General features: G+C 53.4%; 41 protein-coding genes and 3 pseudogenes (1 of these 44 running past the window's edge). 22 read left to right on the top strand and 22 right to left on the bottom strand.

Annotated elements, in window-relative coordinates; all coding sequences use genetic code 11:
• A partial coding sequence (locus tag ENTMO_RS24330) for a class I SAM-dependent methyltransferase (protein WP_010434302.1) occupies positions 1-543 on the top strand: 543 nt, incomplete at its 5' end.
• On the opposite strand, the gene ENTMO_RS0118660 is transcribed toward ENTMO_RS24330, so the two are convergent.
• Positions 537-1139 (bottom strand): short chain dehydrogenase, encoded by a 603-nt coding sequence (locus ENTMO_RS0118660; protein WP_010434300.1) that lies wholly within the window; start codon positions 1137-1139, stop codon positions 537-539. The genes ENTMO_RS24330 and ENTMO_RS0118660 overlap by 7 nt on opposite strands.
• A gap of 97 nt (positions 1140-1236) precedes the next feature.
• Between ENTMO_RS0118660 and ENTMO_RS0118655 the strand changes: the two genes are divergently transcribed.
• Both ENTMO_RS0118655 and ENTMO_RS0118650 read left to right on the top strand, forming a co-directional pair.
• Positions 1237-2124 carry a LysR family transcriptional regulator gene (locus ENTMO_RS0118655; protein WP_010434297.1) on the top strand — a complete coding sequence of 296 codons (888 nt, stop codon included), beginning with the start codon at positions 1237-1239 and terminating at the stop codon, positions 2122-2124.
• 20 nt (positions 2125-2144) lie between these two features.
• Entirely contained in the window at positions 2145-3326 is a 1182-nt protein-coding gene (locus tag ENTMO_RS0118650) for an aminotransferase-like domain-containing protein (protein ID WP_010434294.1), read from the top strand.
• Positions 3327-3372: 46 nt separating this feature from the next.
• On the opposite strand, the gene nudI is transcribed toward ENTMO_RS0118650, so the two are convergent.
• The 11 genes from nudI to ENTMO_RS0118600 form a co-directional block, all read right to left on the bottom strand.
• Positions 3373-3798 (bottom strand): nucleoside triphosphatase NudI, encoded by a 426-nt coding sequence (gene nudI / locus ENTMO_RS0118645; protein ID WP_010434292.1) that lies wholly within the window; start codon positions 3796-3798, stop codon positions 3373-3375.
• A 45-nt stretch (positions 3799-3843) separates the two neighbouring features.
• Positions 3844-4191: a HigA family addiction module antitoxin gene (locus ENTMO_RS0118640; protein ID WP_010434290.1), complete on the bottom strand. Its 348-nt coding sequence runs from the start codon at positions 4189-4191 to the stop codon at positions 3844-3846.
• Between the two features lie 10 nt (positions 4192-4201).
• Positions 4202-4501 carry a type II toxin-antitoxin system RelE/ParE family toxin gene (locus ENTMO_RS25480; protein WP_010434288.1) on the bottom strand — a complete coding sequence of 100 codons (300 nt, stop codon included), beginning with the start codon at positions 4499-4501 and terminating at the stop codon, positions 4202-4204.
• A gap of 281 nt (positions 4502-4782) precedes the next feature.
• The gene (locus ENTMO_RS0118635; protein ID WP_010434285.1) at positions 4783-5220 is read right to left on the bottom strand and encodes a hypothetical protein; all 438 of its coding nucleotides are present in this window, start codon (positions 5218-5220) and stop codon (positions 4783-4785) included.
• A 382-nt stretch (positions 5221-5602) separates the two neighbouring features.
• Positions 5603-6730 (bottom strand): hypothetical protein, encoded by a 1128-nt coding sequence (locus ENTMO_RS0118630; protein WP_157133731.1) that lies wholly within the window; start codon positions 6728-6730, stop codon positions 5603-5605.
• Positions 6731-6955: 225 nt separating this feature from the next.
• Positions 6956-8125: an HlyD family efflux transporter periplasmic adaptor subunit gene (locus ENTMO_RS0118625; RefSeq protein ID WP_085928924.1), complete on the bottom strand. Its 1170-nt coding sequence runs from the start codon at positions 8123-8125 to the stop codon at positions 6956-6958.
• 10 nt (positions 8126-8135) lie between these two features.
• Positions 8136-10328, bottom strand: a complete 2193-nt coding sequence (locus tag ENTMO_RS0118620; protein ID WP_010434279.1) for a type I secretion system permease/ATPase — start codon at positions 10326-10328, stop codon at positions 8136-8138.
• On the bottom strand, positions 10325-11728 hold the full coding sequence (locus ENTMO_RS0118615) for a TolC family outer membrane protein (protein WP_029485172.1): 1404 nt from the start codon (positions 11726-11728) through the stop codon (positions 10325-10327). Before ENTMO_RS0118615 ends, ENTMO_RS0118620 begins: the two co-directional genes overlap by 4 nt.
• Before the next feature lie 79 nt (positions 11729-11807).
• The gene (locus tag ENTMO_RS0118610; protein WP_010434276.1) at positions 11808-23240 is read right to left on the bottom strand and encodes a BapA/Bap/LapF family large adhesin; all 11433 of its coding nucleotides are present in this window, start codon (positions 23238-23240) and stop codon (positions 11808-11810) included.
• A 738-nt stretch (positions 23241-23978) separates the two neighbouring features.
• Positions 23979-24335, bottom strand: coding sequence for a hypothetical protein (locus ENTMO_RS0118605; protein WP_010434274.1), 357 nt, complete (start codon positions 24333-24335; stop codon positions 23979-23981).
• Positions 24336-24519: 184 nt separating this feature from the next.
• The gene (locus ENTMO_RS0118600) at positions 24520-25926 is read right to left on the bottom strand and encodes an MFS transporter (RefSeq protein ID WP_041951455.1); all 1407 of its coding nucleotides are present in this window, start codon (positions 25924-25926) and stop codon (positions 24520-24522) included.
• Positions 25927-26266: 340 nt separating this feature from the next.
• Here ENTMO_RS0118600 and ENTMO_RS0118595 point away from each other — a divergent pair, with 340 nt between their 5' ends.
• On the top strand, positions 26267-27181 hold the full coding sequence (locus tag ENTMO_RS0118595) for a LysR family transcriptional regulator (RefSeq protein ID WP_010434270.1): 915 nt from the start codon (positions 26267-26269) through the stop codon (positions 27179-27181).
• Here the strand turns inward: ENTMO_RS0118595 and ENTMO_RS0118590 are convergent.
• Positions 27165-27758 carry an L-threonylcarbamoyladenylate synthase gene (locus tag ENTMO_RS0118590; RefSeq protein WP_010434268.1) on the bottom strand — a complete coding sequence of 198 codons (594 nt, stop codon included), beginning with the start codon at positions 27756-27758 and terminating at the stop codon, positions 27165-27167. The two genes, ENTMO_RS0118595 and ENTMO_RS0118590, sit on opposite strands and share 17 nt — an antisense overlap.
• Before the next feature lie 39 nt (positions 27759-27797).
• The gene (locus ENTMO_RS0118585) at positions 27798-28577 is read right to left on the bottom strand and encodes an L-threonylcarbamoyladenylate synthase (RefSeq protein WP_029485171.1); all 780 of its coding nucleotides are present in this window, start codon (positions 28575-28577) and stop codon (positions 27798-27800) included.
• Positions 28578-28811: 234 nt separating this feature from the next.
• On the opposite strand from ENTMO_RS0118585, the gene ENTMO_RS0118580 reads away from it, so the two are divergent.
• The 7 genes from ENTMO_RS0118580 (at position 28812) to ENTMO_RS0118550 (ending at position 35457) form a co-directional block, all read left to right on the top strand.
• The gene (locus tag ENTMO_RS0118580) at positions 28812-29288 is read left to right on the top strand and encodes a YbhB/YbcL family Raf kinase inhibitor-like protein (RefSeq protein ID WP_010434264.1); all 477 of its coding nucleotides are present in this window, start codon (positions 28812-28814) and stop codon (positions 29286-29288) included.
• A 10-nt stretch (positions 29289-29298) separates the two neighbouring features.
• A complete protein-coding gene (locus ENTMO_RS0118575) occupies positions 29299-30525 on the top strand; it encodes an HlyD family secretion protein (RefSeq protein ID WP_010434263.1) in 1227 nt (408 codons plus the stop codon).
• 12 nt (positions 30526-30537) lie between these two features.
• Positions 30538-31143, top strand: a complete 606-nt coding sequence (locus tag ENTMO_RS0118570) for an L-threonylcarbamoyladenylate synthase (protein WP_010434262.1) — start codon at positions 30538-30540, stop codon at positions 31141-31143.
• Positions 31140-32366: an MFS transporter gene (locus ENTMO_RS0118565; protein WP_029485170.1), complete on the top strand. Its 1227-nt coding sequence runs from the start codon at positions 31140-31142 to the stop codon at positions 32364-32366. The genes ENTMO_RS0118570 and ENTMO_RS0118565 overlap by 4 nt, the downstream gene beginning before the upstream one ends.
• A gap of 108 nt (positions 32367-32474) precedes the next feature.
• The gene (locus ENTMO_RS0118560; protein ID WP_010434259.1) at positions 32475-33830 is read left to right on the top strand and encodes a 3-isopropylmalate dehydratase large subunit; all 1356 of its coding nucleotides are present in this window, start codon (positions 32475-32477) and stop codon (positions 33828-33830) included.
• On the top strand, positions 33820-34359 hold the full coding sequence (locus ENTMO_RS0118555) for a LeuD/DmdB family oxidoreductase small subunit (RefSeq protein WP_010434257.1): 540 nt from the start codon (positions 33820-33822) through the stop codon (positions 34357-34359). The genes ENTMO_RS0118560 and ENTMO_RS0118555 overlap by 11 nt, the downstream gene beginning before the upstream one ends.
• Before the next feature lie 87 nt (positions 34360-34446).
• Positions 34447-35457: a TauD/TfdA family dioxygenase gene (locus ENTMO_RS0118550; RefSeq protein WP_010434255.1), complete on the top strand. Its 1011-nt coding sequence runs from the start codon at positions 34447-34449 to the stop codon at positions 35455-35457.
• Positions 35458-35562: 105 nt separating this feature from the next.
• On the opposite strand, the pseudogene ENTMO_RS24325 reads toward ENTMO_RS0118550, so the two are convergent.
• Positions 35563-35847 (bottom strand): annotated as a pseudogene (locus ENTMO_RS24325) (DUF7079 family protein); the annotation flags it as partial.
• Positions 35848-36001: 154 nt separating this feature from the next.
• Between ENTMO_RS24325 and ENTMO_RS0118540 the strand changes: the two are divergent.
• Both ENTMO_RS0118540 and ENTMO_RS0118535 read left to right on the top strand, forming a co-directional pair.
• The gene (locus tag ENTMO_RS0118540) at positions 36002-36778 is read left to right on the top strand and encodes an isocitrate lyase/PEP mutase family protein (protein ID WP_010434251.1); all 777 of its coding nucleotides are present in this window, start codon (positions 36002-36004) and stop codon (positions 36776-36778) included.
• Positions 36762-37808: a bifunctional transcriptional activator/DNA repair enzyme AdaA gene (locus tag ENTMO_RS0118535; RefSeq protein ID WP_010434249.1), complete on the top strand. Its 1047-nt coding sequence runs from the start codon at positions 36762-36764 to the stop codon at positions 37806-37808. Before ENTMO_RS0118540 ends, ENTMO_RS0118535 begins: the two co-directional genes overlap by 17 nt.
• Before the next feature lie 254 nt (positions 37809-38062).
• On the opposite strand, the gene ENTMO_RS0118525 is transcribed toward ENTMO_RS0118535, so the two are convergent.
• The 3 genes and pseudogenes from ENTMO_RS0118525 to arsH form a co-directional block, all read right to left on the bottom strand.
• The gene (locus ENTMO_RS0118525) at positions 38063-39022 is read right to left on the bottom strand and encodes a reverse transcriptase family protein (RefSeq protein ID WP_010434248.1); all 960 of its coding nucleotides are present in this window, start codon (positions 39020-39022) and stop codon (positions 38063-38065) included.
• A gap of 1130 nt (positions 39023-40152) precedes the next feature.
• Positions 40153-40371 (bottom strand): hypothetical protein, encoded by a 219-nt coding sequence (locus ENTMO_RS0118515; protein ID WP_010434242.1) that lies wholly within the window; start codon positions 40369-40371, stop codon positions 40153-40155.
• Between the two features lie 300 nt (positions 40372-40671).
• A pseudogene (arsH, locus tag ENTMO_RS24320) lies at positions 40672-41370 on the bottom strand (arsenical resistance protein ArsH).
• An 85-nt stretch (positions 41371-41455) separates the two neighbouring features.
• Between arsH and ENTMO_RS0118505 the strand changes: the two are divergent.
• Genes ENTMO_RS0118505 through arsC form a run of 3 tightly spaced genes read left to right on the top strand, consistent with a single transcriptional unit; the run spans position 41456 to position 43548 of the window.
• The gene (locus ENTMO_RS0118505; RefSeq protein WP_010434238.1) at positions 41456-41776 is read left to right on the top strand and encodes a metalloregulator ArsR/SmtB family transcription factor; all 321 of its coding nucleotides are present in this window, start codon (positions 41456-41458) and stop codon (positions 41774-41776) included.
• Positions 41777-41820: 44 nt separating this feature from the next.
• Positions 41821-43110, top strand: a complete 1290-nt coding sequence (locus ENTMO_RS0118500) for an arsenic transporter (RefSeq protein WP_010434236.1) — start codon at positions 41821-41823, stop codon at positions 43108-43110.
• 12 nt (positions 43111-43122) lie between these two features.
• A complete protein-coding gene (gene arsC / locus ENTMO_RS0118495; RefSeq protein WP_010434233.1) occupies positions 43123-43548 on the top strand; it encodes a glutaredoxin-dependent arsenate reductase in 426 nt (141 codons plus the stop codon).
• A gap of 303 nt (positions 43549-43851) precedes the next feature.
• On the opposite strand, the gene ENTMO_RS0118490 is transcribed toward arsC, so the two are convergent.
• The 3 genes from ENTMO_RS0118490 to ENTMO_RS0118480 all read right to left on the bottom strand — a co-directional run bounded on the left by ENTMO_RS0118490 (position 43852) and on the right by ENTMO_RS0118480 (position 45534).
• Complete coding sequence (locus ENTMO_RS0118490; protein WP_024274587.1) at positions 43852-44256, bottom strand: H-NS family histone-like protein; 405 nt, start codon at positions 44254-44256, stop codon at positions 43852-43854.
• Positions 44257-44819: 563 nt separating this feature from the next.
• Entirely contained in the window at positions 44820-45047 is a 228-nt protein-coding gene (locus tag ENTMO_RS0118485) for a hypothetical protein (protein WP_010434226.1), read from the bottom strand.
• Between the two features lie 268 nt (positions 45048-45315).
• Complete coding sequence (locus ENTMO_RS0118480; protein ID WP_012543040.1) at positions 45316-45534, bottom strand: cold shock domain-containing protein; 219 nt, start codon at positions 45532-45534, stop codon at positions 45316-45318.
• Positions 45535-45812: 278 nt separating this feature from the next.
• Here ENTMO_RS0118480 and cspF point away from each other — a divergent pair.
• The 3 genes and pseudogenes from cspF to ENTMO_RS0118475 all read left to right on the top strand — a co-directional run bounded on the left by cspF (position 45813) and on the right by ENTMO_RS0118475 (position 55009).
• Positions 45813-46025: pseudogene (gene cspF, locus ENTMO_RS25475) on the top strand (cold shock-like protein CspF).
• A 75-nt stretch (positions 46026-46100) separates the two neighbouring features.
• Complete coding sequence (locus tag ENTMO_RS26730; RefSeq protein WP_305955329.1) at positions 46101-46271, top strand: YnfU family zinc-binding protein; 171 nt, start codon at positions 46101-46103, stop codon at positions 46269-46271.
• Between the two features lie 155 nt (positions 46272-46426).
• Positions 46427-55009 carry a GH36-type glycosyl hydrolase domain-containing protein gene (locus ENTMO_RS0118475; protein WP_010434221.1) on the top strand — a complete coding sequence of 2861 codons (8583 nt, stop codon included), beginning with the start codon at positions 46427-46429 and terminating at the stop codon, positions 55007-55009.
• Between the two features lie 19 nt (positions 55010-55028).
• Here ENTMO_RS0118475 and ENTMO_RS0118470 read toward each other — a convergent pair whose 3' ends face one another.
• Positions 55029-55262 carry a hypothetical protein gene (locus ENTMO_RS0118470; protein WP_004132711.1) on the bottom strand — a complete coding sequence of 78 codons (234 nt, stop codon included), beginning with the start codon at positions 55260-55262 and terminating at the stop codon, positions 55029-55031.
• 93 nt (positions 55263-55355) lie between these two features.
• On the opposite strand from ENTMO_RS0118470, the gene ENTMO_RS26975 reads away from it, so the two are divergent.
• The 3 genes from ENTMO_RS26975 to lpxP all read left to right on the top strand — a co-directional run.
• Entirely contained in the window at positions 55356-55592 is a 237-nt protein-coding gene (locus tag ENTMO_RS26975; protein ID WP_350308983.1) for a YnfU family zinc-binding protein, read from the top strand.
• Positions 55593-55671: 79 nt separating this feature from the next.
• The gene (locus ENTMO_RS26345) at positions 55672-55944 is read left to right on the top strand and encodes a hypothetical protein (RefSeq protein WP_016247220.1); all 273 of its coding nucleotides are present in this window, start codon (positions 55672-55674) and stop codon (positions 55942-55944) included.
• A 202-nt stretch (positions 55945-56146) separates the two neighbouring features.
• Positions 56147-56958, top strand: partial view of a kdo(2)-lipid IV(A) palmitoleoyltransferase gene (gene lpxP, locus ENTMO_RS0118455; RefSeq protein WP_010434205.1) — the 5' portion only. The gene runs 97 nt beyond the window's last position; only the first 812 of its 909 coding nucleotides appear in the window; the start codon lies at positions 56147-56149; its stop codon lies beyond the right edge, outside the window.

Genomic DNA, 56958 nt, shown 5'->3' with positions numbered 1-56958 from the left:
GCTGCTGACGTCACGGGCGTTGATATCTCCGAAAAGATGCTCGCCCGCGCTGGGGAGCTTACCGCTGACCCACAGATTCACTATCAGCGTAGCGATCTGGAATCACTCGAGCTCAACGAGAACAGCCTCGATCTGGTCTACAGTTCGCTGGCGCTGCACTACCTGCCGGCGCTGGATGCCCTGTTTGCGAAGGTTCAGCGCGCGCTTAAGCCCGGCGGCAGCCTGGTCTTTTCCATGGAGCACCCCATTTACACCTGCGCCATCCGTCAAGGCTGGCTGACCGACGACAGTGGCGAGCGGTTCTGGGGCGTGAACCATTATCAGGAAGAAGGCAAGCGCGTCAGCAACTGGCTGGCGGACGGCGTTATCAAGTATCACCGCACGCTGAGCACCACGCTGAACGCGCTGATCGGCGCCGGGTTAACGATAAGCGAGGTCAACGAGTGGGGGCCAACGCAGGCGCAGATTGACGCCTGGCCCGCGCTGGCCGAAGAGGCAGAGCGCCCGATGCTGGTGCTGCTCGCCGCCCGTAAGGCTCAGTAACCCACCTTATACACGCGTCCGCTCTGCACGCCTTCCACGCTGCGACGGTAGGCCTGCGCCACGGTCGCGGCGGGGACACTCTCAAACCCCGGGAAGAAGCCGGCGTACGCTTCGACGGATTCGGTGAGTACCGTCGGGCTAATCAGGTTGATGCGGACCCCGCGCGGCAGTTCGCAGGCTGCAGCGCGCACAAACCCTTCCAGCGCCGCATTTACCGTGGTGGCATTCACGCCCTGCGCAATCGGCTCGTGCGCCACAATCCCGCTTATCAGCGTAATCGAGCCGCCTTCGTTCAGGTAGTGCTGGCCGGTCAGCGCCAGGCGCACCTGCCCCAAAAGCTTATCCTGCAATCCCCGGTTGAAATCGCTGTCCTTCATGGTCGCGAGGGGGCCAAAGTGAAGGCTGCCACTGGCGGAGACAATCGCGTCCACCGGACCGATTTTCTCAAACAGCGCCTGGACGCTCGCCTGCGAGGTGATATCCACCTGATAGTCGCCCTGCGTGCGACCCACGCGGATGACTTCGTGACGACGACTCAGCGCTTCCGTTACTGCACGACCGACTGTACCGCTGGCACCAATAATGACGATTTTCATAGCAGACTCCTTATGTTGTGAGACTTCATTCTTTAATAAATAAAAAGTCAGATAAACTGGGCTAACGTTAGAAGATTGCTAACCAGAGGTTCGGAATATGGATAAGCTTCGCGGTATGGAGACGTTTATTGCGGTGGTGGAAAGCGGTAGCTTTACTGGTGCTGCATCACGTCTGGAGATGTCGGCGGTGATGGTGGGGGAGTATATTGCCCTGCTGGAAACCCAGCTCGGCACGCGACTGCTGGAGCGCAACACGCGCCGTCAAAGCCTGACCGACGCCGGGCGCGTCTATTTCGAGGAGGCGAAGCGGGTGCTGGAGCAGGTCTCCATTGCTGAAAATGCAGTCGAGCGGCTGCGTGCTGCGCCTGCCGGAACGTTGCGCGTCACGGCACCGACGTCGTTTGGTGGCTGTGTGATTGCACCGCTCACCGCCACCTATTTACAGCGGTATCCGGAGGTGCGTGTGGAGCTGGATCTCACCAACCGGATGGTCGATCTGGTGGATGAAGGGGTCGATCTGGCCATTCGCATTGGCGACATTCAAAACGACGATCTGGTAGCGAAGTATCTCTGCCCTTACCGGATGGTGATCTGCGCCGCGCCGGACTATTTAGCGCGCTACGGCACGCCACAGACGCCTGCCGATCTGGTGAATCATCTGTGTCTATCGCACACGGTGTGGACCGCGCGTAATGAGTGGCGGCTACCGGGCATGGAAGGAGAAGTGCGCTGGAAGCGGGATGCGATCTTAAGATGCAACGATGGCTATGGATTACGCATGGCGGCGCGGGCAGGTGCAGGATTACTGCTGCAACCGGAGGTGCTGGTGGCGGAAGAGCTGGCAAGCGGCAGGCTGGTGCGGGTGCTGGAGCAGTATACGCCCGCGCCGAGGCCGGTGCATTTATTGTGGCGTCAGGATTTACGTCAACTGCCTAAGCTTACGGAATTTATCGCCCATATTCTGCTAAGATTGGGCACAATATAAAAAAAGAAGGTAATCAAAGAATGTCTGCAAACAAACTCGCCAGCAGCGCGCAGGGCCTGCAATCCTCTGCCATCCGTGAATTATTAAAACATAGCAAAATGGCAGGGGTGATTTCGCTGGGCGGTGGTATTCCCAATCCCGATCTGTTCGATCACGAAGGGCTTAAAATTGCCGCCGATTCCGTCTTATCACAGCATTTTGGCGAGGCGTTCCAGTACGGCCTGACGGAAGGCGTACCGGGGCTGCGCGAGGAAATTAAACGCATCTGCGAGGGGCGCGGTATCGCCTGTAAGGCCGATGATGTCGTTATTACTTCCGGCTCGCAGCAATCACTTGACGTGCTGGCGCGTGCGTTAATCAACCCAGGTGACACCGTTGTCGTTGAGCGTCCAGCCTATCTCGCCGCGCTGCAGGTCTTCGGCCTGGCGCAGGCCAACTTTGAATCCGTCGGCACCGACGGCGACGGTATGAAGGTGGATGAGCTTGAAGCGCTGGTGGCAAAGAAAGCCATCAAAGCGGTCTATATCGTTCCAACCTTTGGTAACCCCGGCGGCGTGACGCTTTCCGAAGCGCGCCGTAAACAGCTGGTGGAATTATCAAAACGTTATGATTTCGTGATTATCGAAGACGACCCGTACAGCGAAATTAATTACACCGACGAAGTGTTCCGCCCGTTGATTGCTCACGCCAAAGATATTGGCAATGAAGAGAACGTGGTGTACACCTCCACCTTCTCTAAAATCCTCGCGCCGGGAACCCGCGTGGGCTGGGTGCTGGTCCCCGAGTGGCTGAAACGTGCGGTGGTTAATCTGAAGCAAACCACCGATCTGCACACCAGTACGCTGTCACAGCTGATGACCTATGAGTACCTGAAAACCGGTCGTCTGGCGGGGCAGATTAAGATGATCCGCGAAGCCTATCGCCAGAAATACCAGACGTTTGCCACTGAACTGGAGGCCGAGCTGGGCGATGTGATGTCGTTCCACAAGCCGAAGGGCGGCATGTTCCTGTGGGCGAAAATGAACAACGGCATGAACACCACGCGCTGGCTGGAGAAGACGTTAAGCAACGGCGTGGTGTTTGTACCAGGTGAGTTCTTCTACTGCAAGGAACCGGACCATACGACGCTGCGTATGTCGTTTGTGACGCCAACGGATGAGCAGTTGAAAGAAGCGGTTCGACGTTTGAAAATCTCGCTGTAAAAGACCTGCGCATAATGGCGCTCCTGCCGTTATGCGCAAGCCTTTCTTACAGCAGCCCTTTCTGGGCAAATGTCATACGAGTGGCTTCATTCAGATCCAAATCTTGTAAGGACGCCGGGCGAACCCAGGCAATTTCCTGAAACTCTTCGTTGAAGGTCACCTCACGGTTGGCGCTGATGCAGTCGAAGATCAGGTAAATCATATAAATTTCTTCCGTGGTGCCGTCGGCGTAGGTTTTCACCCGAGTGTCATCACGAAATGCCCAGGGTTTTATCTCGGTAATCTCCAGCGCGTCGCCAAGTTCCTCGCGGATTTCCCGGCGCAGCGCCTGTTCCATCGTTTCACCCGGCTCCATCCCTCTACCGGACAGCGCCCACTGGCCGGGAAATACGCCGCGATCGTCGGCCATTTTGCACAGCAGATAGGCCCCGTCGTTCTGAATGATGGGGCAGACAATGGTACGTTGGCGCATGGTTTCTTCCTGAAAATGAGTTTGAGTGAATAATATCGTTCCGGGTCAGGCAACGTCCGGCTGGCCCGATTTTCTTCTGGCAATTAATTCTGCAATCGTCTTTACACGGCTTAACTCTTCCTGAGTACGGGAGTTAGTTTGGGCTTCCCAAATATCGACGTTCAGTTGAAGATTTAGCCAGAATTCAATGGTGGTATCAAACGCCTTCGCCAGTCTGATTGCCATATCAGCCGTCAGTTTTCGATTGTTGTTAACCAGAGCACTTATGGTGTTCCGGTGCACATTAAGCATGTCTGCGAGATCGCTAATTTTGAGATTTAGCGGTTCGAGATACTCATACTGCAGCACGTCACCCGGCGTGGTGGGTTTTCTCAAAGCTTGTTGAAGGGTCATCTTTGATGCCTCATTTGTGCGATGTGTATTTGTGGGGAGAGAGGTAGAGATCGTCCGCTTTGCCCTCAGTCCACCTGAATACCAATCTGTATTGCCTGTTCACGCGAATTGAGGAATATCCCTCGAGTGGAGGATTCAACGATTCATACATGTTACCTGGCGGGGATCGTAAATCCCGATATGAGGATGCTGCATTGATGATGTCCAGCTTCCTCGCCAGGGCTGCCTCAAGGCTTGATGGGATAACGTTGCTTGATTTTCCAAAGAGGAAAAAATCCATAAGCCATTGATCGCGAAAATGATTAATCATAATACGTATATTAGCTCCGATCCCTGAAGCTGAAAGGCATAGTAATGCACTCCCGCACTGTGCGCAAGTGCGTTTTTTGTCGCTGGCGATAATGTTACCTGGGTGAAGGAAAGAGGGAAGAAAAAGAGGAAATCGAACATCAGATCTTCGAGGTGGATTCCATAAAAGGTTTATCTCTCAGACCCGGTGCTTTATCTGTTGCCCGGCGGCGCTGCGCTTGCACGGGCCTGCAAAACAGATGTAGGCCGGGTAAGGCGGAGCCTCTACCCGGCAGTTCAGGCTCAGCCCAGCAACGCCACGCCAGCCTCGGTTCTCAGCCAGCGCGGGGCTTTAAGCTGGTCAGCAAAATATCCCGTCAGTTCAAAGAGTAAATCCCCCATCACGCGGGCTGGTTCCGGTGCAAGCGCCCCGCCGATCAGCAGTTGCGTAATCACTTCGCAGTAACGGCAGAGTTGATCGGATTCAGCGTGGAATGCAGGCTCACGTTCGGGGAACACATCGAGGGTAAGACGTTCCTGTAAGTGCTCAGGAAGCGGCTCCAGCAGCATCGGGCGGAGCAGGGCGAGGGTCGATGCAAGACGACCGCAAAGCGCTATTTTTCTTGCAGGATCGGTCTCTTCCACCAATGCTTCGCAATAGCGTTGGCAGTTGTCGGCAAGTTCAGTGAAGCCGGTGTTGTGGTCGAAGGGGGTAGTGAAAAGTGCGTTACTGGTGGTCATATGACAGTTTCTACTAAGTGATTAAGGCGCTGTCAGATAAATGCCAATTTCCCGGGTGGAAGGACTGAACGGAGTTGGCATTACCGGCCTTAATGGACACTGGCGCGTTTTGTGACGCCCCCGTCGAGCCCACCATTGGAATGTGGCCAGACGCACGGCGCAACAAGAGCTCACGCCGTCATTAAGTTTAACCGGGATGCCAATCCCGACGCCAGATTTTGCTGGCGTGGAAGGAACGCACAGGAGTATGACCCCTTATAAAAAAGGTACTGTAACAGAAATTACTTTTTGCGAGGATTTGAAGGAGAATTATTATTAAATAATATATTTCTTCGTGAGTTTATAAAGCCAGAAACGACCTATGTTAACTGGCTTTTTAATCTCATTTCTTTGAGAGGTTTTCAATTGCAGATTTAAAAATGCTAGTTATATTTTCAGGTACATCGGTGATGTTGTTATTATCTTTTTGGTTATTTGAAAAGGCGGTGCTGCTGCTAATATTCCAATCTTCAAACACAGTTTTGATTTGGTTCTCATTAATTTGCTTGCCATAAAGCCTCAAACACAACTGCCCAAATCTGATAGCATGAACACGCTCTCCTTGTTTGAGTGATTCATGCACATAAGCATTGGATTGTTTAAAACAATAATATGCTAATGTTGAAAGGGCACTAAGTATTACGGCCCCCTTCCCAGCATAATAAAGAAGTAGGCTCCAAGAGATATTTTTGCTTAAGTCAACGACATTACCCATCCATACCATAATTGTGATAACAGATGCTATAATTCCTGCACATGCAACGCAACCACCTATAATCCAGTATATACTCATGAGAGTGTATTTTTTTTCTTTTATTTTTAATTCAGACATCGCTTTGTTAACAAATCTACCTAAAGTATTCTTAACCTCTTCGTTAAATTTATCGTTTAGTTGAGACTCCATGCTGGATTTTTGTTCTTCCAGTGTAGATATGGATTTTTTGAGTAAAGAAACTTCTTTTTTTAACCTTGAATTGTCAGCTAGCGAGTAAGACAATTTGACGTTTAAATCATCTATTATTTTTGTTTTTTCGTTATAATCATAAAAATATTCACTTTCATATGTATTGATTTTATTAGTGACGTTTTTTCTTGCAAGTGAATTGAGTAAATTATTGGCGATAACAAACTCTTCACCAAATTTATTTATTAAATGCTCAGTCGAGATTTTTTTCTTAACTAAAAGATATTTTATTATTTGTTCTAATGTATTTTGACTGAAAGTGATGTAGATTCGTCTGAATTGATCGTTTTTTAAATTGAAGAATGCACGTTTGCAAGCATACAGTTGATGGTCAGGTTTTAATTTTTTAACTAAAGACTTGGTCGATTCCTCACCTGTATAATCTACAACAAGTCCAATGTTTGAAATGAACTGATCTTGTTCATCAATGTAATTTTTGTTGTTTTTTTCAATGGATTGAAACTTGTTTAGAGTTTCTATACTTTCTTCTAACTGTTGCCATGCCATTATCTTGTCCTGCATAATAAAACAGTTCCTTATTACTTTGCTGATAATTTGAAGGTTTATAATTAATTATATAAAGTGTTAATGCTAGAGGATTATAACTTGATTGGCATGTTTTTTCACCATTTAAATATGTCAAGAAACAGATGAGCCTTCCGAAAAAAATGTTTCATTTTTTTCACTGCTTTTACCCTTCTCTAGGTCGGAGAAGGGTGTCAATAAAGTTTTTTACCGCTCCCTCAGCGCCTCTTTCGCCCGGTTAAACGGCTTGATCATATAATCCAGCACCGTTTTCTCTCCGGTCTTAATGTCCACCGTCGCAATCATCCCCGGCACAATCGAGAAGTGCCTGCCCGCCTTATTCACCAGGTAATCCTGGCTGGTGCGGATAAATACCCGGTAATAGAACACTTCTGGCTTAGCTTCGTCCTGGATGGTATCCGGCGAAATGGTCTCCACCACGCCATGCAGCCCGCCATAAATCGCGTAATCGTAGGCGGTGATTTTGACCAGCGCTTCCTGATTAGGGTGGATAAAGGCGATATCGCGCGGCGACAGGCGGGTTTCAATCAGCGGGTGATCGTCCACCGGTACGATCTCCATCAACTCGCCGTTGGGCGGGATCACGCCGCCGATGGTGGTCACTTTGATGTTTTTCACAATGCCGCGTACCGGGGATTTCACCGTCAGACGCGTCACCGAATCTTCACGCCCTTTGAGAATGGCGGAAACCATATCCACCTCCGCGTTGGCTTTGGAGAGCGCCTCGCGCGCCTGGACGTAATACTGCGAGCGCACGTCGGTCAGCTTGAGTTCCAGATCGCTTTTCTGCCGCTGCAGACGCAGCACTTCCACGTGGCTGGCGGCACCGGTTTTGACCAGCCGCTGGGTGATCGCCAGCTCTTTATTGGCGAGATCTAATGCCGAGCGCAGCTCGCGCTGGGTATCTTCAAGCTGTGCGCGACGTGAGTTATAAAGGCGCGTTTCGGCCCCGATCAGATCCGTCCATTTCGCCAGCGAAGGCGGGAATTTCAGCGGCAGATCGTTCACTTCGGCATACAACCGGACGCTGGAGGCGAGTGATGCCCGGTAGCGTGCCGCGCTTTCGCCGACGTTCGATTCCGATCGCGTCGGATCGAGCCGCGCCAGTACCTGTCCAGCCTGAACCTGATCCCCTTCGTGCACGTTCAGTTCCGTCAGGATCCCGCCGTCGAGCGACTGTAAAACCTGCTCGCGCGAGCTGGGGATCACTTTGCCGGTTCCGGTGGAAACTTCATCCAGAATGCCGTACCACGCCCAGACGCCAAGCACCACAAACAGCAGTAGGGAGAACACAACAATCCGCCGCGCGCCGGTGTAGCCGCTTTCGGAGTCGAGGGCGTTATCCAGATCGTCCATTGCGGCAACGTCACGCTGACTGATTTTCATTTTTCCACTCCCGTCCGGTTGCTGCCTGCTGTTGCTGCATGCGGCTGTTGCTCAGGGCCTGCGCTTTTGGCGCATGCATCACCAGCATTCCTTCTTTCAACACCACCACGCGCTCAACAAGCTCCAGCACGGGGACGCGGTGGGTGGCGACAACCAGCGTGCGGTTGCCGAGCCAGGCGTTGAGGCGCTGGATAAATTCCCGCTCGGTATGCTCGTCAAGCGACGCCGTGGGTTCGTCCATCAGCACGATATTCGGATCGCGCAGAAGCATGCGCGCCAGCAGAATGGACTGCCGCTGCCCGCCGGACAGCCCCACGCCATTCTCCATAATCGGGTAGTCCAGCCCCTTCGGCAGCTTCTGCACAAAGCTCGCCGCGCCGCACATCTCCAGCACTTCAAAAATCTCTTCATCGGTGGCGCGCGGCATACCCAGCGTGATGTTCTCGCGCAGGGTGCCGTAAAACAGCCGCGCGTTCTGGGTCATAAAGCCGACGTTACGCCGCACGTCCGCCACGTCGAGATGGGGCAGGCTGAAGTTGTCGAGCCGCAGCTCGCCGCCCGCCAGATCCATCCCGCCCGCCATCGCCTGCAGCAGGGTTGACTTGCCCGCGCCGTTGCGCCCGAGGATCGCCACTTTCTCCCCAGGTTTGATCTCCAGACGGTTAATGCGCAGCGCCATGCGGGGATCTTCCGGGTGATAGCGGAACTGTGCCTGCTCGAAGAGGTAATGGCCGCGCAGCACGTCCTGGCGGATCGGCGTCTCTTCGCGCTGGTTTTCGGTGGGCAGCTGCATAATGCTGTCCAGCCCCTCTTTGGCGGCCTTCACCTGTTGCCAGCGGGCCAGCACGCCGCACAGCGTCGCCATCGGAGCGATCATGCGGGAGGCCAGCATAGAGGCGGCGACCACCGAGCCGGTGGTTAACGTTCCATCGATCACCATCGGTGCGCCGACCACGATGACACCTGCGTAGACCAGACTTTGAATGGTCATCCCCCAGTTGATCAGGTTCTGCGTCAGCTCGCGGGTGCGCAGGCCAGATTCCGCGGTGATCTGGATATAGCTGTTCCACTGCTGCAAAAAGCGGTTTTCCGCCTGCATCAATTTGATGTCCTCCAGCCCCTGCACGCTCTCCACCAGCACCGCGTTGCGCAGGGTGGATTCGTGTGCCGACTGCTTCGCCAGCTCCGCCAGCCGCTTTTGCAGCAGCAGGCCGGGCAATACCATGATCACCGCCGCGACCGGGGCGATCCACGCCAGCTGCGGCGCGATGATCGCCAGCACCACCACAAACAGGAGGAAGAAAGGCAGGTCAACAATCGTGGAAATGGTAGAGGAGGTGACCATTTCGCGGATCTGCTCCAGCTCGCGCAACTGGGAAATGAAGCTGCCGGTGGAGCGAGGGATGGCGCTGTTGCGCAGGCGTAGCGCATGGCCAAAGACGCGATCCGACACGCGCAGATCCGAGCGCTTGCCCAGCAGATCCATAATGTGCCCGCGCGCCACGCGCAGCACAAAACCAAACAGCGTGGCGATCAGCACCCCGATAGTCAGAACGTACAGCGTCGGGTAGGACTGGGCCGGGATCACCCGGTCGTAGACCTGCATGGAAAACACAATCCCCGAAAGCGACAGCACGTTGATAAACAGCGCGGCGAGCATGACCCAGCTGTAGGGGCGCAGATCGCGCATCACCAGCCGGTAGAGCCAGTCCGGGCGATATTTAGAGATATAGGCATCCACCCGGCTGTCCTTCAGGGCGGCCAGGGGACGCAGGGCGATCACATGGCGGATGGCCGGGAGCATGGCCGTCATCGACAGGCGGTTGGTGTGCATGTTGCCGTCGAAAAAGCTGACCTCAAGCGTGTCCTCGCCGTCGAAATGTTCAATGACGCCGATTTTCCCCTCGCTCAGCTCCACCACGACGGGCAAACGCCAGCTATTGATGGACTGCCGATCTGCCGTCAGCAGCTCAAATGACAGTCCGGCCTCGCGCGCAAGCTGGGTGAGGGCAGGTACCATCGGTTTACCTTTCAGCCACGGCGCACCCGCCATCAGCGCGCCGGGTGAACAGGCTACGCGATAACGCGTTGCCACGTAGCCAAACGCCTGTGCCCACTGTTCCAGCGCATCATCCGTCATGTTTTCACCCTGCGGGATATCGCGTTGCTTCATGGCTGGATCTCCACGGTCTGGATGGTACGGTTATCAAGATCGAACGCGTGGCGTAAGCGCCCGGTGTTGTACAGGCAGTTGAGCTGAAGCTGATGCAGCTGTCCGGCGGTTTGCTGCTGGGTGAAACGCGCCTGATAAACCTCCTGTTCGGCGTTTAACACGTCGAGCAGCGGACGCGAGCCGAGGTCGAGATACTGCTGTTGATACAGCTCGCGGGTGCGGGCGCTGAGCGCTTCCTGACGCCCCTGAATTTGCAGCGTGGCCATCAGGCTCATTACCTGGCTGCGCGCTTCGAGCAGTTTTTGCCGTACGTCGAGGCGGGTGCGCTGAATGGTGGACTGCGCCGACTCGACCGCATGTCCGGCCGCATTGCGTCGGGCGGTCAGGCCGCCCCCCTGATAGAGCGGCATCTGCACTTTGACCCAGGCGGAATACTGGGTGCGATCCCGCGTTTCGTTGCCCGCGTAGCGGTCGGTAAGGTAGTGGCGCACTTCCGGCTCAAGCGAAATGGTCGGCGTCATCTGCGCGTTGGCATTGTCAAGGTTGGCCTGCGCGACGTTGGCCTGCGCCCAGGCCGCTAACACGGCGGGCACCAGACGATCGTCCGGCTTGGCGATGTCGCAGCTGCGGGCCAGGCTCTGCGGAAAGTCGTTACTGACGACGTTCAGGCTGTCCCAGCCCAGAAAACTCATCAGCGTGGCGCGGGCGCTATCGAGGCTGGCCTGGTACTGCATCAGCTGGGCGCGCGCGCCTTCGATACGGGCATCGGTCTGCACCACGTCAGAGAGAGAGGTGGCCCCTTCGTCATTGCGCAGCTTCGTCAGCTTTCCGATAGAGGAGAGGGCATCAAGCTGCTCTTTGGCGGTGTCTACCATCTGCTGCAAGGTCTGAACCTGCACCATGGCGATGGCGGTATCGTGGGCAATGGTGTCAATGCTGACCAGCACGTTAGCCTGCTGCTGGGCGACGCCCGCGTTTTCGGCGCGCACCTGGCTCGCCACTTTGCCGAAGTCGTAGAGCATTTGCGAGAGGGAGAGCACCAGCGACGGCGTGAAGCCGTTGTCGTCACCGTCGTGGGTATAGCCGTTCTCCATTCCGGCATTGATTTGCGGATAGTATTTCGATTTGGCGACGTCCACGTTTTCGCTCTGCTGGTAGAGTTTACCTACCGCTTCGCTGATGGCCGGGTGCCAGGTGACGGCACGGTTTACGGCTTCGCTCAGCTGCAGCGTGCCGGGCGCGGCTTTCGTGGCCACCGGAGCCACGCGGCCGTTCAAAGAGGGGAGTTCCTGCGTTTCGCTGAGTTGTTCGGCATTGATCGTTGCCGCCGGGTTGGCAGCTAGAGCGGGCACAGATATCAGGCAGCACGAGAGCCACCAGTAAGGCATCTTCTTTCCCATGTCTTGTCCCTAATAAAATGGTACAGCTTTATTGTTGTGCCCGGGCGCTGTGCGCCCGGGGCAGGTGGTTCTGTTGCTATCAGGTAATGATGTGCTGTTGGTTAACAAGCTCGTCGTAGGTGGTCTGAACGTTATCCAACGTAACGAGTGCAGATTTAGTGTAGGCGGCACCCGTACCGTCACGGTCGATGGAGATCACAGTATTGCCACCGCTTTGTGAAACAGTGAGATAGTTACCCAGCGTCGACGCGCTGCCGTTCCAGCCCACCAGCAGATCGCCAATGTCGATCTTGTCTCCCTGCGCCAGTGAGAAGTTGGTCCAGTGGTCGCCCGCGCTGTTCCCCGCCGTTGCGTTACCTGCCGTGCTGTTCAGCACCTGGTAAATCAGCGTATCGCCGTAAGCCGTACCGGTAATGACGTCGTTGTGTTCAGAGCTGATGAACTGCGGCGCCATATTAATGGTCAGCGAGGCGGTATCCGTTTTACCGGCCGCGTCGGTCAGGGTGTAGTTAAAGACCTCCTTCGAGGTGATGGTTGAGAGCGATACCCCGGCGTTGAGGCTGTAGGTGTAATGACCGTCTGCCGCAATCGCCAGCGTGCCGTAATGGCCAACAATGTTCACCGCAGTGCTGCCGGTGTAAGGATCCAGGGTGGTGGTCACGCCGTTGTAGCCGGTGATGCTCAGGCGAGTATCCACCGAGTGCAGTTGATCCATTGCCCCGGCGGAGTCGGTGCCGTCAAAGATGTTGCCGTTGACGGTATGACCGCTGGTGGAGTCGAACTGGGTCAGGGAGTAGGCGGTGCCGCTGACGCTTGGGGTAATGGTGATATTTCCCGCAGCCAGTGGGCCCATTTTGCCGGTATAGCTGAGCGTATAGGTACCTGCATCCAGATCCAGTCCCGTCAGGTTGATGGTGGCTGTGCCGCCCAGCAGCAGCCCGCCGTTGAATGAACCACTTCTTACGGTGGTCGCGCCATTGGTTATCGTCCAGTCCACCGTCAACCCGCCCAGAGAAAGGAGCGATGCGACGTTAAAGGTCAAGACCACGTTGTGCAGGGCCGTATTCGGATCCACCACGAAGGTACCGTTTCCGCTACCCTGGGTTGATGCCAACAGCGCGGCGTTCCAGCTCGCCGTCCCTACGGTTGTATCCGAGTAGGCCGTCGTATGGTGTACCGAGGTCACGTCCATCGCGGTGCTGACATCGTTCACCGCATCCATCGCCCGCGCGGTTGGGGTGATGTTGAGCGAGGCCGTATCTTTGGCACCGTTCGGCGCGGTAATGGTGTAGACGAAGGTATCCGGCGTGCTGATGTGGTCAGCGCCAACGCCGCTCTTCAGGGTGTAGGTGTACTGACCGGACGCGTTAATGGAGAGCGTGCCGTATTCCCCCACGATGGTGGTGAGGCCGCTGCTGTTTACCGCCACGCCGTTTACTTCCGTCACCAGCGTGCCGGATGGCGCGACGTCATCCGCCAGCACATCCCCGGTGGTGCTGGTACCGACGCTTGCCACGCTATAGACGTGGTCTTCCAGCACGTGCAGCGTGTAGGCCGTCAGCGCGGTGATCCCCGCCGCCGTGTTCAGGAGGAAGAGGTACTCCCCAGACGGCAGATTCAGCGTCAGCGTGGATGAGGTGCCGCCCAGCAGCGGCGCGCGCAGCCAGCCCGGCTGAACGCGCATCTGCTCGAAGGTTTGGGTCGCATCGTTGAACTTATAGATGTACAGGTCAAACACCGAGGCCAGCGCTACGCCCCCCACGGAGGCCTGAATGGTCATGGTGCGGGTGGTGCCTTCCTCCACGCTGTAGATGATCGGATTGCTCAAATCATCCAGCAGATTCAGGCCCAGGGTATTACCGAGGTTAATCCCGACCACGGTAAAGCCGCCCTGCGACGAGGTGCCGTTGTTAATGGCGCTCACGGTGGTGTCAAAGGTCAGCGATGCGGTGTCATCTACGGCCACGATGCCGCTGGTGGCCGTGCCTGTTCCCAGCGACAGCACCAGGTTCGCCGAGGCGCTGGTTCCGTTGTGGGAGATGGTATAGGTGAAGTTCTCCGTACGGCCAATCACCGAGGCGCTGGTATTCGTCAGGGTATAGGTGTAGCTGCCGTCGCGGTTGATGGTCAGCGTACCGTACTGCCCCTGAATTGCCGTGCCGTCGGCGGTGACGCTGGTGGTTACCCCCAGGGCGTTAGTGACGGCGGTAACCGTGGTGCCCGCCGGGGCGTTATCGCTACCGGTAGTCGGGTCAACGTCGAGGATGACGTTGCCGCCCAGGCTGGTTTCGCCGGTGACGGTGCCTGCGCTGGTCTCTTTCACGCCCACATCAATGCTGGTGTAAGAGCCCGTCGCCAGCAGGTTGGTGTTGTAGCTCAGGACGCGATACTGCCCGTTGGCCAGGCCGTTCAGGTTCAGCGAAACGCCGGTCGCCCCGAGCGTGAGCAGATCGGCAAACTGCGGCTGGCCGGTATCCACCACCGTTGTCCAGGTGTTGTTGACGCTGTCGAACCGCTGCACCACCAGTTCAAGGGTATTGAGAAGCGACAGCACTGCACCCGTGGCGTTGGCGTTGACGGTGATGTCCGCGCTGCCGCCGCTGCCCACCGTAAAGCCGACCTGCGCGGTGTCATTGCCGAGCAGCGTCAGCGCGTTACCCAGCGCGCCCACCAGCAGGAAGCCATAATCGCTGTACTGCGAGTTGGTGACCGTTGCGGTTGTGGTGAGGTCCAACTCTTCAACGTTGCTGCTGGCCGACAGCGGCACGACCGGGGCGAGGGCCGATCCTGGCAGCGAAACGTTACCTGCGGCATCGGTCGCGGTGACCTGCAGCGTCTGACCTTCGGTCTGTTTATTGAGGAAGGTATAGCTGTAGGTACCGTTGCTGCCTGCCGTTGTGGTCACCGTGCTGCCATCTGCCAGACGGATGGTGACGGTGCTGCCCGCTTCGGCGTTACCCGTCAGGACGCTACCGTCGGCGTTAAAGCTGCCGGTTGGCGTGTTTGGCGCGGTGAGGTCGACAATCACCGTCGTGGCGGAAGAGAACGGACCGGTTCCCGAGCCGTTACTCGCGGTGGCAGTAAACGCATGGGAGCCTTCGCTCATCGCCGGAGTGGTGAAGGTCCAGTTGCCTGATCCGTCGGCGACAACGCTGCCCATTGCGACGCCGTTATTGTAGAGCGTGACGGTAGCGTTAGGCTGCGCCGTTCCGCTCAGGGTTGGCGTGGTGTCATCGGTCGTTTTACCGTTGGTCAGATTACCGGTGACCGTACCGACGTTGTCGGTAATGGTGGCGATTACCGGCGCGTTCGGCAGTGTCGTGAGCGGCGGGGTAACCGATGCGCTCACACCGGCGTTTCCGGCTTTATCGGTGGCGTAGACCACCAGCGACTCTCCTCCCGTCTGCGCGGGGGAGATCGTGGCGTTAAAGTTGCCGCTACCGTCCGCTACCGCCGTACCGAGGACCGTTCCGGTGCTGGTGGTGATGGTAACCGTGCTGCCCGCTTCGGCGGTACCGGTGACGTGCGTCCCGTTGGTGATCACCGCCAGGCCGGAAGGAACCGCTGGCGGCGTCAGGTCAACGGTGATGGTGGTGACTGACGATGGCGCGCTGGTGTTGCCTGCGGCATCGGTCGCCGTGGCGGTGAAGTTATGTTGCCCCTCCGCCAGCGTGGTGCTGGTTTGCGGTAGCGTCCAGTTCCCGTTGGCATCCGCCGTCACGGAACCCACGAGCGTCGTACCGTCATAGATGCGAACGGTGGCGTTGGCTTCCGCGGTGCCGTTGAGCGTAGGGCGCGTGTCGTTGGTCGGGTTGCTGCCCGTCACCGGACCGGTGACGGTGCCCACGTCATCGACAACAGAGCTGATAACCGGCGCGGTTGGCGCGGTTGCGTCAACGTTAATCACATATCCAGGGGTTTGCGCACTGGCGTTACCTACCGGATCGGTCGCCGAGAAGGTCAGGCTGTGCGAGCCGTCGCCCAGCGCCGGAGAAGGGGTAAAGCTCCAGTTTCCGCGGGTCGCAACGACGCTGCCTATCTGCACGCCGTTATCGAAGATTTTCACCGTCGAGCCCGCTTCTGCCGTGCCCGTGAGCGTCGGCTGCGCATCGTTGGTTAAGCCACCGTTGGCGATTGGCGTGGCGGCGTTACCGACGTCATCCGTGATGCTTGTCAGCACCGGCAGCGCTGGCGGCGTAGTGTCGATGGTCAGCGTGAAGGTGGCTGATGACGCGCTGGTATTGCCCGCCGCATCGGTGGCTTGTGCCGTAAAGCTGTGCGGGCCAGTCGCCAGCGTCGTGTTGAGCAAGATACTCCAGTTGCCGCTGGCGTCTGCAGTGCCCGTGCCGACAAGCGTTGTGCCTTCATAGATGTTCACCGTAGCAAACGGCTCGCTGGTGCCCACAAGACGCGGTACGGTGTCGTCGGTGCTTTGCCCTGAGCCAAGTGCGCCCGTCACCGTGCCGACATCATCGATAGCCTGCGAGATAACCGGCGCGTTCGGGGGAGTGGTATCGACAATCAGCGTAAAGGCCGGTGAAGCCGGGCTGACGTTGCCTGCCGCGTCGGTTGCCGTGGCGGTCCAGGTATGGCTGCCGCTGCTGAGTGGGTTAGCAGGTGTGAAGCTCCATACGCCACTGCCGTTGGCCTGAACGGTTCCGACCTGCTGACCATTTTCATAAAGGGTGATAGTGGCGTTGGCCGCTGCGGTTCCGTTCAGCGTTGGCGTGGTGTCGTCGGTACTTTGCCCCGAGGTGAGTGGGTTGAGAACGGTACCCTGGTTATCCGTTGCTGGCGTAAAGACCGGTGCCAGCGGTGCGACGGTATCCACCGTCAGGTTAAACGCTGGCGAGGTGGCGCCGGTGTTACCCGCCGTATCGGTGGCGTTGAAGGTGATGGCGTGCAGCCCTTCACCGAGCGCCGTGCCCGGGGTAAAGGTCCAGTTCCCCTGAGCATTCACCACGGCGGTGCCAATTTCAGTGCCATCCACAATCACGTGAACTGGCGCACCGACTGCGCCCGTGCCGTTGAAGGTTGGGCGCGCATCGTTAGTGCTGTTGCCGGTGAGGAGCGTCCCGGTGACCGGCCCGACATCGTCAATGACAGTCGTTACAACCGGCGCGTCAGGGCCTGCGGTATCCACGGTGAAGGCGAATACCGGAGAGTTAGCCGAGACGTTGCCTACGGCATCCGTGGCGTTGACGCGAATGTTATAGTTGCCATCGCCAAGCGCAGTACCAGGCGTAAAGGTCCAGTTGCCGTTGCTGTCTACCGTGGTGGTACCAATCTCCACCCCATTGTTCAGAATGTGGATTGTACTGCCCAGCGCACCGGTCCCGCTCAGCGTCGGCGTATTGTCGTTGGTGACCTGGCCGGCGGTCAGATTACCGGTCACGCCGCCCGCCACGTTGTCGTTAACTGTATCGAGCGTCGGCACCGTTGGCGCCGTCAGGTCGATGTCAACGCTCCAGGCGTTGGAGGTCTGGCTCACGTTGCCCTGCGGATCGGTGGCTTTGACGGTGAAGGAGTGAGAGCCTTCCACGAGGGCGGTTTCAGGCGTAAAGGTCCATGCGCCGGTGACGCTGTCTGCTGCCACGATACCGATCTGCGTTGTGCCATCATAAATAACGACGACACTGCCCGCTTCCGCCGACCCGGTCAGGGTTGGCGTGGCGTCGTTGGTTGGCGCGCCGTTAGGTACTACGGTCGCGGCATTCCCCGCGTCGTCGGTCACGCTGGTGATCACCGGCGTCGTGGAGACGGTGTCAACGGTGATGGTGATGCCCGTAGAGAGTCCGCTCGCGTTGCCCGCCGGATCGGTGGCCCGGACCGTCAGGGTATGATCGCCATCAGCCAGCGCAGGCGGGGTGTAGGTCCATGTGCCCGTTGAGCCGACGACCACGCTGCCTAACGGAGTACCGTTATTGTAAATGGTAATCGTATCACCCACGTTCCCCACGCCGTTCAGTGTTGGGCGGTTATCGTTGGTGGTCTGGCCGTCGCTCAATGGCCCAATGCCCGGACCGACATCATCAATGATGGAGCCGATAGCCGGTGTGTCGGGTGCGGTCAGGTCAATGGTGACGGTTGCGGCAGGAGAGCGTCCGCTGGTTTCGCCGCTAACAATATCCGTCGCGGTGACTTCAAAGGTATGTGGACCTGCTGTCAACGGGAAGAGCGGGGTGTAACTCCAGTTGCCGCTTCCATCCGCAACCACGGTTGGCGGCACTGCCAGTACGCCATCCTGATAAATCGTGATGACGGCGTTAGGTTCTGCTGTCCCGGTCAGCGTAGGCGAGGTGTCATCAGAGGTTTTGTCTTTCACATTGCCCGTGACCGGTCCAACGTTATCGGTAATAGCCGTAATGACCGGTACGTCCGGAAGGTCCAGCGGCGAGTCGGTGACGACAAAGCTTGCACCTGGGCTGGTGTTCCCCGCGGCATCCGTGGCGGTCACCTTCAGCGTGGTGGCATCCAGCTGTGCCGGGCTGAGCGCAATGGAGAAATTGCCACCGGTGGCAACGCCGGTGCCGAGGACAGTCGTACCGTCTGCGGCATACACGGTGATGGTGGCTCCCGCTTCAGCGGTCCCGGTAAGCGGGGTGCCTTGCTGAGTAAGGGCGAGGTTGGCTGGGTCTGCCGGAATACCCGTATCGACGGTGACCGCCAGGTTCGGAGAGTTACCCGAAATATTGCCTGCGGGATCGCGGGATGAGACCGAGAAGGTGTGCGGGCCATCAGGTAAGGTGCTGTCGGCGGTCCACGTCCAGATACCGTTTTGAGGAACCGTTACGGTAATGGTTGATGGCGTCCCATCCACTGAAACGATGATTGTTGAGCCCGGCTCGCCGGTACCGCTGAGAGCCGGGGTGCCGTCGCGCGTATAGAGGGTACCGTTTGTCAGCTGGCTATCAGAAACCGCGTCGATAGCTGGCGTCGCGGGAGCCTGCGTATCGATCGTCACGGTAAAGACCGGGCCTGGCGCACTGACGTTACCTGCGCTATCCACTGCCGCAACGGTAATATTCAGCGGGCCGTCTGTTTGGGCCGTCGGAAGCGTGTATGTCCATTGGCCATTGACGATATCCACGCGCGCCAGTTCAACACCGTTGTTGTAAATGATCGCCGTTTCACCGTCAGGACCGGTTCCGCCGATCGTTGGGGTGTTATCCGTCGTAGAACCACCGTTTTGTGCACCACCGATGGCCGAGATCGCCGGTGTATCGGGCGCGATCATGTCTACCGTAATGGTGATGCCGGTTGACGGATCTGATTCGTTGCCCGCCTCATCGGTGGCCGTGGCGGTATATTCATGCGTGCCTTCCCCAATGTTGCTATCAGGGCGCCAGCTCCAGTTGCCGTTTCCGTCTACCGTCACCGTGCCTACGGCTGTCGTCGTTGTGCCGCCATCGCGGCTGTCATAGATGGTGATCACATCGTTTGGCGTACCTGGTCCGCTCAATACCGGGCGCGGATCGTTGGTGGTTTCGCCGTCGGCTACGGGGCCGGTGATCTGGCTCACGCTGTCGGTCACGACCGGCACCGTTGGGGCCAGAGGGGCTTCAGTATCAATGGTGATCGTCACCGGGGTGGACGGGGCGCTTTCGTTGCCTGCGCCATCCTGATTGGTGACCGTCAGGGAGAGATCGTAGGTCCCGTTACCCAGCGGTGGGTTCGGCGTCCAGGTCCAGTTACCGTCACCGTCCACCAGAGATTCACCGATTTTGGTCGTGCCATCATAAATATTCACCACGTCACCCGGGTTGCCCGTTCCACTCAGGGTTGGCGTGGTATCGCGGGTCGTTTCACCCGGGTTCAGTGCGGTACCCGGCGTGCTGCCGTCCGGGTTTACGGTGATATCCGGTATCGCCGGTGTATCAGGCGCGATGGTATCAATGGTGAGCACGAACGGAGGCGAAATCGTCGTATTACCGGCATCATCCGTGGCGTGCACCGTCAGGGAGTGTGGGCCGTTGGTTAACGGGGTGGTTGGCGTGAAGGTCCATGTTCCCCCCGTTACAGTCGCCGTGCCGAGCAGGGTATTACCGTCATAAAGCGTGATGATGGTGTCCGCCGGTGCCGTCCCCTGCAGCTGAGGCTGGGTGTCGTCCGTCGTATCACCGTCCTGAAGCGGGTTCTGCACCGGACCCACGTTATCCAGCGCTGTCTCAATAGTGGCCGCCACCGGTGGCGTAACGTCGACCGTCAGCGTAAAGCCGCCGGATGACGGGCTGGTGTTACCCGCCGCGTCGGTGGTGACGGCGGTCAGGGTATGCGGCCCCTCGCTCAACGGCGTTGTGGGCGTGAAGGTCCACGCACCGTTGCTGTCGACCAGCGCGGTACCAATGGCGTTGCCATCAAGACGAATGGTGACGGTTGAACCCGGCTCGGCGGTACCGTTGAGCGTCGGGGTGGCGTCGTTTGTCGTTTCACCGGTATCGAGCGGGCCGGTGCGTCCAGGGGCATCATCCACGACCTGCGTAATGACCGGTGCGACCGGCGCAGTGCCATCAACGGTGATGCTCCAGGGATTTGAGGATCCGCTCGGGTTACCTGCTCCATCGACCGCCGTTGCCGTCAGGACGTAACCGCCATCAGGCAGCGGTGCGGTTGGGGTAATGCTCCATTCGCCGGACGCCGGAACGGTCACGGTACCGATGACGGTGCTGCCGCTGGTAACGGTAATGGTTGTACCGGGTTCACCCGTCCCGTTGATGGTAGGCGTCCGGTCGTTAGTGAGGCCATTCTGGGCGACAGGACCCGTGGTGGCCTGCACATCATCCACCACGGAAATAATCACCGGCGTTTGCGCAGGCGTGATGTCCGGCGCAACGGTAGGGGTTGTTGGCCCCGTGTTGCCTGCGGCGTCGGTGGCGTCTGCGGTCAAACTTTCGCCGTTGGCTTTTGGCGGCGTGAGCGTGACGCTGAAGCTACCGTCATCATTGGCTTTGCCTTGACCCACCGTGACGTTACCTTCACGAATAGTCACCGTACTGCCCGGTTCAGCGGTGCCCGTGACCGTTGTGCCGTCACCGGACACGACGACGTTATCCGGCGCGAGAGGTGGCGTCGAATCAGGTGCAGTGGCCGTAGCCGGCAGGCTAACGTTACCGCTGTCATCGGTTGCGATAACCGTCAGCACTTCGCCGTTTGTCTGGGCCGGGCTGATTGGCGTGTTAAAGGTCCCGTCGCCAGTGGCTGTCGTTTCGCCGATGACTGTGCCATCCGGGGCTTTAATGGTGACGGTACTGCCCGGTTCTGCCGTCCCGCTGACGCTTTGACCATCGTCGGACACCACGAGGTTGCCGGGCAGGGCTGGCGGGGTGGTATCGGCCGCGGTAGCGGTCGCTGGCGTGCTCTGGTTACCAGCAGCGTCAGACGCCACCACGGAGATCAGCTGGCCGTTGGTTTGCGCAGGGGTAAGCGTGGCAACAAAGTTACCGTTGCCGTCCGTGGTCGTACGGCCAATGACGTCTCCGTCGCTGTTGGTGATCACAATGCTGCTGTTGGGCTCGGCGGTGCCGGTAATCTGCGTGCCAGCCGGATTCAGAGAAATGACGGGTTGATCCGGCGGTGTGGTGTCAACGATGAAATTAATCGGCTGAGACAGGCCGCTCTGGTTGCCTGCCGCATCGGTTTCACGCACCGTAATCGAGTGCGCGCCTTCTGCAAGAGGTGATGTCGGGGTCAGGCTCCAGGTGCCGTTAGGCTGCACCGTGGCAGTCCCTACGAGCGCGCCATTATCGTAAACGGTAATGGTGCTGCCAGGTTCACCTCTGCCCGTCAGACGCGGCTGTGAGGCATCCGTAAACTGTCCTGCGCTGATGGCACCTTTGAGGCTTCCGGTATCATCATTAACCACGAATGCAGACGGCGTTGACGGTGCGGTGAGATCCACGGTAAGGGTAAACGCCGGGGAGGCTGGGCCGGTGTTGCCTGCGACGTCGGTGGCACGCACGGTCAGCTGATGGCTGCCTTCGCTGAGGTTCACGGAGGGCGTAAACGTCCAGCTTCCGTTAGCGGCTACCACGGCGGTACCGATCGCGATGGTGCCGTCATAAATGGTGACGGTCGAGCCTGCTTCTGCGGTACCGGTGAGCTGTGGCCGCGGATCGTTGGTACTGCTGCCATTGCCCAGCGTACCGGTAATGGGGGCGACATCATCAACAACGCTGATGACGACCGGCGCCGCCGGGGCGACGGTATCGACGATAAAGGTCACTGCGGTCGATGGCGCGCTGGTGTTGCCCGCCGCATCGGTTGCCGTGGTCGTGATGGTGTGGCTTCCGTTGGCGAGATTGCCTGCTGGGGTAAAGCTCCAGTTGCCGTTAGCATCCACTTTGGTGGTGCCGATCTGGGTGCCGTTATCGTAAATGGTGAGGGTGGTTCCGGCTTCGCCAATGCCGCTGAGGGTAGGGCGGGCGTCGTCAGTGCGCTGGCCATTGTCCAGCGGGCCCGTTTCCGTGCCGACATTATCGTTTACGATGAGAAGGTTTGGCGCATCTGGCGCGGTGGAGTCTGGAGCGGTGACCTGACCAGGCTGGCTGGTGTTGCCCGCGGTGTCCGTCGCGGTGGCGGTAAGCTGCTCGCCGTTGGTCAGCGGTTTACCCAGTTCAATTGTGAATGTGCCATCGCTGCCTGCTTTCCCGGTGCCGACCACGTTGCCGTCGGCATCTTTTAACGTGACGGTGCTGCCCGGTTCAGCGCGACCCGTGACGGTGGTGCCGTCATCCGATACCTGCAGATTGGTGGGCGCATCCGGTGCGGTGGTATCGGGCGCGGTGACGTGCCCGGCCTGGCTGGTATTACCGGATGAATCCGTCGCGGTAGCGGTGATCACCTCGCCGTTGGTCAGGGGCTTATCCAGCACGATGGTAAATTTGCCATCATTGCCCGTTTTTCCGGTGCCGACCACGTTACCGTCGGCATCTTTTAGCGTGACGGTGCTGCCCGGCTCCGCGGTACCCGTGACGGTTTTGCCATCGTCGGAGAACTGTAAGTTGGTTGGCGCGGTTGGCGCCGTGGTATCGGGATCCGTCGGCGTGCCCGGATTGCCGGGGTTGCTGTTGTCATCATCGTCGCCGCCACCTCCTCCGCCGGTGCCCGCCGCGATGGCAATCCCACCCGCTACCGCAAGACCACCCAGCACCCATGGCCAGACGGCGGCACCGCCTGCATCACTCCCTGACGCGGCAAGTAATACGTCCGTGGAGGCGATTGATTCGTATGTGGCGGCCCCGGTAGGGTCTTCAATCCACCACAGCGCGCCGTCACTCTCTTCCAGGACCAGCTGGCTCACGCCCTGGGCATCCGTGACGTAGAAGTTTTTCAGGGTGATCACCTCGCCGGAGTGCAGCGTCACCACCAGATCGTTACCGCTACGGGCGAAATGAGAAATATCGGTTCGCTCTACGTGTAGCTCCACGATAGAGGAATGGCTCAGCGTAACCTGGGTGCCCTCTGTGGTGGTTTCCACGCCAGTAAGTTTCGATATAACAGAGATTTGGCTCATTTAGTCATTACTCCAGACGAGTTGTCGTGAACGGCGTGCAAGATGAGCCATCTGTTTATGAAGGGAAAAGCGCGCCCCCGGCGGAGTCACTGCAATTAAGCAGTACTCACCGTATTTTTTTTAGAGCGAACGATGCCCGCCAGGATATAGAGTGGCAACATCAGAGCGAATCTATTTATTTGATGGAAAATATTGCGTATTCTTTTTTTTGTGCTCTAGATAACCCTGTAATTAATAGAGGAATTAATCCGAAACGGTATGAAAATGATATAGTCAGAAAAGTCTCGATATGCAAATTAAGCTGCTGTAAATACAGGTGGATATTGTGAAGTTGGCATTAATATATTGATGTTAATTATCAATGCAAATAATTAATGCTCTGTTTTTGAAGGTTTTTTATTAAAGCCTGACATCTTTTTGAACGTTTCTTAAGAAGTAAATTAATGCGGCAGAAAGAAAGTTACCCTTTATTTTAAATTATATTATTTATGGTTACTTAATTCGTGTTTAAGTTAGGGTAACATTTTTGATGTAAGATATATTATGTTTTTGAAGTAATAAAATATATTCTGATGTGCAGACAAATTTCTGCTAATTAGAGAGCGCTAAACGTCGTTGAGAGAAGGGTAAATACATTCGGTTGATAGCAACACCGATCTTTTTCTGCACGCCACGCGGGTATCTTGCGTCTTTGTTCGGAGAGACAAAAAAAGGCCGCTAACGCGGCCTCTTTGGGGATTACTCAGTGACTTTCTTTTCTAACTCACTGGCACCCTGTTTGGTTTTATTCCAGCCTTTCTCAGCACCTTCTTTGGTGGCATCCCACCCCTTTTCGGTGCCTTCTTTGGTTTTATGCCAGGCTTTCTGGGAGTCTTCGCTGACCTTGCTGCCAAAGCTTTCGCTTTTACCTTCTGCGGCATGCTCGTTTTTCAGCTTCAGTTCTTCACCTTTGTTCTGCTCTTCGTGCAGTTTTTGCTTCGCGTCGTTGGCGTTTGCTTTCGCCGCGGCGACAGTGTCGTCAGTTGCATGTGTGGTCGCAGCAAAAACGGGGGAAGCCAGCAGAATGGCAGATAATGCGATAATTGTTTTTTTCATAATATCCTCATTTAACGTTATCGGTTATGAGCGTGATTCAGCATGTCACAGACGAAGCGAAGCGGCTTTAGGAAAAAACTGTAAAAAGGGAGATGCCATGACGGGGCTATTATTTCCGGGGCAGCAGAAATAATCATGGATGCCGCTCACCTGGCGTGAGACGGCATTTTATTAGTCACGGTGATTAAATATTTTCCAAATCGATACCGCGCGTGTTGGGGCCAAAAATACCAATGGTCAGCATCACAATCAGCATACTTATTACAATGAAGGCAATGACCGCCGTCGAGCCGCTATATTGCAAGATAAGACCGATAATTATACTGCTGAATACGGTGGATAAACGGCTAAAGGAATAACAAAAGCCGACCGCGCGAGCCCGAATACGGGTGGGGAAAATCTCAGACTGATAGGAGTGGTAGCTGTAGGTCAGCCAGGCATTGGACCAGGTAATAAAGAAGCCGCAGGCAATCAACAGCAGCGGGTTGCTTTGAAGCGCGAACAGCGAACCAAAGATGACCGTGGTCAGACAGGACAAGACGATTTGCCATTTATTTTCCATCCGATCGGCATAGCGGCTACAGATGAGCGCGCCGAGAGGATAGGCCAGCGTGATGAAAAAGGCATACAGCAGGCTGTGCGTGACCGATGTCCCGTTGCCGGACAGCAGGGCAGGGAGCCAGTTTCCGAAGCCAAAAAAGCCGATCGCCTGAAAGATATTCATCACCACCAGCATGACAACCCGGCCACGGTAGCGCGGGGACCAGATGTCCTTAAATCTGCCCTTGAGGGAAGACTGGTCGCTGTGCTGCCCGGCAGGGAGAGGGAAATCAGCCTGCTCGTCGGCACCGCAGCGTTTTTCCATCTCATGCATGACGTTTCTCACCTCCAGATAGCGCTTTTGCGGCAGCAGCCAGCGTGCCGATTCCGGCAGCCCCTTACGTACAAGCCAGATGACGATGGACGCCAGCGCGCCGGCAATCACCACGAACCGCCATCCGCTCAGGCCAAACCACGTCTGCGGGACCAGCCACCACGACATCAGCGCCACGGCAGGAACGGAGAGAAACTGAATGAAAAAGGCGAAAGCAAATGCGCGGGTGCGAAGGTGAGCGGGTACCCACTCTGTCAGATAGGTATCAATGGTCACCAGTTCAACGCCGAGCCCGATCCCCACCATAAAACGGAAAAAGATCACCCATTCCGCCTGATGCTGAAACGCCATGACGAGGGAAAACAGCCCGTACCAGAGCAGGGCATACATAAAGGTCGCGCGTCGGCCAATGCGGTCAGCATAGGGGCTCAGCAGGCTGGCACCGATAAAGAGCCCCAGAAAGGTCGCGGAAGCAAATGCGGCCTGGTCGGCCATACCGAACACACCCTGCTGCCCGGTATGAAAGATCCCATCAGCAATGAGCCCGGCGCTGATATAGCCAGTTTGAAACAGATCGTAAAGCTCAAAAAAACCGCCAAGAGACAGCAAGGCGATGAATCGCCAAAGCCCGGCGGAAGCCGGTAAGGCATCGATCCTTGCCGCAAGATCGTCCTCGCGGATGGGGTTTTGTGCCCCCCACTGTGTTCCTGAAACTATGCATTCACTCACTGTTAACCCTCTAGTAACATTCACCCTGAGTCGTTATGCTAGTGGGAAATTAGCGGATTTAAATATTTAATTCGTATTCAGAAGCAATAAATAAAGCATAAAAAACCAGATATTTTTCTTTTAGTGCGTGGATATTCACCTGCCGGCTTCTCTCATTTTTCGACGAAAATATATCCTTGCGTCGATGAGAAAAAATATCAACACGCCCTCTTTGCGTTAATAAAAAACGCACAAAGGGCGGCACGCTGGAAATTTTTCACTTGACGCTAGTAAGGACTTTTGCGACTAATTGTCGGGTGACGTTTGCTGATCGGGTGCAGATTGTAGAATGGAAAAAATCGAGAATTTAATTCCGATGGTGGTTTTCGCGCGTGTCGTCGAAACCCTGAGCTTCACCGAGGCCGCACTCTCTTTGGGAATGTCGAAGTCGTCAGTTAGCCGGGATATTTCAACGCTGGAAAAACGTATTGGTGCAATGCTGCTTAAGCGTACCACCCGGAAAATAGAGATTACGGAGCTGGGGTTGAGCTACTATCAACACTGCTTCAAAATATTGAATGAGCTGCGTTCTGCAGAACGGTTTATACGGGATTATTATGAGGAGCCGGCGGGGACAATAAAAATACTTGCTCCGGTGACGTTCGGAAAAGAGTATGTTGTGCCAGCTTTAAATGCTTACTTAGAACGAAATATTATGGCCAACGTCGATCTCGATTTATCCGATAAAGCGGTGGATATCAAAGAGAGCCCGTACGATCTGTCCATCATCGTGGCTCAGGACACGCCAACGCATGAGCATACCAAATTTTTATGCTCCATCCAGTGGGGGCTGTATGCCACCCCTGACTTTATCTCCCGGATGCGTCCTGTCCAGACCCCGAGCGATCTCCCCGCCCATAACTACATCCTGTTCCGTGGTGTGGCTCGTACGGTTTCGCTGCCGTTCGGAAAAGAGAAACAGAAGGTCAATATTGACGTCCATAGCCGCTTCAGGAGTAATAACAGCGTGGCGCTGATCAGCATGGCACTTTCCGGTCTGGGCATTGCCTACTTGCCCAATTACATTGCGCGAGAAAGTCTCGCCACCGGAAAACTGGTCCGGCTTTTACCCGGCTGGCAGATGGATGAATATAAAGTCTGGCTGCTGTCAAAAAATAAAAATACGATGACGTCAGGCATTAAGCGTTTTAGCGACGAACTTCAGCAGCTTATCACCGGAGCTGAGGTCAAAGCAGGCTACTGATATCCAGCTCGCCATGACGAAGGATCGAGACGTTGTCATCCAGCAAAGAGATATGCGTGGTGGCGGTACGGCTGGGATTTTTGCAGTTGGACGGGACGACCAGATCGACGCGGTCTCCCATGTCTTCCCGGGCGAGCGTAAAACTCACAAGATCGCCCTCAGCCTGCGGATATCCTGCCGGGATGACCGCCAAAGGCCTGCCTAACCGGCTGATGATGGTTCGCATCTGACTGTTTTTCACGCAGACGACCGGAAGAATATCGCCTGCGCCGGGAAGAAAACCGGCTCGCTGTTTCTTTCGCAGGCTGATTTTCAGGGTGCCGGGCCAGCAGGCCCGGCTGAGCATTTCAATTTTGCTTCTTTGCCACGGGCTGACATCCACCCATTCCCATATATCAGCCAGTTCGCAGAAGCAAAACGTCATCTCTCTCGTACCGGGCGATCTTTTTAACAGCGTCAATTTTTCCATGGCGTCCGGGCTGTCAGGATCGGCCGCCAGTGCAAAATGGGTATCGGTAGGGATCAGTATGATCCCGCTATTACGCAATACGGTAATGGCCTTGTCTATAAATGACATAATTATCGACATCCCTATGACGTGGTTAAACCCGAAATATTAATAATAATCGCCGTGGCGATAGTCCCAGGTATTAAACTGGGCTGACATGAAGTTAATAATTTTATTGACGTCGAGACCTTTGCGAATTAATACCGGGCAAGGGGTCACTTTTCGGGCACTACCCTGTTCAGGAACCAGTTTCCCTTCACTGTCTACCATTGACACCATGACGCCTTGTTCATAGCGACTCTCCTGGGTTTCATCAGGCTGAATAGACTTAACGTACTCGTTGGCACAAATAATTACGTCTGCACGCGCTTCGATGCGTTCCCCAATGAACTCCACCATGCCGCGGTTGCCTTTGCCTGACGGATTCGCCGAGCTGGCAAAAGAGAATTTTTGATGTTTTTCCCACAGCTCTTTGGCAATCATTTCACCGGGTTTACCAAATTTAATCACGAAGCAGCTGGTTTTTCTGCCGTCCATCATCAGATCTTTCAGGCCGTTATCAGGCAATCTGGCGATGGCATCTTCTCGCCACGGCAAAATACAGCCCAGTAATACGTCTGCATCCCAGTGTGCCTGATAAAATGCCTCAATTTCCGGGTTCATTTCCGCCAGCGATTTCAGCTGTTCCATACTGCCGCACAATACCACGCCGGGTTTATTACGGTTTCGCTGTTTCGCTTCGAATTTTCTCTCAAGCCCCTCTTTATCCGAGGTCATAATGATATAACCCACTTTCGTAGGGCAAACAATCATTCCGCCTTCCGCCGATAATACGTTAATCGCTTCCGGCTGAACCTGACCATTCCACGCGACTTTCTTATTCATCATTCATTCTCCCTGCACCACACTGGTGTCATAAATTTAGGCCAAGGATGTCGTGTAATAAGAGGCTTCGCAATCGGCAGAGAAATTTTCACCGCATTGTTTCAGTGTTGGAACAATATCGCGTTATTCCTGGGCAATTCGCCGGGTTGGCGAATTCTGTTACCGGTTTTGCTTTCAATCGGTTACCAATAGAACAACCCACCGGTAAATGCCAACAATCAAGCAGAGGTTAACGCTATGAAATTATCTATTGCAGGTTTATACGACTATGGTTTTCTTACTAAAGCGAACGAATATCATAATTTTGGCGGAAATGGCGATAATGTCTCTCCCGCCTTGTCCTGGGAACATGTCCCGCAGGGGACCAAAAGTTTTGCCGTCACCGCTTACGATCCTGATGCGCCAACGGGCAGCGGTTTCTGGCACTGGGTGGCCTATAACATTCCTGCCAGCCTGACCGCACTTGCGGCGGGAGCGGGAAACCCGGCGAACACACCCGACATCACACATGCACAATCAGATTTTGGCGCGCCTGGCTACGGCGGTTGCTGCCCGCCAGAAGGCGATATTCCGCACCGCTACATCTTCACCCTGCACGCCCTGAGCTGTGATGATCTGGGCGTGACGCCGGATCTGCCCAACGCGGTGATACGTTTCCTCATCAACATGCATACCCTTGAGAAAGCCAGCATCGTCACGCTGTATAAGCGTTAATGAGGCGTGTGTGATTAACCGAATCAGAGCGGTTTTCGCCCGGCATAGCCTCCTCAAATGGGGCGTGGCGGGTGGCGTGCTGGCGGCCATTGTTCTGCTGTTTTTCGCGGGAATGGGGGTCTCCAGCAAGGAGGCCTTTATCAATGGTCGAATATCCACGGTGCTCTCCCCGCTGCCGGGACAGCTCGTGCTGGCGAAGAACATCGCGCCGGGCCAGGCGGTCCAGGCCCGACAGTCCCTGGGCAATGTGGTGACCACACAGGCAAACGATCAGATCCCTGGCCTGGTGGCCCAGCGCAGCGCGCTGGAGATCCAGCTTGCTGAGCTCGACAAGCACATTTCGGGGATCGATCAGCGACTGCAGGTTTATCAGCAGCAGCGACAGCAATACCTCGCCGAGAGCAGGATGCAGCAGCAGTTAGGTGAGAAACAATCGGCTGCCACGTTTGTGCAACTGAAGGAGGAGCTGAGCGCGATTACGGCGCAGACCGCATTCTCCCGACAGCAGCTTCAGCGCTATAAAAACCTCTACCAGCAGCGTTTTATCAGCCGCATGGAGTATGAAGAGCGTAAGAACAACACGCAGGTGCTACAGGCCAGCCAGGAGGCGAAAGCGGCCGAGCTGCGTCAGCGTTTACTTGACGTGAATGCCGCGAAATCCGGCCTTCAGCTGACAGGGCCAAGAACGCTGGATGCGCCACAGCAAAATCAGCGCGATATGTCGCTCACGATCGAGAATATGCAGCAGGAGAGGCTGCAGCTGATTGCCCGCAGGCAGGCGACGACGCAAAGCATTCAGGAAGTTGCCGCGCTCCTTCACTCTCGTCAGCAGGCGACGCTCAGCAGCAGCACGGACGGCGTGATCTGGGACGTCACCGAGGAGAATGGCGCAAGCGTTCAGAACGGCTCGCCGATTGTGCGCATTCTGGATTGCCGCACCCGCTGGGTTGAGGCGTTTTTTGATGAGTCTGATGCCGATCGTCTGCGTCCGGGGATGGCCGTCACGGTTCGCCTGAGCACCTCGTCAGCCATGCGCTGGAAAGGAACAATAAGAACCCTCCGCGCGGGGAGTGGACGTGTGGCGGTAGGCGAAAGGGACGTTCAGCCCCCACCTGAAATCGCGCGGCGCCAGTTGCCCGTGAAAGTCCTGACTGCACATATCGATATCGACTGGAAAGACGTGCCGGATCCCGCCAGTTTCTGTCTCGCAGGCCGTAGCGTAACCGTCAACATTTAAACAGGAAAAGAGATGCAGCATATACACAATACGGTCGCCGCCCTCAAGCGCGGTGAGGTGGTTCTGGTTCCCACGGATACCAATTACGCCCTGGCGGCAGACCCGTGGAATATTGACGCCTGCCAGAAAATTTACGATCTCAAAAAACGCGAACGACAGAAACCGCTGACGCTTTTTGTCGCGGAACCGGCACAGGCGTGGGAGTACATCGCTGTTGATAAGCTTCAGCACCGCGCTGCGCTCGACAAGCTGATTGGTGCCATGCCCGGCGCGCTGAATGTGGTGGTTCCGGCATCGGATAAAGTACCGCAGAACCCGTATCTGAAGCCTGAATCTGTTTCTCTGGTGTGCAACCATCAGAGCGTGTTGCGAGAGGTCATTGCGCTGTTTGGCCGCCCGCTGGGGATGAGTTCAGCCAATCTCTCCGGCGTGGAGTCTGACTGCCTGATCGACATTGAAGCCGCCCGCCAGACGTTTGGCGACCGTGTGGGCTATATTCTGCCCGCAGCCCAGCGCCCTGTGACAACGGTCTCGAGCACCATCGTCTCGCTGCTGGAGGAGGAGATTAACATCCTTCGTGCGGGAGATATGGACATTATGGCGATGCTGTCGTCATGACGACGCGCCGGTTACATCCCGGATCTGGCAACCATGGCCTGTTCCTGGCCTACCGTATTATTTCCCGTTGCTATTTCCATCTTCCCGTCCTGTTACTCTATTTCTGGACGATAGATATGGGGATGTACCGGATTATCTTCCTGCTGGCGCTGTATGGATTAACCAGTACTTTCAGCAGCGGCATACCCGGCTGGCTGCTGCGCTTCTCGTCTCCCAGACAGACGGTGATTGCAGGCGAACTGTTGAAGGCGCTGGGAATGGCGCTGATGCTGTGGAGTACCCGGCAAAGTGAGGTCAATCTTACTCTGCTGGTGGCGTCGCAGCTGCTTGGCGGCGCGGGGTTTACCATCGCGCTAACCACGGATGCGGCCCTGCTGCGCCAGCTCACCGCAGGCGATCAGCACCGGTTTATGCAGATCCAGACCACGTCGCAAAGCGGGATGTTTATTGCCACGCTGGTGGCAGGCTCGCTGGGGAGCATTCTGTTTGACTATAATCCCCAGTGGCCGTTTATCGCCGCCATTCTGGTGAGCGTTATCTCCTCCGGATGCGTATTGCTGATTCGCGTGCAGGGGTCAGAGCATGAACCTGCTCGGCCTGTTGAGCGGGTCTCTTTTTCGCCCAGAGGGGATCAGCTCTTCTGGATGCTGTTCTATTCCATCTCAAGAGCGTTTACGCTGGCGCCTTTCATCGGCTTTATTCCGTTCTACTTTATAATGGTGAACGTGGACCCTCTGCTTTTCGGGGCCGTGCTGAGCTGCTTCACGCTCTCGTCCTGGGGGGCAATCAAAATAGCCGGACCTTTCATCGCCCGGTTTGGGGTAACGGCGTTGCTGGCGACGACCAGCCTTTTCATGACGGCGGCGCTGGGCCTTTTTGCCAGCAATGAATGGCTTGCAGCGAAAGGCATGGACTATTTTATCTCCGGACTGCTGGCGCTGGTGCTGCTGGGGTTTGGCTCAGGGACGATTCGGCCCGTCACGCTTGCTAACCTCGATCTCTCTGCCAATACCCCGGATGAACGCATGCGCGTGTTTGCACGCATGGAGCGTGATTTCGGGCTGGCCAATGCATTTTTACTGGCCGTCGGGGCGTGGCTGCTGGTGAGCAGGGACTTTACCACGCTGATGCTGATCTTCTGTCTGATCTATATTTCGGTGGTATGCATATCTGCTCTTCTTTACTTAAAGAATCTGCGCAGCGGGGACCACAGTTCCACCTGAGGAACAATTCACACGCAAAATGAAACTAACCTGACTAATAACGGATTCCCGTTGAAAGACCCTCCTCTGTACGGTGTAATTTCCTCATCAGATAATGAGGAGAAAAAAATGAATATTCACGAGACTGATGATTATGCGTCGGTAAATATCAATCAGGGGATGACGTTAACCGAAAAAATTATCGCCAAAGCCAGTAACAGAACGCATGTTTCACCGGGTGAAGTTCTTTTCGTGAATGTTGATGTATTGATGTCCCACGACCCCTGCACGCCTGGCGTCGCCAGCGTATTTAAAAAAGAGTTTGGTGAAGAAGCAAAAGTCTGGGACCCGGATCGTTTTATTATGATCCCTGACCACTTTGTTTATTCCGCAGACTCACAGGCGAATCAAAATATTCGGGTGATGCGGGAATTCGCAAACGCGCAAAATATTACGCATTTTTATGATGTGGGTACCCCAGACTATAAAGGTGTGTGCCATATCGGTCTGGCGGAAGGGGGACATACCCGGCCGGGAGAGGTGCTGTTGGGGACCGATTCTCACACCGTGACCGCTGGCGCCTTTGGCACTTTCGCCATTGGCGTGGGGATCACTGACGGGGCGTATGCCCTGGGTACGGGGGAGATCCCGCTGATGGTTCCCGCCACCATAAAAGTGAATTACTACGGAAAGAAAGCGAAAAGCGTCCAGGCGAAAGATTTAATTCTGGTGTTGATGAAAGAACTGGGTGTGGAAGGGGCGACCTATAATGCCATCGAATTTACCGGAAACGTCATCGACGAATTATCGGTCGAAGAGCGGATGACGATGTGCAATATGGTCGTGGAGTGCGGGGCTAAAAACGGCATTATGGTGCCAAATCAGGCCACGCTGGATTATCTGGCGACCAGAACCCGCATCCCGTATACCGTGATGACGCCTGATGAAGATGCTCAATACGTTCGCACGATCGATATTGACGTATCGGGATTAACCAGCGTTATTGCACGGCCACACTCGCCTGATAATGTGGTAGCGGTAGCGCAGCTGGAAAATATTGCTATTGCACAAGCCTATATTGGCTCCTGCACGGGCGGTAAAACGGGTGATTTTATTGCTGCTGCAGAAATACTCTGGCAGCGCAAGGTGACCATTCCAACCTATGCCGTCCCTGCGACCAAAGAGGTATTTCATAATCTGATCACCACCCAGGTGAAGGGCCGTTCCGTATACGAAATTCTGACCCGTGCTGGCGTCAAATTATCGTCTGAACCCGGCTGCGCGGCCTGCTGCGGCGGACCCGCGGATACCTTTGGCAGAGTCAGGGATCCGATAAGCGTGATTTCAACCACCAACCGTAATTTTGTGGGACGAATGGGAAATAAGGGCGCGATGATTTATCTGGCCTCACCTTATGCCGTGGCTGCCGCAGCAGTGTCCGGTTTTATTACTAATCCAGAACGGTACTTAACTAATGACTATTAATAACGTAATGCGCGGTACGGTTTATGTGTTAGGCGACAATATCGATACCGACCAGATATTAACGGCGGAATATTTGAAAATTAACCCGGCCTCTGCCGAGGGGCGTGAGGAGCTGGCAACGCTTGCCATGTGCGGACTGCCGGAAGGGGCGCTGCCGTTTATCAATCCGCAGACGCAGCGTGCCGGTTATGACTTTATTGTGGCCGGGAAAAATTTTGGCTGTGGCTCTTCGCGCGAGCATGCGGTAGTGGCACTGGGAGCATCCGGCGTGAAGGCCGTTGTCGCGCAGTCGTTCGCCCGTATTTTTTTCCGCAACTGTGTATCCACGGGGCAAATCATGCCCGTCACGCTGAATGAAGGCTGCGATATCCGTGCGCTGAAAACGGGGGATACCATTGAAATCGATTTAGACGCTCATCAGATCGCTACTGCTGATGGGATTCTGAAAACCGCTCCGGTAGGGGAACTTGCGAACATTGTCGCCGCGGGTGGCTTGTTCGCTTACGCAAGGCAAACAGGAAAGATTTAATCCATTACAACCATAAGACTCAAAACAAGACGCCTTACTTTCTCAGGGTGCAGCGTCTGTTTTGAGCGTACATAAGGCAATCAAACTATGATCACCCAGCTAGAGTTTAACGATCTTCAAAAAGATGAGCTATCAAAACTTATCAGCCGCGTCACCATCAGCCCTTATACGGACTACAAACTTTTCAAGCAGTCCATCACCGAACTCATTGAAAATGGTTTGGTTCCTACTTTTTTTGTACAGGCCTGCGAGCGCGTCAGGCAAGAACGCAAGGATCAGGGGATTAACGCGCATTTATTAAAAAACGTTCCACTCGACACCATCATTCCTGAATTTGATCAGACCAATCCCGTTAACGATAAGTACGCCAAAAAGCTGACCTTTGTTGGAGAGGCGCTGCTGGAGTTGTTCGCTCAGCTCACCGACTCCCCGTTACTGGCCTACCGCACGCGCAACAACGGTGATTTTTTCCATGATGTGTATGCCGACAAAAAATACAGCAACACACAAACGCAAAAAACGGACGGCGAACTTTACTACCACAACGATCGTACCGCTCACCCCGTGCGCGCTGATTTTCTCAGCTTATTAGGCATGCGTTGCAGCGAAGAAAACCTGATTTTTACCGGCTACCTGGACGGTAAAGCGATTCTGGATAACCTGAAAGCTGAATCCCAGGAGTGGTTACGAAAGCCGCTTTTTATTACCCCTTTTGATGAATACTCTCGCGATTCGAACGCCAGCCAGATTGATTCTGAACTGCATCCGATCCTGGAAAATATTCATACTTTCCGCTACTACGACACACGAACGACTTATTCTCCGGACGCGCCAGCAGAGGCGATCAAAGCATTGATTGACCTTAAGGTGTCGATCACCAAAGCGGCAAAAGGCCGCGTCGCGATTAACAAAGGCGACCTGTTCTCCTTCGCCAATCAGGACTCTTTGCATAACCGGGAAATCATCCAGGTGCGAGATCCTTACTCCGCGGAAAAACGCTGGCTGCTGAAAACCTACAGCTTCCGCAACCCTGAGGTGATGAATATGTATCACAATTACTTCGATGCCGAGCTGCCGGGGTTTGTGGTCGCCGAGTAAGGTTGACCTGACGGGTATATAAAAACCGCATGCCTGAGGTGTGCGGTTTTTTGTCTGTGCGAGAAGACCTGTGCTATTAACATTCTTTAGTTATCAGCTCGCTTTCTAACTTATTACACCTTTATCCAGCTCAGCGGATAGCCTGTTAAGTTCCTTGCTGATGTGTTTGCGCCGTTGTTTTAACAGTACCCGGGCAGGAATGATGCGTTCGATAATTGTCGGCTTTCTTTTCAAATACGCTGTGACAAGCCGTTTGATGTCTTCCTCTGACCAACCGTCCATCACCGGCGTTGGGTTGTAAAGCAGATTAGCCTGTAGAGCAGGGGCGACTTCCTCATCCACAATTCTGAAGATCTCTTCCCGGTTTAATCGGGATTTCATCAGTACTTTGCCATGCTGAAAGCCTGAACCCGACCCTAAAGGTTTCGGTCTGGTTCGCCCCAAGTTCAGACGACGATTGCTAAAAAATGGTCGTCTGAATTTCGGTTGTGACGTTCTTGCTTACTGCTTAGATTCATTTTCAATCTATCGAGAGGATATGGATATGAACTTTGCAGAACTCCACAACCGGCATGAGCCGCTTCTTATCGCTAATGTCTGGGATGCCACCAGTGCTGTCGCAGCGCAAGAAGCAGGTTATCAGGCATTGGGAACGTCCAGCGCAGCAATCGCGTCCACGCTGGGATATGAAGACGGGCAGGGAATGCCGTTTGATGCGTTATTTTATATGGTCACCCGTATCCAGGCTGTCAGCAAGCTGCCATTGAGCATTGACATGGAAGCAGGGTATGGTGATTCAGCCGAAGAGATAACAGCCAATCTCAGGCGCCTTGCTCAGACAGGCGTCGCAGGCGTTAACCTTGAAGACAGCAGAGTCATGAACGGCGTGCGTCAGATTGATGATGCCTCTGTGTTTTCCCGCAATCTGAAAGCAGTAAGCGATGCGCTAAGAAGCGAAAATCATAGCCTGTTTCTGAACATCCGGACTGACACTTACCTGCTCGGGCATGTAGATGCGTTGCAGGAGACGATATTACGGGGTCAAAGCTATAAAGCTGCAGGTGCTGACGGCCTTTTTGTTCCCTGTCTGACGTCAGAGAAAGACATCAACCTCATTGCAGAGGCAACGGGTCTGCCTCTTAATGTCATGTGTATGCCCGAGCTTCCGTCGTTCGACAGGCTGAAGATGGCCGGAGTAAGCCGCATTTCCATGGGCAATTTTGTGCATTCAGCCATGCAGTCAACGCTGACTGATATCATGCTTACGATCCGATCTCGTCAGACGTTTGAAGGACTTTTTGGTGATGAAAATAACCGATAAGAATTTATGTGATATCTGGTATCAGGCATTACTGGAACGTGCTTCAGAATATACTGGCGTGTTTTTTGTCGGCGTCAAAACCACTGGCGTGTTCTGCATTTCGGTATGTAGGGCGCGAAAGCCCAAACGTGAAAATGTCGAATTTTATAAAGATGCCAAATCTGCCCTTGCGGCCGGTTTTCGACCCTGTAAGGTCTGCAGACCCGCTGAGAATGCGCACAGCGCGCCATTATTTGTTGAACAGGCGCTTGAGCTTGTCAGGCGCGATATTAAATCCCGTGTTGCAGACGCGGAGCTTCGCCAGCATGGAATCAGTCCGGAGCGGGTAAGACGCTGGTTCCTGCAACATCACGGCATCACTTTTCAGGCTTTCCAACGAATGCAGCGGGTGAACGTTGCCCTGCAGGAGCTGAAAAGCGGACGAACGGCGACTGACGTTGCGCTGGACAACGGCTATGAATCCCTGAGCGGGTTTGGTTATACCTACAAGCGACTTACTGGTGCAGCGCCGACTCAGGCAACCCAGGTGATTGTCATTCACCGTTTTACCACGACGCTTGGGCCGATGTTTGTCTGTGCGACAGAGCGGGGAGTTTGTCTACTGGAGTTTACCGATCGCCGGATGTTAGAAACAGAATTTCGCGATATTCAGCGTTTATTTAACGCCAAAATCGTCACCGGAGAAAACAGCCATACCCGGCAGACAGTAAAGGAAATCAGCGAGTATTTTGCCGGAACGCGCCGACAGTTTGATCTCTCAGTAGATGCCCCAGGGAGTGATTTTCAACAATCCGTCTGGCGCGAGCTGCGGGCAGTTCCCTATGGACAGACCTCACACTATCAGTCCATTTCACTACGGATGAATAAGCCAAATGCTGTGCGCGCCGTCGCTGCTGCTAATGGTGCAAACCGGATTGCGATTGTGATCCCCTGTCACAGGATAATTGGAAAAGATGGCGCGATGACAGGTTATGGCGGCGGTATTTCTCGAAAAGAATGGCTCATTGAGCATGAGAGAAATAATGTTTAATGGTGTGATGCTCCAGTATGATCGGGAAAACTTATGGACTTCGCGGGACAAATTGAGGGCACAAAAAAGCCCGCAGGGCTTGCGCCATGCGGGCTCTTAGGACTTCATCAGTCGACTCTGGTGATCGCCGATGGAGAATTTTGGTGGAGCTGGCTTAAAGCGACACAAATACTAACTGTCTGATTTTTTGAGCAATATAGCGGGAATCAATGTCACAGCAGTATGGCACATCCAACTAGTTAAGATCGATAGCCCTAACTGCCCTGAGTTGATTGCTTTTTGGCTGCTCTGAGTTGCTGAGTGAAGAAGCGAGCTCTATCTTTCTGTCTGAAATCAACTTGACCGGCCGCATGCAGCTTACCTGCAAGCTTTTCTAGATGGATTATTTTTGCAGCGTTGTCTTTTGCGTCAGCCAAAGTAGCGAATTCTTTTCCGATTGAATCATAGTGTGCCCAACGAACCTTAAGTTCCCCATCCTGAATCACTATCCCTGTAAGCAGTTTTCCCTCTGAAGACGGATAAAATCGCTCTTTCTTGTCTTTAGATGTGAGGCCATGAGAACGAATACATTTTTTAGCTTGGGCGGCAAATCCTTTTGGGATTTTCGAACCAGAGAACGCTACATCGTCAACATATGCCGTAAATACTAGGCTGTTTGAGGCTGCAAGGTTGCTAAGTTCGTCGAACATATCTTTATTGGCCCAAAACGCTATAGCCATGCTTATTGGGCTGCCTGTGGGTACTTTTCCTGCAAAGGTTGCTAGATTGGTCATTACATAAGCCACATCAGGTGACATCTCAAATTTCTCAACAAATGCTTTGTAGACCTTCGCAGCGGTAGTCGAGGGAAAAAACTTGTGAATGTCGAGCTTCAGAAGTTCAGTTGCCTGCTTATGTGATTCTGCATTAGTTAGTGTTGAATGTTTCTTCCTACCGGAGTGAAGATATAGAGGTAATTCGATTCTGCTTAATAAAACGCCGAGCCTCCTATGAACCGCTTTGAGCTGGGCAATCGGTTCCTGAATCTTCCTTCCTGCGTCGTTTTCGAATTCTTTGTACGCAGAGTCAAGCATAAGTTTATCAGCCTGCTTCTTTGATAGGCCTATGATCTCGAATAACTTTTTTCTAGTTTTAAGTTTGAATAGAGGGGATTGATTCAAGGGGTAAATCTTAGGGGATCTTTGAAGACTAGGGGTACGTTTTGTGCTTTTCATCGTCGTTGCTCCAATCCATTATAGCCTCCATTACAGGAATCCCTTGATGGATGCAAAGAAGGAGGTAACAGCTTCAGAATGAAAAACCGTAGAAAACACTTCGCTGAAAACCAAGGCAAGGATGTACTTACCGGTATCTTTGGAGTATTTCTTTAGTTTCTCCTTCACACAAAACGTTTGCTGAACACTAGCCTGGTATTTCCTACGTGTCTTTCGACTTGTATGCGTCTTTCGACTTTTACGTGTCTTACGACCCATATTACATCTCCCTTTCAGTTCCCGATGACCAACATGGTCACCAGTCTCGCCTGAACTGACAGGAATAAGAGATGTTCAGCAATTAACCCCAGTTTTCGACGTCACAGAGTGACGTCCTCTCGCCACAAATCCGGCAATCCTAGCTGTCCCGGTAAGAACCAGAGCGTCGGTGATGCGTAGCATCGTAACGTTGGAACATAGAGCAAGCCTGGCATGCGTCGTGTGGGGGAGAGATTAGAGGCCGAAACCTCCACGATGGCTGACAAGCAGACCATCAAGCTTTTGCGAGAAATTCTCTCCTAGGTACTAGCAGGTACATTTTATGATCATATTCATGCAGCTAGCAATAGAGTGGTAATAGGTTTGTTTCAAAATGTGAGTGATGATGAAGGGGATAATTAGGACGCGAATTCAACTCCCTAATGGGGGATGTTGTTTGATGGCATATGGTACACTCCTGAGTCACAGTTGTGCCACACGCCCAAAGAAAAACGGCCTGATACTCTAAGAGAATCTGACCGTTATATTTGGTGGGCTGGCGGAGTCTGAATTGGTTGTGTAATTCATTGAATTAATTTGAATAACTGCTAGTTCAACTTTTCTTAGGTGCCTATTTGGGTGCCTAAAAGTTTTTTCTCCCTTTGATGAGAAAGAAGACGAGATAGGGACTGTGCGTGGTGATATCTAGTTGAGTCGTCACACTGAAAAACAGATTTGACCTGGTAACCATTTCTTGCGCAGCAAACGCGCCGCGCATATACGGTTTGGGCTTACCTTTTATCAAACGCTTAGACTACTATTCGCCTGCGAAATTTTTTGGATAAAAGCCATCATCACCAATGCAGCATCGAAAAATGCTTAATTAAAAATGCTCACGCCTGCATCCCCTTACCCCGTGCCAGGTTAATTCTTTCAACGCATTCCTTAAACGCTTTAAGTTGCTCCGTAGAGAGTTCAGATTCATCAATTTTGACCAGAAGAGCGTTGAGAGAGCGTTCAATATCATTTTTAATTAACCGTAAGCAGATAACCTTAACCCAACGTGGAGAGAGCTTACTGAGGCCAATTGCTCTTGTGATTTGTAATTTCATGCGATGCCTCTCAACCGCCAGTGTGCCGGTTTTCAACCTCGGTTATAACACGCAATGGACAGGACTTCTGTTATTCCTTCGCCTAAAATTTAGCATGAAGCGCTTAGCTTGGGTGCAACCAGGATTTCATTAAACATCAAAATTAGTTTTGCATCATGACGCGCAAGCGCCACGTCATAACCAGAGTTACTAGTTCACCTCAAGGTAGTTTTTCATATTCTGACACAGGATGGGATATCTCCTTTGTGCCATAGTGGATGTTATTAATCTCATGCAGTATGGATTCACGAAAAATATACGTTAAATTTTGTCCTGATTGACACGGGATGAAAGCTCCTGATAGCTCTCTTTTCTCTCGCTGTAACGATCTGCAAGATAACCAGTTTATCCCTTAAGCAGCACCGTGATTTTAAACAGCTCCTCGGCTACATCGACGATACGGTCATACCATGACGAAGGTTTCATTCGGCCGTTTTCGTCGAACTCTTGCCATGCCTTAGCAATGGAGGACTGGTTGGGGATAGTGAACATCCGCATCCATCGGCCCAGAATGCGCATTTGGTTCACCGCATTAAAGGACTGCGAACCACCGCAGACCTGCATCACTGCAAGTGTCTTGCCCTGCGAAGGACGAACCGCGCCTTCACTTAAGGGTATCCAGTCTATTTGCGCCTTCATCACCGCGCTCATCGTCCCATGCCGCTCAGGGGAACTCCACACCATCCCGTCACACCATCTGACCAGGCCGCGTAGTTCGGTGACCTTAGGGTGCGTGTCTGGCGCATCATCAGGCAGGGGTAAACCAGAGGGGTTAAAGAATTCCACCTCCGCGCCCATTGCAGTCAGAAGACGACCGGCTTCCTCCGCGGCAAAGCGGCTGTAGGAGCGCTCTCTTACTGAGCCATACAGGATAAGAATCCGTGGTGGCGCTTGCAGGTTCATGCGTTCAGCGATGTGTTGATCAAAGAATTCAATATTAAGGGCAGGAAATTGTTCCATTTTTCTCCTCCGGAGAGAGTAGATGATTTCAAATTTAACACATATGATTTATCATATATATATTCTAAAGGGAACGGAGTGAAAAATGCTACAACCTGTTCAGCTTTTCAAAATCCTGTCGGATGAAACTCGGCTCGCCATCGTCATGATTCTCCGGGAGTCAGGAGAACTGTGCGTTTGTGATATCTGCGCAGCCATTTCCGAATCACAGCCCAAAGTCTCGCGACATATGGCTATCCTTCGTGAGGCCGGGCTGGTTCTGGACCGTCGTGAAGGCAAATGGATCCACTATCGTCTGTCACCCCACATACCGGCATGGGCAGCTGAGACAATCACGACGTCCTGGCAGTGTATGCGGGAGGATTTGTGTAAAGGGCTGGATAAATCAGCCTGCACCTCCTGCTGAGAAAAGAAAACAAATTCACATAATCATATATAACGGAGTCTGAGATGCTTTTGGCGGGGAGTATATTTTTACTGACGTTGATACTGGTGATCTGGCAACCCGGAGGCCTGAGTATTGGCTGGAGTGCGAGTATCGGGGCTGTGCTGGCGCTGGTAACTGGAGTCATCCATATCGCTGATATTCCCGTTGTCTGGAATATCGTCTGGAACGCGACAGCGGCATTTATTGCGGTCATCATCATCAGCCTGCTGCTCGATGAGTCCGGCTTCTTTGAATGGGCCGCACTGCACGTCTCCCGCTGGGGTAACGGACGTGGCCGCCTTTTGTTTAGCTGGATAGTCTTGCTTGGGGCTGCTGTTGCTACACTGTTTGCCAATGACGGAGCCGCACTGATCCTGACGCCGATCGTAATTGCGATGCTGCTCGCACTGGGATTCAGTCAGGGCACGACACTGGCCTTTGTCATGGCCGCAGGATTTATTGCAGATACGGCCAGCCTGCCGCTCATTGTTTCTAACCTGGTGAATATCGTCTCGGCGGACTTTTTCGGTCTGGGCTTTACGCAGTATGCCTCCGTGATGATCCCCGTAGATGTGGCCGCGATTACGGCCACGCTGGTCATGCTGCATCTCTTCTTCCGCAGGGATATTCCGGTGACGTATGACGTTTCGCTGCTGAAGACGCCTGCCAGTGTGATAAAGGATCCGGCAACGTTCAGGTCGGGCTGGATTGTCCTGTTTTTGCTGCTTGTCGGTTTCTTTGTTCTGGAACCTCTTGGGATCCCGATAAGTGCGATAGCCGCTACTGGCGCAGCAGTACTGTTCATAGTGGCGAAAAGAGGTCACGCCATCAACACAGGAAAAGTCCTGCGCGATGCACCATGGCAGATAGTTATTTTTTCACTGGGCATGTACCTGGTGGTCTATGGCCTGCGCAATGCAGGGCTCACGGAGTCTCTGTCTGACGTGCTAAACCTGCTGGCAGAAAAGGGGTTATGGGCAGCAACGTTCGGCACCGGCTTCCTGACCGCGTTCCTGTCGTCGGTAATGAATAACATGCCGACGGTGCTGATTGGTGCACTGTCGATTGACGGAAGTACGGCGACAGGCGTCGTCAAAGAGGCAATGATTTATGCCAACGTGATTGGCTGCGATTTAGGCCCGAAAATCACTCCGATTGGCAGTCTGGCAACCCTGCTGTGGCTACATGTGCTGGCACAGAAAAACATGACCATCACCTGGGGATATTACTTCCGCACCGGCATAATCATGACCCTGCCCGTGCTTTTCGTCACTCTGGCCGTGCTGGCGTGGCGGCTCTCTGTCACCTTGTAGCGAGATATTGATATGAGCAATATTACCATCTATCACAACCCGGCCTGTGGCACCTCACGTAACACGCTGGAGATGATCCGCAACAGCGGCAACGAACCGACAATAATTTATTATCTCGATACTCCCCCGACCCGTGATGAGCTTATTAAACTTATTTCAGATATGGGGATTACAGTGCGCGCCTTGCTGCGTAAAAACGCTGAACCTTATGAACGCCTGGGTCTTGATGAAGAGAAATTTAGTGATGAGCAGTTGATTGATTTCATGCTTCAAGATCCAATCCTGATTAATCGGCCGGTAGTCGTTACGCCGCTCGGTACTCGTCTTTGCCGCCGTTCGGAAATAGTGCTGGATATTCTTCCGGAAGGTCAGAAAGGAGCGTTTACCAAAGAGGATGGCGAGAAGGTCATTGACGAAACGGGAAAGCGGGTTAGGTAATCTGTCCACTTCAAGATATCGGACGCCTGTTTAATCTACGAGGGCGTCCGCTTGCCGTTCACTAAAGACCTCCAGCCTACTAACCCCGTCCGCATTATGCTATGAGAGGAAATACTGTGGTGTTGGCTGCATTACAACTGCGTAATGTCACCATTAATACCTTCTTTACCCAGTTTATAGCGCAACATAATCTCTTCATGAAACACCTTGTTGAAGCCGGTTACGAACCAGATGCTTCTCGACGATCCTCTAAGGATGGTTGTGGGCTATCCGTAAAAAGAGCCGGGTATGCCCGGCTCTTTTTTAGCTGATTTCGAAATCTTTTAATTCCCCACCTTCAGCAATCAGATTTGAGATCCGCTTCGGCATTCGCCCCTGACCTGACCATGTTTTTGACTCTCCAGTTTCGTCAGTATATCGATACTTCGCGGGGCGGGGGGAGCGCGTCCTTTTAGCCTTACCCGGAGAGCCAATAGCAGCTAAAAGTTCGGAGGGGTCGATACCCTCATCAAGCATCATCTGACGAAGTGTTTCCAGTTTATCGCGGCGCTGACTTTCATTTGCAAGACGTAATGTCTCTTCTTCTCGTCGTTCTATAAGAATAATTTTAAACTTTTCCAGAACATCTTCCAGTACATCTAATGACATTTCACGAGTCTGAGAACGTAAGGTACGGATATTGTTTAACTGTGTAAGAGCATCTGACATAAAGAGACCTTTTAAAGTTTTTTCGTTGTTCAGCAAATACCAATGTCGACGGTTGCTCATCAACCCGATTTTTCTTACTGAGCATTTTAATCCGATTGGTACATATTGTTATTAACGAGGTTTAGACTACTTATATAAATCTCTTATCGCAAGACAAAATTAAGAAGAATGTGCAAGAACTAAATTACAACTCCTACGAAATGTCCATGCATTTTTGAAGGTACTTAAAACTATGATGCCAGGAGTTATCCGGAGAGCCTTTTTATACCCTCATAACTTATTGCTTCAGTCACACCTGATGAGATTTAAAATGAGGAGAGGCAGCGCCGCCACTTAGCAAGGTTTTTCACAAATGGCAAGATGGCACGCAGGGGGGAGACACCTGCATTTTGTCAGAGGGTAGCGAATTACTCTCTCTTTATAGAGGCGTTTCTAAAAAAGTGTAATGTAAAAAAAAGCCTGCTGTTAGCAGGCCATAAATGCTTTTAACTCATTTTTTGTTCGATTCTGATAAATAGGGTAAGCATGCAATTAAACGTGGAGCAGAGAGCATGACAAAAATTCTATAAATATTTCCTGGCCGCATCAAGTATCTCCTGTGACGTTAACTCCCTGTCAGTAGCCACGTAAACAATACCATGATCGCCAGTTAAGGAAGGAAAACCTGCAGACATAATCCGAAGATGTGTTTCTTCACCGTTTGGATATTCCTGCCTGATAGAGGATATACCTTCCAGAACGGTCATGACTTTACAGGATTCAGCATTAAAGAAAACAAGGACTTTAATCATATTCTATTACCCTGTTCTCTCATGGATATTAACTGGCAGATGCCATTAAGGTCAAAGCCATTACGCACTTCTTATTTAACATGTGGTTAGCTTGTGCTTTTAGACTTTTTATGCAGTAGTACTGCACTTCATCACATCGCTTAGCATACTCATAATTTTGAAAAATATGCTGATCAGATATTAAAAATAAACGACTTTCATCTGATTTAAGTTATTTATCTGTCTACTCAGGAATAATCCTTCATCGTTATCGCAGACCCACAATGATTTATTTATCGCAAAGTGTTACGTTTGCAGCAGCAGGACCCTTGTCTCCGCGGTGAATGGCGAATTCAACTTTCTGACCTTCAAATAAAGTTTTAAAGTTGTCGCCATTAAGTGCAGACAAATGGACAAAGATATCTTTGCTGCCATCAAGAGGAGAGATGAAGCCAAAACCTTTGTCTTCGTTAAACCATTTAACCAGGCCCATAATTCTCGAGGTCATACTGACTCCGTTATACATGATTGTATTGATAGTAAACGTATAAGATTAAACGTATGGACTCAAAAGAGGGGATATCAACGATAGCACCTGGTAATGAGAACTGCCCGGAAAATTTCTAACTTTCATTAGTACATCGAACTGATGGGATTCATTAAGGCACAGGGAATCGATATAAGCAAATTATCTTTTAGCCGTCCAGAGGTCCTGTAGGGAAAATAAAAGTGGCTGAATGCCATTTTCAATGTATAGTCTTTAAGTGTTTTCAATAAGGAATTGACTTGTCCCATAAAATGACAGGAATTGTCAAAAGCTTTGATATTCTTAGTGGTAAAGGCCTCATCATCCCATCTGATGGACGAAAAGACGTTCTGCTTCACATTTCAGCCGTTAACTCTCGCTAATCAGAATTACGCATCCCTGGAAGCCGCATAGAGTTTTGCCGGATAAACGGTCTCAGGGGGCCTGTGGCTGCGAACATTTATCTTTCCTGATTTTCAGTATGTCAAAATAGATAGATTAAAACTTAACCACATGTGGTACGGTGAAGCTCATTCATTGAAAGGTTAATGGTTATGTCTGTTATCAATTACGCAATGAAATTCTTCAGCAGTGCGTCTACTGCCACTGCTGCCTGTCCTGTTTGTGGCTTAAAATCAGTACAACCGTTGTCAAAAATCCGGCTCAACCAAACCATGCTTTGCCCCGGATGTAAGGCTCTGTTTATCTCCCGACGCTAGCTCGACCAAAATCGCAGAACAGAGCTCATGTCCTATACTTATGTTAGATTCCGGCAGCTGTTAAATCCCTGATGCCTGACGCCCATCCTGAGAGAACGTTTCTGAACTGATTTCGCAACTGCTCCTGCGCGCTAACGTCGCATCAGAGCAATGCTATGAAAATGATCCCCAGAGCGTGGTTTAACCGCTCCCGTATTCTGATTAATGCTGCCGAAAACATAACGTTTTCGGCGAACGATCCTGCCGGTGAAAGCTCGCCGCGGTCAGAACTCTTTTCGACCGTCCAGATGGAACGCTACGGCCAGAAGCTGGCGCGGACTCATAAAGTATCACCGGATAGGCATCCTTATTATCTTCTGAAACGGCTTGGCGACAATGAGGCCGTCATTACCCAAAACTGCTATGAGCTTAACGCGGGTAAAAAGACCAGTATCATGCCCGCCGGTGAATGGCTGCTGGACAATTATTATCTGATTGAGGAACAAATCCGCACTGTCCGCCAGCATCTGCCGAAAAGCTTTGGCAAAGGTCTTCCGTCGCTGGTATCGCCGTTGAATTGCCCACGAATTTATCATATTGCATCAGAGGCCATTGCTCACGGCGATGGCCGCTGGGATGCCGCCAGCCTGACCAGCTATCTCACTGCCTATCAACAGGTGACGCCGCTGACGCTGGGTGAAGTCTGGGCGTTACCGGGAATGCTGCGCCTTGCGCTGATTGAAAATCTTCGTCGTATCAGTATGGAAGTGATAAAAGCGCAGCAGGACAGAAACCTTGCTGATACGTGGATAACAAGGATTGTCGAATGTGCAGAGAGGGCGCCTGGTGATTTAATCATGGTGGTTGCCGATATGGCGCGCTCCCGACCTCCGTTAACCAGTGCGTTTGTCGCAGAGCTGGTGCGGCGCCTGCAGGGGCATGGCAACGCGCTGTCGTTACCTCTGACCTGGGTTGATCAGTGCCTTCGGGAACAGGGGATCACCACTGATGTTCTCATACATAGTTTCAATCAGCAGCTTGCCGCCAGCCAGCTGTCCGTCAGTAACAGCATCGCGGGCCTGCGTTTATTGAGTGAAACGGACTGGGCTGATTTCGCCGAAACGATAAGCGTTGTCGAACAGGCATTACGCAATGATCCTGCCGGCATCTATCCCCGGATGCATTTCAATACCCGGGATCATTACCGGCACGTAGTTGAGGTTCTGGCCAGAGACAGCGGTCTCAGCGAGCCTGAGGTTGCTGAGAAGGCGCTGGCGTTTTCAGAGGAAAAAGCGCCTGATACACCGGAACATCATGTTGGTTATTATCTTGCGGGCGAAGGTCGACAGGCGCTGGATATTCATCTCCTGGCAGACGCCTCAAGGCTCATACGCTTGCGGCACAGTTTCAACAGAATAACCCTGCTGTCATGGCTTGGAAGCCTGGCGTTGCTGACAACCGCAGCGACCGCAGCAATATTGCACGAAACCGCCATGCAGGGCGCAGACTGGCTATTGATCGCGGTGATATTACCTCTGATTATCGCATTAACTCAGTTAATGAGCGATTTGCTCAGTGATGCAACCACCCGTTTTCGCGTTCCTCGACCCTTGCCGGGGATGGATTTTTCAGCCGGTATTCCCGCTGACAGTGCCACCATGTTAGTCATTCCCTGCATGTTGACCAGCCACGAAAGTTTCAGCCAGCTCCTCACCAGTCTTGAAGTCTGCTGGTTGGGGAATGAAAACGAAAATCTCAGGTTCGCGCTGCTCACTGATTTTGCTGATTCTGAAAATGAACCCTCGCCGGAAAGTCACGCGCTGCTCAGACAGGCTATCGCCGATACGCAGGCGCTTAATCGCCGCTACCCCTCCGGCCGACCACGTTTTTATCTGTTACATCGCCAGCCTGAATGGAACCCCTCGGAAGGCGCGTGGATGGGCTATGAACGCAAGCGGGGAAAACTGGCGTTACTGAACAGCTGGTTGCGCCATCCCGGAACGCAATTCGTCAGCGTTGCAGAGATGCCTGCCCACCTTTTACCGGGTCACATAAAATACGTCATTACCCTGGACAGCGATACGGTGCTCCCGCGCGATACGGCACACAAACTCGTCGCGACGATGGCGCATCCGCTGAATACGCCTGAGTATGATCCGGTACGCCAGAGGGTTGTCAAAGGATTCGGTATTTTACAGCCCGGTCTTGCGGAGGAGATACCACGCAACGGTCAGGGGCGTTACGCAGCCCTGCGCAGCAGCGTACCGGGCAATAACCCTTATTCGATGATGTCTTCGGATATTTATCAGGATCTCTTTGGGGAAGGCTCGTTTGTGGGCAAAGGGATTTACGATGTTGATATTTTTATGCAGGCCACTACCAACATCTGCCCGGAAAATCTGGTACTCAGCCACGATCTGCTTGAAGGATGCTATGCACGTTCGGGTCTGCTGAGCGAGGTGTTACTGTACGAACAGTACCCTAATAATTATCTGTCGGATGTTGCACGACGTTCACGCTGGATCCGGGGTGACTGGCAACTGCTTAACTGGCTAAAACCACGCGTCAGAAAAGCCGATGGAACCCGGGTCAGGAATCCGCTGACCGCGCTTTCTTACTGGAAATTACTCGATAATCTACGTCGCAGTCTGGTCGCCCCCTCCTTACTGATATTGCTGTTCTTCACTCTGCTTTGGGTACCCAATCCGGTTTACTGGCTGGGTATACTGTTGCTGATATGGTTGTTGCCAGCCATCCTCGGCATTAGCCACGACCTTCTGCATAAACCTCTGCGTCGCCGCGTGAAGCCGCATCTGTTACTGGTGGGGGCGGGCGCGCTAAAGCGTCTGTCAGGGATCAGCCTTAATTTTGCGATACTGCCGCACGAAGCCGGATATTCGCTGAAAGCGATCGCCGTGACGCTATGGCGACTGGGGATAAGCAGGCGTCACCTCAGCCAGTGGGTCAGCCACAGCCAGGACAGCAGTCAGGCCAGACCCACTGTTGCACGTTTTTATCAGGCGATGTGGCTGAACGCTGCCGGTGGCGTGGCGCTGACAATACTGACCGGACAATTTGCCCCACAGCTGCTGGGGATTGCGTTACCGATCGGTTTGGTATGGTGTGTGGCACCGCTGCTGATGAGCTGGCTGAGTCGCCAGCCCGTGCGAAAGGTTTTTTCGCCTAATCAGGAACAAAAACAGCTGTTACGCCAGACAAGCCGTGAAATCTGGGCTTTTTTTGAAACATTTGCCACAGCAAAAGAGAACTGGCTTCCGCCTGATAATTATCAGGAAATACCACAACCGACGGTGGCACACCGAACTTCTCCTACCAATATTGGTCTTTCACTTATGGCTAACCTGACGGCATGGGACTTTGGCTACCTGCCTGGCGGAGAGGTGCTCCGGCGCGTGTCGCTCACGCTCGACACGATGGATAAAATGGAGCACTACCGGGGCCATCTCTACAACTGGTATGACACCCGTACGCTGGTCCCCCTCAGTCCACGCTATATCTCCAGCGTCGACAGCGGCAATATGGCCGGGCATTTATTGACCCTGCGTGCAGGCCTGTCCGCCATGCGTCATCAGCCTGTTTTAAGCAACCAACAGATACTGGCAGGACTGAACGATACGCTGGATATTCTGGAAAAACAGTGGGGTAAGAACCCACCTGACAGCCTGAGACTGCTGCGCAAGCATTGCCTGAACGCGGTGTCGCTCTCTCCGCAGGCGCTTTTCAGCGAACTGAAAAGCATGCGCACCCAGTGCAACCATCTGACCAGCGCATGTCATCAGGGATCTCCTCTTCAGATGCGCTGGGCTGGACATCTGGAGCATCAACTGGTTCAGCTTTGCCATGAGTGGTCTCTGTTGCTTGGCTGGTTGCCTGCATCCTGGAATGAACAGATGCTGCCGACGCTGAGCGAGCTTGCCCGTCCGACATTAACCGGTACAGGAACGCCTCCGGCGTCAGTGGCGGAGCAGGCCCGAATGCGACTCAATATTATCACCGAGCTGGAACAGCGGCTGGATGAGCATGCCCGGATGGATTTCGCCTTTCTGTACAGTGAAGCAACCAGTCTGCTCAGCGTCGGTTATAACTGTGACACCAATATGCCTGACAAGAGCCACTACGATCTCCTGCCGTCTGAAATCCGCCTGACCAGTTTTCTTGCCATTGCGACTAATCAGCTGCCTCTTAAAAGCTGGTACGCGCTGGGTCGATTGTTTACCACGATTGATAATGAAACTGCCCTGATGTCATGGAGCGGATCCATGTTTGAATATCTGATGCCGAATCTGGTGATGCCCACCTGGCCCGGCAGCCTGCTCGATGAAATGAGTCAGTCGGCGGTTATGCGCCAGATTCACTGGGGGAAAGAACGCGGGGTACCATGGGGTGTTTCAGAGTCTGGCTATCATGCTTTTGATGTTCAGCATAATTATCAGTATCAGGCATTTGGCGTACCGGGGCTCGGTCTGCGCAGGGGACTTGCCGATGACATGGTTGTCGCTCCTTACGCCACGCTGCTGGCGCTGATGGTTTCCCCGCAGAAAGCCTGTGAGAACCTGTTCAGGCTGCAAAAAAATGGTGCATGCGGAGAATACGGTTTTTATGAAGCGCTGGACTATACCCCCTCACGTCTTGCAACCGGTCAGCTCTATGCGGTGGTACAGTCCTGGATGGCGCATCACCAGGGTATGGCATTTCAGGCGCTGGCTCATGTGCTGCTTGATGCCCCCATGACTGAACGCTTTATGTCCAGTACGGTATTCCGGTCAGCGAGTCTGCTGTTACAGGAGCGCGTGCCGGATGCGGTCGATCTGTACAGTCCGCGCCGTCATTTTGAATCTCATGAGGGCATGGTCAAACCCGTTCGCTATGAACCCCGTATTTTCTATAGCGTGGATACCCCCGCCCCGGATATTCAACTCCTGTCCAACGGCCATTATCATCTGATGTTGACCGCGGGCGGCGGCGGTTACAGTCGCTGGAATGATATTGCACTAACGCGCTGGCGCAGTGATACCACCCGTGATAACTGGGGAGCATTCTGCTACATCCGCGATACCCAGACGGGAGATGTGTGGAGCAATACCTGGCAACCAACAGGCTACACCAGCGGACAAGACGAGGAAGTGTTGTTCACCGATGCGGGGGCAGAATTCAGACGCAGCTTAGGGGGACTCAGCGTCAAAACTCAGGTGGTGATCTCTCCGGAGGATGATGTTGAATTGCGACGGCTCACACTGATTCATCGTGGTCGCAAGCCTCGCTCTCTGGAGCTGACAACCTATGCTGAAGTGGTACTGGCACCTGATGCCAGCGATCTGGCACACCCGGCATTCAGCAATTTGTTTATTCAGACTGAGCTGGCTCCTGAGCGTGACGCTATTCTTTGCCACCGGCGCCCGCGCTCACCGGATGAACCGGGCCCTTGCCTGTTTCACATGATGGTGGTGCACGGCGATAACCGACATAACGTGTCGTTTGAAACGGACAGGGCAAGGTTTATTGGACGTGGCAGAAACCCTGCGAATGCCCAGGCAATAGAGACGGGAGGGATGCTAGGCAACACGTCGGGCTCGGTGCTGGATCCGATACTGGCAATTCGCAACGCCATTATTCTGCAGCCGGGGCAGCCGGTTACGATTGATATCATTTATGGCATCAGCGAGACCCGTCAGCAGAGCCTGGCGTTGCTGGAGAAATATCGCGATTACCCTATCGCCGATCGCGTCTTTGAACTGGCCTGGTCTCACAGTCTGGTGGTATTGCGCCAGATGAACGCCAGTGAAGATGATGCCACGTTGTTCAATAGTCTCGCCAGCGCTGTGCTTTACCCTGTCCAGGAGCTGCGCGCCGAAGGCCAGGCGATCGGCCGCAACCGGCGTGGCCAGTCCGGACTGTGGGGCTGGGCAATTTCAGGGGATCTGCCGATAGTGCTGCTGACTATAACCAGCGAGGAAAGTATCACCTCAGTGACCACACTGATTCAGGCACACCGTTACTGGAGACAGAAAGGGCTGGATGTTGATTTAGTTATCCTGAATAACAGCCCCGGCGGCTACCAGCAGGGATTACAAAATCAGATTATGGAGTTAATTTATGCCGGGTCTGAAGCCAGTCTGCTGGATAAAAAGGGCGGGCTTTTTGGCCGCAACGGTGAGCATCTCTCCGCTGAGGATAAGTTGCTTTTGATGAGCGTGGCCTGTCTTTATCTTGATGACCGCGCAGGGGGTATTAATGAGCAGCTTAACCAGCGTATTCATACCCTGAAATCGCCGGCAAGGGCATTCATTCCGCGTGCTGTGCGCGAGCGTAATCAACATACGGACTGGAGCCCTGATACCAGTCAGTTATGCCATTTCAATGGGTACGGTGGATTTTCTCAGGATGGGCGGGAGTATCAGATCGTCCTTCGGGAAAATGCGCTTACACCGGCTCCCTGGTCGAACATACTGGCAAATTCTCGTTTTGGCAGTGTGATCTCAGAGGCAGGGCAGGCCTATACCTGGTATGAGAATGCCCATGAATACCGGTTGACGCCGTGGGAGAACGATCCGGTGAGCGATCGCAGCGGCGAGGCATTTTACCTGCGCGATGAAGAGAGCGGGGAGTGCTGGTCGCCGACGGCTTTACCTGTTCGCGGACACGGTGATTACCTGACCCGCCATGGTTTTGGCTACAGCGTTTTTGCCCATCGTGAGAGTGGTATAGACAGCGAGTTGACGGTCCTGGTTGCTGAAGAAGATCCGGTTAAACTGGTGCTACTGACGCTCAGTAACTCTTCGGGACGGACACGTCAACTTTCCGTCACAGGCTATGTAGAGTGGACGCTCGGAGAAACACGAACGCGCTCAGCCCCTCACATTGTGACACATGTGGCCAGAACGCCCGGCGGCTGCGGGATACTTGCGAATAACTTTTATGGTGATAATGGTGGCGGCCGAACTGCATTTTTTGCCGTCAGCGGTAATGACTGTTCTCTGACAGGGGACCGCCGGGAGTTTATTGGCCGTAATGGTTCCCTTCACGCCCCTTCGGCTATGAAACTGCAAAAGCTTTCTGGTAAGACGGGGGCCGGTCTGGATCCCTGCGGAGCGGTGCAATCGGCGGTTACATTAATTGACGGGGACCAGAGGACGTTTATTTTTATCCTCGGCGCAGAGGAGAATGATGTCTGTGCTCAGGAGACGCTGGCCCGCTACATGAACGAGGATACGGTCCGCCAGGAGCTGAACCGGATTCATAATCACTGGCACAATGTTCTCGATAAAATCGTAGTTAACACCCCCGACACGTCCGTAAATTTACTGGTTAATGGCTGGCTGTTGTATCAGACGGTCGCCTGCCGTCTTATGGCCCGGAGTGGCTACTATCAGTCTGGCGGTGCATTTGGTTTTCGCGATCAGCTGCAGGATACGCTGGCTCTGAGCCACGCTGCTCCGGACCGGATGCGTGAACAGATAATACTCTGTGCATCACGGCAGTTTATCGAGGGGGATGTGCAGCACGGGTGGCACCCGCCACACGGCAACGGTGTGCGTACCCGCTGTTCCGATGACTATCTTTGGCTGCCGCTTGCTGTTTGCCACTATGTTGAAACGACGGGGGATATGGATGCACTGGAAATACGCATTCCTTATCTGGAGGGACGCTCGCTTCAGCCTGGTGAAGAGTCTGTCTATGACACGCCGGTCATCAGCGGCACCGAAGAGACACTCTGGTTACACTGCGTCAAAGCTATTCACTATGGACTTCGCTTCGGGGAGCATGGCCTGCCGCTGATGGGGGCTGGTGACTGGAATGACGGGATGAACCGGGTGGGTATCGAAGGCAAAGGTGAAAGCGTCTGGCTGGGCTTCTTCCTGTACGACATTTTGCAGCGGTTTGCAGCGCTGGCGGAGCGCAGGCTGGATGAAAGCGTCGCCGCGATGTGCCGTTCACAGGCTCTGCGCCTGCAAAGTAATCTCGAAGCCCACGCCTGGGATGGGGAATGGTACCGGCGCGGGTATTTTGACGATGGTACTCCCCTGGGATCGAAAACCTCACAGGACTGCCGGATTGATGCGATTGCGCAGAGCTGGTCTGTATTGTCCGGCGCCGCGAGCCCGGGACGGTGCGCAAAGGCCATGCAGGCGCTGGATAAGCACCTTGTGGATAACGAAGGAGGGCTGATCAAACTGTTAACGCCTCCTTTCGACGGACACGGTCCAAATCCGGGCTACATACAGGGGTACCTGCCCGGCGTGCGGGAAAACGGAGGGCAGTATACGCATGGCGCCATCTGGGCAGTGATGGCCTTTGCCCGAATGGGGAATGCCGGACGAGCCTGGCAACTCTGGTCAATGCTCAACCCTATAAATCATACCCTGAATGCGGACTCTGTCGGGATTTATAAAGCTGAGCCTTATGTCATGAGTGCTGATGTCTACAGCGTCGCTCCCCATACCGGACGTGCAGGGTGGAGCTGGTATACCGGTTCCGCAGGCTGGGCCTGGCGTTTACTTACCGAGGAATTACTGGGGATAAAACGTTCCGGCACTGACTTTAGTGTTCATGCCAGGTTACCGGATGAGTGGTCGTCTTTTTCTATGGCATATCAATATGGTGAAAGCCATTATCAGATTAGTGTTTCACGCGGCGATGCAGAATATTGCGTGACGCTGGATGGTGTTCTCCTCCCTGATGACAGAATACCGCTGAAGGATGATGGACAAAACCATACGGTTGAGATCATTCAGAACTGACACTGATCCCGGAGGTGCATTAACGTCTGCCGTTAATGCGCTGATTATCCCTGAGAACATCAATCGCAGTCTGCATGGCGATTTTGTCATCCCGCCTTTTTTGTTTGTCCTGCATGACCTGAAGGTATTCCAGCAAGGTGCGGGTATTAATCGGTCGGCCCTGTTTACCCACAGCCAGCACGGCTTCGCCAAGAATAATTTTCACAGGCGGTAGTTGTGCCGGATACCAGTCAAGGGTGTCTTCTGATTTCATCTTAAATTTCTCACGGAAGGGTAGTGTATCATAAATAAGACGTTCAATTTTCAATATCTGATATCCTGATTCAGACACAACTTAACATAACTTATGCCAGTTATTTTTATATTAAAGCGTATAATAATTACTGTGTTCCTCAGAGAATTATTTATGTCTTATACAAATGGGCTCAGGTATTTTAAAGAAAGACCGGTTCATGTTGCCTGCCCGGTATGTGCACACAGAGCCGATCAGAAAGCAGGTAAACTAAGAAAAGATGCGGTTCTTGAGTGCCCTGCCTGCGGACTGTTGTTCAGACCTTCAGAATGCTGGTGTATCGGCGGCTGATCAGCTTCTGCCACTTAAGGTCAGTGATGTCGGAAAATGACAACATTCCTCCTGTACTGCTGTTGTCGAGGGTATGATAATGAAATCTAAAAAATCTGTTTTTATTGAAGGGCATATCATGTCGAACAGCTGTCACGGACAGCCTGGCCAACCTTTCTGTATTCACCGGGTCAGGTTTAGTAATGGTAAATATGCGATTATTCGGGTGGCATCCGGGATATGTTTCAAACCAGGCGAAATTATTCAACGAAACGATTGTGAGTGGTTTTATAAACTTACCAAAATTCGGCTTCTTTCTTTTGAGTACCTTGATGATGATGAATCAAGAAGACAATTCCTTGAGTATCAATGATAAAACCATGGATTTATAACAGAATAAATTTTCTGGCTTACAATTCACCCTTGGCTCTTTAAATTATTCACCAGTCATTGGGAAATATTTTTTCCTGAATTTAGATGAATTTAAATTATCTAAAACAAAATGTATCGCTAAAGACGAATTGCCTCATTGTTTTCCTTTTGCGTTATAACCTTCATTAGCATTAAGGAAATTTATGGCACAGACTTTTACTCATAATTTACTTCATCCTCGCCACTGGCTTACCTGGTCTGGTTTGGGTCTGCTGTGGCTTCTCGTTCAACTTCCTTACCCGATTTTACATATTGTGGGCTCTGGCCTTGGAAAAATTTCCAGACCCTTTCTGAAACGCCGGGAACGGATTGCGATTAGAAATATCGAACTGTGCTTTCCCGAGATGACACCGTTTGCCCGGAGCCAGATGGTCAATAAAAACTTTGTTTCTCTCGGGCTGGGACTGATGGAAACAGGAATGGCCTGGTTCTGGAGCGATGCGAGAGTCAAAAAATGGTTTGATGTCGAAGGGCTTGAAAACCTGACCGGTGCGACAAGAGGAGTAATGGTCGTCGGGATTCATTTTATGTCCCTTGAGTTGTGTGGAAGAGTAATGGGGTTATGCCATCCTATGATGGCAACGTATCGCCCACACAATGATCCATTAATGGAATGGGTACAGACAAAAGGGCGTATGCGTTCAAATAAGGCTATGATTAATCGACGTAATTTATCAGGTTTTGTTCATGCGCTAAAAGCAGGTGAAGCCGTTTGGTTTGCACCAGACCAGGATTATGGGTCTAAAGGAAGCGTTTTTGCACCTTTTTTCTCGGTAAAAAAAGCAGCCACGACGAACGGAACGTATGCTCTGTCAAAACTCGCTGGTGCACACTTGATCACACTTAGCATGATTCGACGTAGCGATAAAAAAGGTTATCACATGTATATCAGCAATCCGTTGTCAGGCTATCCAGGGGAAGACAAGATCGCCGCAGCGGCTTATATGAACAAGAT

Origin of the sequence: Enterobacter mori LMG 25706 (genome assembly GCF_000211415.1) — a bacterium.
Lineage (GTDB): Bacteria > Pseudomonadota > Gammaproteobacteria > Enterobacterales > Enterobacteriaceae > Enterobacter > Enterobacter mori.
The sequence above is the reverse complement of the archived record's forward strand: the minus strand, read 5'-3'. Positions and strand labels throughout refer to the sequence as shown.

What these genes read in the sequence shown, in the direction of transcription:
- ENTMO_RS0118660 (WP_010434300.1), bottom strand. Translation starts at nt 1,139, where the DNA reads ATGAAAATCGTCATTATTGGTGCCAGCGGTACAGTCGGTCGTGCAGTA.
- ENTMO_RS0118655 (WP_010434297.1), top strand. Translation starts at nt 1,237, where the DNA reads ATGGATAAGCTTCGCGGTATGGAGACGTTTATTGCGGTGGTGGAAAGC.
- ENTMO_RS0118650 (WP_010434294.1), top strand. Translation starts at nt 2,145, where the DNA reads ATGTCTGCAAACAAACTCGCCAGCAGCGCGCAGGGCCTGCAATCCTCT.
- nudI (WP_010434292.1), bottom strand. Translation starts at nt 3,798, where the DNA reads ATGCGCCAACGTACCATTGTCTGCCCCATCATTCAGAACGACGGGGCC.
- ENTMO_RS0118640 (WP_010434290.1), bottom strand. Translation starts at nt 4,191, where the DNA reads ATGACCCTTCAACAAGCTTTGAGAAAACCCACCACGCCGGGTGACGTG.
- ENTMO_RS25480 (WP_010434288.1), bottom strand. Translation starts at nt 4,501, where the DNA reads ATGATTAATCATTTTCGCGATCAATGGCTTATGGATTTTTTCCTCTTT.
- ENTMO_RS0118635 (WP_010434285.1), bottom strand. Translation starts at nt 5,220, where the DNA reads ATGACCACCAGTAACGCACTTTTCACTACCCCCTTCGACCACAACACC.
- ENTMO_RS0118630 (WP_157133731.1), bottom strand. Translation starts at nt 6,730, where the DNA reads ATGGCATGGCAACAGTTAGAAGAAAGTATAGAAACTCTAAACAAGTTT.
- ENTMO_RS0118625 (WP_085928924.1), bottom strand. Translation starts at nt 8,125, where the DNA reads ATGGACGATCTGGATAACGCCCTCGACTCCGAAAGCGGCTACACCGGC.
- ENTMO_RS0118620 (WP_010434279.1), bottom strand. Translation starts at nt 10,328, where the DNA reads ATGAAGCAACGCGATATCCCGCAGGGTGAAAACATGACGGATGATGCG.
- ENTMO_RS0118615 (WP_029485172.1), bottom strand. Translation starts at nt 11,728, where the DNA reads ATGGGAAAGAAGATGCCTTACTGGTGGCTCTCGTGCTGCCTGATATCT.
- ENTMO_RS0118610 (WP_010434276.1), bottom strand. Translation starts at nt 23,240, where the DNA reads ATGAGCCAAATCTCTGTTATATCGAAACTTACTGGCGTGGAAACCACC.
- ENTMO_RS0118605 (WP_010434274.1), bottom strand. Translation starts at nt 24,335, where the DNA reads ATGAAAAAAACAATTATCGCATTATCTGCCATTCTGCTGGCTTCCCCC.
- ENTMO_RS0118595 (WP_010434270.1), top strand. Translation starts at nt 26,267, where the DNA reads ATGGAAAAAATCGAGAATTTAATTCCGATGGTGGTTTTCGCGCGTGTC.
- ENTMO_RS0118590 (WP_010434268.1), bottom strand. Translation starts at nt 27,758, where the DNA reads ATGTCATTTATAGACAAGGCCATTACCGTATTGCGTAATAGCGGGATC.
- ENTMO_RS0118585 (WP_029485171.1), bottom strand. Translation starts at nt 28,577, where the DNA reads ATGATGAATAAGAAAGTCGCGTGGAATGGTCAGGTTCAGCCGGAAGCG.
- ENTMO_RS0118580 (WP_010434264.1), top strand. Translation starts at nt 28,812, where the DNA reads ATGAAATTATCTATTGCAGGTTTATACGACTATGGTTTTCTTACTAAA.
- ENTMO_RS0118570 (WP_010434262.1), top strand. Translation starts at nt 30,538, where the DNA reads ATGCAGCATATACACAATACGGTCGCCGCCCTCAAGCGCGGTGAGGTG.
- ENTMO_RS0118565 (WP_029485170.1), top strand. Translation starts at nt 31,140, where the DNA reads ATGACGACGCGCCGGTTACATCCCGGATCTGGCAACCATGGCCTGTTC.
- ENTMO_RS0118560 (WP_010434259.1), top strand. Translation starts at nt 32,475, where the DNA reads ATGAATATTCACGAGACTGATGATTATGCGTCGGTAAATATCAATCAG.
- ENTMO_RS0118555 (WP_010434257.1), top strand. Translation starts at nt 33,820, where the DNA reads ATGACTATTAATAACGTAATGCGCGGTACGGTTTATGTGTTAGGCGAC.
- ENTMO_RS0118550 (WP_010434255.1), top strand. Translation starts at nt 34,447, where the DNA reads ATGATCACCCAGCTAGAGTTTAACGATCTTCAAAAAGATGAGCTATCA.
- ENTMO_RS0118540 (WP_010434251.1), top strand. Translation starts at nt 36,002, where the DNA reads ATGAACTTTGCAGAACTCCACAACCGGCATGAGCCGCTTCTTATCGCT.
- ENTMO_RS0118535 (WP_010434249.1), top strand. Translation starts at nt 36,762, where the DNA reads ATGAAAATAACCGATAAGAATTTATGTGATATCTGGTATCAGGCATTA.
- ENTMO_RS0118525 (WP_010434248.1), bottom strand. Translation starts at nt 39,022, where the DNA reads ATGAAAAGCACAAAACGTACCCCTAGTCTTCAAAGATCCCCTAAGATT.
- ENTMO_RS0118515 (WP_010434242.1), bottom strand. Translation starts at nt 40,371, where the DNA reads ATGAAATTACAAATCACAAGAGCAATTGGCCTCAGTAAGCTCTCTCCA.
- ENTMO_RS0118505 (WP_010434238.1), top strand. Translation starts at nt 41,456, where the DNA reads ATGCTACAACCTGTTCAGCTTTTCAAAATCCTGTCGGATGAAACTCGG.
- ENTMO_RS0118500 (WP_010434236.1), top strand. Translation starts at nt 41,821, where the DNA reads ATGCTTTTGGCGGGGAGTATATTTTTACTGACGTTGATACTGGTGATC.
- arsC (WP_010434233.1), top strand. Translation starts at nt 43,123, where the DNA reads ATGAGCAATATTACCATCTATCACAACCCGGCCTGTGGCACCTCACGT.
- ENTMO_RS0118490 (WP_024274587.1), bottom strand. Translation starts at nt 44,256, where the DNA reads ATGTCAGATGCTCTTACACAGTTAAACAATATCCGTACCTTACGTTCT.
- ENTMO_RS0118485 (WP_010434226.1), bottom strand. Translation starts at nt 45,047, where the DNA reads ATGATTAAAGTCCTTGTTTTCTTTAATGCTGAATCCTGTAAAGTCATG.
- ENTMO_RS0118480 (WP_012543040.1), bottom strand. Translation starts at nt 45,534, where the DNA reads ATGACCTCGAGAATTATGGGCCTGGTTAAATGGTTTAACGAAGACAAA.
- ENTMO_RS26730 (WP_305955329.1), top strand. Translation starts at nt 46,101, where the DNA reads ATGGTTATGTCTGTTATCAATTACGCAATGAAATTCTTCAGCAGTGCG.
- ENTMO_RS0118475 (WP_010434221.1), top strand. Translation starts at nt 46,427, where the DNA reads ATGAAAATGATCCCCAGAGCGTGGTTTAACCGCTCCCGTATTCTGATT.
- ENTMO_RS0118470 (WP_004132711.1), bottom strand. Translation starts at nt 55,262, where the DNA reads ATGAAATCAGAAGACACCCTTGACTGGTATCCGGCACAACTACCGCCT.
- ENTMO_RS26975 (WP_350308983.1), top strand. Translation starts at nt 55,356, where the DNA reads ATGCCAGTTATTTTTATATTAAAGCGTATAATAATTACTGTGTTCCTC.
- ENTMO_RS26345 (WP_016247220.1), top strand. Translation starts at nt 55,672, where the DNA reads ATGAAATCTAAAAAATCTGTTTTTATTGAAGGGCATATCATGTCGAAC.